General features: G+C 39.5%; 48 protein-coding genes (1 of these 48 running past the window's edge). 30 read left to right on the top strand and 18 right to left on the bottom strand.

Going from position 1 to position 57671, the window contains the following annotated elements; genetic code table 11:
* From GQR54_RS09575 to GQR54_RS09560, 4 genes are all read left to right on the top strand, one after another.
* A protein-coding gene (locus GQR54_RS09575; RefSeq protein WP_024591939.1) for a membrane protein crosses the window boundary here: on the top strand, positions 1-242 show its 3' end. The gene continues 1480 nt to the left of window position 1, outside the view; 242 of the gene's 1722 nt are visible here — the last part of the coding sequence; its start codon lies off the left edge, out of view; the stop codon is at positions 240-242.
* Between the two features lie 60 nt (positions 243-302).
* A complete protein-coding gene (locus tag GQR54_RS09570; protein ID WP_024607706.1) occupies positions 303-1826 on the top strand; it encodes a mannitol dehydrogenase family protein in 1524 nt (507 codons plus the stop codon).
* A 2-nt stretch (positions 1827-1828) separates the two neighbouring features.
* Complete coding sequence (locus GQR54_RS09565) at positions 1829-2746, top strand: carbohydrate kinase (protein WP_007584308.1); 918 nt, start codon at positions 1829-1831, stop codon at positions 2744-2746.
* Positions 2747-3015: 269 nt separating this feature from the next.
* Positions 3016-4485, top strand: a complete 1470-nt coding sequence (locus GQR54_RS09560; protein WP_010553606.1) for a carbon starvation CstA family protein — start codon at positions 3016-3018, stop codon at positions 4483-4485.
* Positions 4486-4569: 84 nt separating this feature from the next.
* Here GQR54_RS09560 and GQR54_RS09555 read toward each other — a convergent pair whose 3' ends face one another.
* Positions 4570-5088 carry a TetR/AcrR family transcriptional regulator gene (locus tag GQR54_RS09555; protein WP_024597781.1) on the bottom strand — a complete coding sequence of 173 codons (519 nt, stop codon included), beginning with the start codon at positions 5086-5088 and terminating at the stop codon, positions 4570-4572.
* 392 nt (positions 5089-5480) lie between these two features.
* Between GQR54_RS09555 and GQR54_RS09550 the strand changes: the two genes are divergently transcribed.
* The 5 genes from GQR54_RS09550 (at position 5481) to GQR54_RS09530 (ending at position 10314) form a co-directional block, all read left to right on the top strand.
* Entirely contained in the window at positions 5481-6101 is a 621-nt protein-coding gene (locus GQR54_RS09550; protein WP_166377426.1) for a glutathione S-transferase, read from the top strand.
* 49 nt (positions 6102-6150) lie between these two features.
* The gene (locus tag GQR54_RS09545) at positions 6151-6843 is read left to right on the top strand and encodes a cupin domain-containing protein (RefSeq protein WP_166377425.1); all 693 of its coding nucleotides are present in this window, start codon (positions 6151-6153) and stop codon (positions 6841-6843) included.
* Positions 6844-6941: 98 nt separating this feature from the next.
* Positions 6942-7322, top strand: a complete 381-nt coding sequence (locus tag GQR54_RS09540; RefSeq protein WP_002960091.1) for an STAS/SEC14 domain-containing protein — start codon at positions 6942-6944, stop codon at positions 7320-7322.
* A 1022-nt stretch (positions 7323-8344) separates the two neighbouring features.
* Positions 8345-8812: a GNAT family N-acetyltransferase gene (locus GQR54_RS09535; protein ID WP_166377424.1), complete on the top strand. Its 468-nt coding sequence runs from the start codon at positions 8345-8347 to the stop codon at positions 8810-8812.
* Positions 8813-8841: 29 nt separating this feature from the next.
* A complete protein-coding gene (locus tag GQR54_RS09530; protein WP_166377423.1) occupies positions 8842-10314 on the top strand; it encodes a S41 family peptidase in 1473 nt (490 codons plus the stop codon).
* A gap of 51 nt (positions 10315-10365) precedes the next feature.
* Here GQR54_RS09530 and GQR54_RS09525 read toward each other — a convergent pair whose 3' ends face one another.
* The 10 genes from GQR54_RS09525 to GQR54_RS09480 all read right to left on the bottom strand — a co-directional run bounded on the left by GQR54_RS09525 (position 10366) and on the right by GQR54_RS09480 (position 26706).
* Complete coding sequence (locus GQR54_RS09525; protein WP_166377422.1) at positions 10366-13299, bottom strand: TonB-dependent receptor; 2934 nt, start codon at positions 13297-13299, stop codon at positions 10366-10368.
* A gap of 242 nt (positions 13300-13541) precedes the next feature.
* Positions 13542-15668 (bottom strand): glycoside hydrolase family 16 protein, encoded by a 2127-nt coding sequence (locus GQR54_RS09520; protein WP_166377421.1) that lies wholly within the window; start codon positions 15666-15668, stop codon positions 13542-13544.
* 429 nt (positions 15669-16097) lie between these two features.
* Positions 16098-16889: a sterol desaturase family protein gene (locus GQR54_RS09515; protein WP_166377420.1), complete on the bottom strand. Its 792-nt coding sequence runs from the start codon at positions 16887-16889 to the stop codon at positions 16098-16100.
* A complete protein-coding gene (locus GQR54_RS09510) occupies positions 16882-17562 on the bottom strand; it encodes a CDP-alcohol phosphatidyltransferase family protein (protein WP_166377419.1) in 681 nt (226 codons plus the stop codon). The genes GQR54_RS09515 and GQR54_RS09510 overlap by 8 nt, the downstream gene beginning before the upstream one ends.
* Positions 17563-17594: 32 nt before the next feature.
* Positions 17595-18233, bottom strand: a complete 639-nt coding sequence (locus tag GQR54_RS09505) for an ATP-binding cassette domain-containing protein (protein WP_002960109.1) — start codon at positions 18231-18233, stop codon at positions 17595-17597.
* Between the two features lie 55 nt (positions 18234-18288).
* On the bottom strand, positions 18289-20043 hold the full coding sequence (locus GQR54_RS09500; protein WP_166377418.1) for an ABC transporter permease subunit: 1755 nt from the start codon (positions 20041-20043) through the stop codon (positions 18289-18291).
* The gene (locus GQR54_RS09495) at positions 20040-21374 is read right to left on the bottom strand and encodes an ABC transporter substrate-binding protein (protein ID WP_166377417.1); all 1335 of its coding nucleotides are present in this window, start codon (positions 21372-21374) and stop codon (positions 20040-20042) included. Before GQR54_RS09495 ends, GQR54_RS09500 begins: the two co-directional genes overlap by 4 nt.
* A complete protein-coding gene (locus GQR54_RS09490) occupies positions 21361-22179 on the bottom strand; it encodes a DUF547 domain-containing protein (RefSeq protein ID WP_166377416.1) in 819 nt (272 codons plus the stop codon). Before GQR54_RS09490 ends, GQR54_RS09495 begins: the two co-directional genes overlap by 14 nt.
* A gap of 2 nt (positions 22180-22181) precedes the next feature.
* Positions 22182-24335, bottom strand: a complete 2154-nt coding sequence (locus tag GQR54_RS09485; protein ID WP_166377415.1) for a bifunctional TVP38/TMEM64 family protein/FAD-dependent oxidoreductase — start codon at positions 24333-24335, stop codon at positions 22182-22184.
* A 10-nt stretch (positions 24336-24345) separates the two neighbouring features.
* On the bottom strand, positions 24346-26706 hold the full coding sequence (locus tag GQR54_RS09480; protein WP_166377414.1) for a TonB-dependent receptor: 2361 nt from the start codon (positions 26704-26706) through the stop codon (positions 24346-24348).
* 426 nt (positions 26707-27132) lie between these two features.
* Here GQR54_RS09480 and GQR54_RS09475 point away from each other — a divergent pair, with 426 nt between their 5' ends.
* Positions 27133-27546: a hypothetical protein gene (locus tag GQR54_RS09475; RefSeq protein WP_166377413.1), complete on the top strand. Its 414-nt coding sequence runs from the start codon at positions 27133-27135 to the stop codon at positions 27544-27546.
* Positions 27547-27833: 287 nt separating this feature from the next.
* Positions 27834-30350, top strand: coding sequence for a plasma-membrane proton-efflux P-type ATPase (locus GQR54_RS09470; RefSeq protein WP_166377412.1), 2517 nt, complete (start codon positions 27834-27836; stop codon positions 30348-30350).
* A 122-nt stretch (positions 30351-30472) separates the two neighbouring features.
* On the opposite strand, the gene GQR54_RS09465 is transcribed toward GQR54_RS09470, so the two are convergent.
* Positions 30473-30898 (bottom strand): hemerythrin domain-containing protein, encoded by a 426-nt coding sequence (locus tag GQR54_RS09465; protein WP_166377411.1) that lies wholly within the window; start codon positions 30896-30898, stop codon positions 30473-30475.
* A 350-nt stretch (positions 30899-31248) separates the two neighbouring features.
* On the opposite strand from GQR54_RS09465, the gene GQR54_RS09460 reads away from it, so the two are divergent.
* From GQR54_RS09460 to GQR54_RS09450, 3 genes are read left to right on the top strand one after another with little or no spacing between them, the layout of a single operon-like run.
* Positions 31249-31536, top strand: coding sequence for a hypothetical protein (locus GQR54_RS09460; protein ID WP_166377409.1), 288 nt, complete (start codon positions 31249-31251; stop codon positions 31534-31536).
* A 27-nt stretch (positions 31537-31563) separates the two neighbouring features.
* Positions 31564-31818 carry a hypothetical protein gene (locus GQR54_RS09455; protein WP_165743755.1) on the top strand — a complete coding sequence of 85 codons (255 nt, stop codon included), beginning with the start codon at positions 31564-31566 and terminating at the stop codon, positions 31816-31818.
* A gap of 29 nt (positions 31819-31847) precedes the next feature.
* Positions 31848-32066: a DUF6500 family protein gene (locus GQR54_RS09450; RefSeq protein WP_007377212.1), complete on the top strand. Its 219-nt coding sequence runs from the start codon at positions 31848-31850 to the stop codon at positions 32064-32066.
* Between the two features lie 36 nt (positions 32067-32102).
* Here the strand turns inward: GQR54_RS09450 and GQR54_RS09445 are convergent, their stop codons facing one another.
* Complete coding sequence (locus tag GQR54_RS09445; RefSeq protein WP_166377407.1) at positions 32103-34022, bottom strand: GGDEF domain-containing protein; 1920 nt, start codon at positions 34020-34022, stop codon at positions 32103-32105.
* A 178-nt stretch (positions 34023-34200) separates the two neighbouring features.
* Complete coding sequence (locus GQR54_RS09440) at positions 34201-35856, bottom strand: RluA family pseudouridine synthase (protein ID WP_166377405.1); 1656 nt, start codon at positions 35854-35856, stop codon at positions 34201-34203.
* Between the two features lie 320 nt (positions 35857-36176).
* Here GQR54_RS09440 and poxB point away from each other — a divergent pair, with 320 nt between their 5' ends.
* The 3 genes from poxB to GQR54_RS09425 all read left to right on the top strand — a co-directional run bounded on the left by poxB (position 36177) and on the right by GQR54_RS09425 (position 38937).
* Positions 36177-37901: a ubiquinone-dependent pyruvate dehydrogenase gene (poxB, locus tag GQR54_RS09435; RefSeq protein ID WP_166377403.1), complete on the top strand. Its 1725-nt coding sequence runs from the start codon at positions 36177-36179 to the stop codon at positions 37899-37901.
* A 198-nt stretch (positions 37902-38099) separates the two neighbouring features.
* Positions 38100-38573: a hypothetical protein gene (locus tag GQR54_RS09430; protein WP_166377401.1), complete on the top strand. Its 474-nt coding sequence runs from the start codon at positions 38100-38102 to the stop codon at positions 38571-38573.
* A gap of 13 nt (positions 38574-38586) precedes the next feature.
* Entirely contained in the window at positions 38587-38937 is a 351-nt protein-coding gene (locus GQR54_RS09425) for a hypothetical protein (protein ID WP_331460308.1), read from the top strand.
* A gap of 369 nt (positions 38938-39306) precedes the next feature.
* Here the strand turns inward: GQR54_RS09425 and GQR54_RS09420 are convergent, their stop codons facing one another.
* The 3 genes from GQR54_RS09420 to GQR54_RS09410 form a co-directional block, all read right to left on the bottom strand.
* Positions 39307-40533 carry a threonine/serine exporter family protein gene (locus GQR54_RS09420; protein WP_166377399.1) on the bottom strand — a complete coding sequence of 409 codons (1227 nt, stop codon included), beginning with the start codon at positions 40531-40533 and terminating at the stop codon, positions 39307-39309.
* 116 nt (positions 40534-40649) lie between these two features.
* Complete coding sequence (locus GQR54_RS09415; protein WP_166377397.1) at positions 40650-41879, bottom strand: glycosyltransferase; 1230 nt, start codon at positions 41877-41879, stop codon at positions 40650-40652.
* A complete protein-coding gene (locus GQR54_RS09410) occupies positions 41876-42871 on the bottom strand; it encodes a LacI family DNA-binding transcriptional regulator (RefSeq protein WP_166377395.1) in 996 nt (331 codons plus the stop codon). The genes GQR54_RS09415 and GQR54_RS09410 overlap by 4 nt, the downstream gene beginning before the upstream one ends.
* 166 nt (positions 42872-43037) lie before the next feature.
* On the opposite strand from GQR54_RS09410, the gene GQR54_RS09405 reads away from it, so the two are divergent.
* From GQR54_RS09405 to GQR54_RS09355, 11 genes are all read left to right on the top strand, one after another.
* On the top strand, positions 43038-45500 hold the full coding sequence (locus tag GQR54_RS09405) for a prolyl oligopeptidase family serine peptidase (protein ID WP_166377393.1): 2463 nt from the start codon (positions 43038-43040) through the stop codon (positions 45498-45500).
* Between the two features lie 71 nt (positions 45501-45571).
* On the top strand, positions 45572-46189 hold the full coding sequence (locus GQR54_RS09400; protein WP_166377391.1) for a LysE family translocator: 618 nt from the start codon (positions 45572-45574) through the stop codon (positions 46187-46189).
* Between the two features lie 305 nt (positions 46190-46494).
* Positions 46495-47217, top strand: a complete 723-nt coding sequence (locus GQR54_RS09395) for a hypothetical protein (RefSeq protein ID WP_166377389.1) — start codon at positions 46495-46497, stop codon at positions 47215-47217.
* Entirely contained in the window at positions 47217-48119 is a 903-nt protein-coding gene (locus GQR54_RS09390; protein ID WP_166377387.1) for an LPP20 family lipoprotein, read from the top strand. The genes GQR54_RS09395 and GQR54_RS09390 overlap by 1 nt, the downstream gene beginning before the upstream one ends.
* A gap of 8 nt (positions 48120-48127) precedes the next feature.
* The gene (locus GQR54_RS09385) at positions 48128-49258 is read left to right on the top strand and encodes a hypothetical protein (RefSeq protein WP_166377385.1); all 1131 of its coding nucleotides are present in this window, start codon (positions 48128-48130) and stop codon (positions 49256-49258) included.
* Complete coding sequence (locus GQR54_RS09380; RefSeq protein WP_166377383.1) at positions 49255-50622, top strand: hypothetical protein; 1368 nt, start codon at positions 49255-49257, stop codon at positions 50620-50622. The genes GQR54_RS09385 and GQR54_RS09380 overlap by 4 nt, the downstream gene beginning before the upstream one ends.
* Before the next feature lie 9 nt (positions 50623-50631).
* Positions 50632-51927 (top strand): hypothetical protein, encoded by a 1296-nt coding sequence (locus GQR54_RS09375; protein ID WP_166377380.1) that lies wholly within the window; start codon positions 50632-50634, stop codon positions 51925-51927.
* Positions 51927-52640 carry a hypothetical protein gene (locus GQR54_RS09370; RefSeq protein ID WP_166377378.1) on the top strand — a complete coding sequence of 238 codons (714 nt, stop codon included), beginning with the start codon at positions 51927-51929 and terminating at the stop codon, positions 52638-52640. The genes GQR54_RS09375 and GQR54_RS09370 overlap by 1 nt, the downstream gene beginning before the upstream one ends.
* Positions 52641-52659: 19 nt before the next feature.
* The gene (locus GQR54_RS09365) at positions 52660-53877 is read left to right on the top strand and encodes a murein transglycosylase domain-containing protein (RefSeq protein WP_166377376.1); all 1218 of its coding nucleotides are present in this window, start codon (positions 52660-52662) and stop codon (positions 53875-53877) included.
* Position 53878: 1 nt separating this feature from the next.
* On the top strand, positions 53879-54448 hold the full coding sequence (locus tag GQR54_RS09360; RefSeq protein WP_166377374.1) for a hypothetical protein: 570 nt from the start codon (positions 53879-53881) through the stop codon (positions 54446-54448).
* An 86-nt stretch (positions 54449-54534) separates the two neighbouring features.
* On the top strand, positions 54535-54783 hold the full coding sequence (locus tag GQR54_RS09355) for a DUF4282 domain-containing protein (protein WP_166377372.1): 249 nt from the start codon (positions 54535-54537) through the stop codon (positions 54781-54783).
* A 485-nt stretch (positions 54784-55268) separates the two neighbouring features.
* On the opposite strand, the gene GQR54_RS09350 is transcribed toward GQR54_RS09355, so the two are convergent.
* Positions 55269-55781: a MarR family transcriptional regulator gene (locus tag GQR54_RS09350; protein WP_166377370.1), complete on the bottom strand. Its 513-nt coding sequence runs from the start codon at positions 55779-55781 to the stop codon at positions 55269-55271.
* Between the two features lie 180 nt (positions 55782-55961).
* Between GQR54_RS09350 and GQR54_RS09345 the strand changes: the two genes are divergently transcribed.
* Complete coding sequence (locus GQR54_RS09345) at positions 55962-56864, top strand: haloalkane dehalogenase (RefSeq protein ID WP_166377368.1); 903 nt, start codon at positions 55962-55964, stop codon at positions 56862-56864.
* A 441-nt stretch (positions 56865-57305) separates the two neighbouring features.
* Complete coding sequence (locus GQR54_RS09340) at positions 57306-57626, top strand: hypothetical protein (RefSeq protein WP_166377366.1); 321 nt, start codon at positions 57306-57308, stop codon at positions 57624-57626.
* Positions 57627-57671: the final 45 nt, after the last annotated feature.

Raw genomic sequence — 57671 nt, 5'->3', positions numbered from 1 at the left:
ACATTCCAAAGCCAGTAATTGACAGCTCTGTATTTACCAAAGTACTTAACGCGGTTTCTACGGTTTCACTGGTTATTATTTTTATATTTGCCAGCCAGGTGATGTTTTTCAGTGAAACTATGAGTATGTACAGCGCTAATAAATCGCAATTCGAAATAGCCTGTTTTATTTGTACTGTTATTTATTTTGTTACTGCGTACTGGTCGTTAAAACGCCATAAAGTACTCAATACAGCATCGTAATTACTTATCGTAATACAGTATCGTAATTTATATTTTATTTTTGTTTAGTAAGGTCGCACCATGACGCAACATCAACACACTGACGCTCTAGTTACAGGGCTAAACCAACAAAGCTTGGCTCAATTACCAAGCCATGTTGATACACCAACCTACGACCGTAGCGCAGTTAAAGCCGGTATTGTTCATATTGGCGTGGGCGGTTTTCATCGTGCTCATCAAGCGGTATATGTTAACGAGCTTTTAAAAACCCCAGGCTCTGAGCAATGGGGCATATGTGGTGTTGGCCTTTTAGAGGGTAACCGTGGTCTGCGTGATATTTTAAAGCAGCAAGATTACCTTTATACCTTAACGGTAAGACACCCAGACGGTAAAATAGATAACAAAGTAATTGGCTCAATGATCGACTTTTTGTTTGCTCCAGAGGACAAACAAGCGGTAATTAATAAGTTAGCGCACAGCGATACTAAAATTGTGTCGCTTACTATTACCGAAGGCGGCTACAACTTTAACCCTGCAACGGGCGAGTTTGATTACAGTAATCCAGATATTATTAACGACATTAATAACCCGAACGACCCAATTACAGCGTTTGGTTACATTACGGCTGCGTTAAAACTGCGTAAAGAGCAAGGCTTAGGCGCATTTACAGTGCAGTCGTGCGATAACATTCAGCACAACGGTAACGTAACACGTAAAATGCTTTTAGCCTTTGCTACAGAGCAAGACAAAGACCTAAGTGAGTGGATTGAGCAAAACGTATCGTTTCCAAATGCGATGGTTGACCGTATTACACCGGTATCTAAAAAGAGTGATATTGATTATGTGGTTGATGCATATGGTGTTAGCGACGAGTGGCCAATTACCTGTGAGTCGTTTACACAATGGGTAATAGAGGACACATTTAGTGACTCTCGCCCAAATTGGGACGTTGTTGGTGCACAGTTTGTTACTGATGTAACGCCTTATGAAACCATGAAAATACGCTTACTTAATGCAGGGCATTCTGTACTTGGTTTATTAGGTTCAATCCATGGCTATGGCACTATAGACGAAACGGTATCTGATGAATTATTTGCCACATACCTGCGTGCTTTTATGGATAAAGAAGTAACGCCAAATCTTGAACCACTTGAAGGCATTGACCTTGAAAGCTACAAAGATACGTTAATAGAGCGTTTTGCTAATCCTAATATTAAAGACAGCCTAGCGCGTATCTGTAGTGAAAGCTCAGCTAAACTGCCTAAGTTTTTAATTGCTACAATTAACGAAAACCTAGTACAAGGTCGCGATGTATCACTGGCAACGCTTGTTATTGCTACTTGGTGCTTATACAGCGATAAGGGTTTAAGTGAAAACGGCGAGCAACTTGAAATTCAAGATGCGATGCACAAAGAGCTTAATTCTTACGCGCAAGAGACTCAAACTAGCCCGATTGCATTTTTAAAGTTAACGAGCTTGTTTGGTAAGCTTGAGCATAACGAAACGTTTACTGCTGAATATAAAAAGTCGATTGCTGCGTTGTATGCACCTAATAGTAAAATTAAAGCCATTATGCAGGCTGTACTTGATCAAAAGAGTAACTAATTATGAGCATTTTAATTAATCATAAATCAGGCGAAAACGTAAGTGTTAGCTGCTTTGGCGAAGTGCTGTGGGATTGTTTTGATTCAGGTAAACGCCTAGGTGGCGCGCCACTTAATATGTGTGTGCGTATTAACTCACTAGGCATTAAAGCCGACATGATAAGTGCAGTAGGTAACGACGAGTTAGGTGCTGAGTTACTTGGCGAAATTACTAGCAAAGGCGTAAGCTGCGAATACATTGCTATTAATAGTGACAAAAAAACTAGCACGGTTGAGGTAACACTCGACAGTGGTGGCTCAGCAAGTTATGAAATAGTGGCAGACACTGCGTGGGATAATATAGCGCTTACTGATGAGTTACTTAGTAAAGTTAAAAGTAGCGATGTATTTGTATTTGGCAGCCTAATTGGCCGAAGCGAAGCGTCTTTAGCAACGTTAAATCAACTAGTTGATGTAGCAAACTTTAAAGTATTTGACGTAAATCTACGTGCACCGCATTACAAGCTAGAAACACTTGTAGATTTAATGAATAAAGCAGACTTTATTAAGTTAAACGATGAAGAGCTATACGAAATAGCAAAAGCGATGGGGTGTAAGTTTCATTCGCTTGAACAAAATTTAGCGTTTATAGCACAGCAAACAAATACCGATTACTTATGTGTAACTAAAGGCAGCCACGGTGCTTTATTAACAATCAAAGGCGAGAATTTTTATAATTCAGGTTATTTAATTAGCGTAATTGACACTGTTGGCGCAGGGGATTCGTTTTTAGGTTCGTTAATTTATCAGCTTTGTAGCAACGACGATGCGCAATATGCCGTTGACTTTGCATGTGCCGTTGGAGCAATGGTCGCCGAAAGTTCTGGCGCAACACCTACTTTAACGCATCAACAAATTAGTGAGTTTATGAACCCACTTTAAAAAACATTGTGTGTGAAAGCGGTTATAACGTAAAAGTTTAACCGCTTTTTTTGTGCCCAAAATAAGACGTGTGTAATAAATATTCAATGTGGAGCGTTAAGTGTGCAGGTTGCGTAAATAGTGGCTTATATCGATTATTGTATTAGCTAAACGTCTTATTGTTTGAGGGTTGAAGCTTTGTTATTGTTCGTCGATTATTCACGGATTGAAAAGGCGGGGCGACACACAATGCGCTCTATAACTAAAATACAAAAAGAGAAACGTGCTTTATGATCATCTTTTTTATCTGCCTCACTATTTTAATACTGGGCTATAAGTTTTACAGCCCATTTGTTGAAAAACAAGCCGGTTTGGATTCAACTGCTGACACACCACAAAAACGCTTTAGCGAGGGTGTTGATTACGTAGCTATTCACCCTGTACGAGCATTTTTAATTCAGTTTTTAAACATTGCTGGCGTAGGTCCAATATTTGGTCCAATTTTAGGTGCTTTATACGGACCAGTTGCACTAGTATGGATTGTACTTGGTAATGTTTTAGGTGGCGCTGTACACGACTTCTTCTCTGGTGTAATGAGTATAAAAGAAGACGGTAAAAGCCTACCAGAAATCGCAGGCCATTATTACAACGTCGTATTTAAAGGCTTTATGCTTGTATTTACTGCCATGCTACTGTTTTTTGTAGGTGTAGTATTTATTATGAGCCCTGCAGGTTTGCTAAGTAACCTTGATTTCTTTGAAGGTACAATACTGGCAAATAATACCTTTTGGGTACTCGCTATTTTAGCGTATTATTTTTTAGCGACCTTGCTACCAATTGATAAAATCATTACTAAGTTTTACCCAATTTTTGGTGCGCTAATGATTGTAATGACAGTGGCAATTGCTATTTCATTACTTATTAATGCGCCGCACTTACCGGTACCAAGTGACTTTTTAGCTTACTTTGAAGCTGATCACGCTCATGACTTTTTAGAGCCAAATCCAGATGGACTACCAACATGGCCATTGTTATTTATAACAATTACCTGTGGTGCTATTAGTGGTTTTCACTCTACTCAAGCGCCAATTATTGCGCGCTGTTTAACTAACGAAAAATACGTACGTCCAGTTTACTACGGCGCAATGATGTGTGAAGGTATTGTAGGTTGTGTATGGGCACTTGCTGGTATTGCAGCGTTCCCAGATGGTTACGCGGGCTTAAAAGCATTGCTTGATCAAGGTGGTCCAGGTTTAGTTGTTAACCATGTAGCTAACAGTTACTTAGGTGTATTTGGCGGTATAATGGCAATTATTGCAGTAGCCGTTTTCCCAATTACTTCTGGTGATACAGCGTTCCGTTCATTACGTTTAACAGTTGTTGATGCGTTTAATATTCCGCAAAGTTTACGTAACCGTTTATTAGTAGCGGTGCCTATACTTACTATTGCTTACTTTATGACGAAACTCGATTTTTCATTAATTTGGCGCTACTTTGCATTTTCAAACATGCTGCTTTCTACAAGCGTATTATGGCTTGCCACTAAGTACTTGTTTGACCGTGGTACATTCCATTGGATTGCCAGTGTTCCTGCTGTTATAGCAACTGCGGTAACGGTTTCTTATATTGGTACTGCTGCAATTGGTCTTAACTTATCAAGTGATTTAGGTAAACCTATTGGCGCTGTAGTAACAGTGATTGGCTTAATTGTTTTAGCTATTGTGCACTCTAAGCATAAAGTTAAACCAACAGCGGTTTAATAATCACATAAGTTATTTCAAGCATTAAAAAAGCGAGCTATTCATTATGAATAGCTCGCTTTTTTTGTGTACTAAATTTAGGTATTACTGAGTTGCAAGTTCAAAGTAACTATTATCGTCGAGCGTTTTGCTTATCATCATAGCGCCCTCAAGCAAGCTCACTGTTTGAATAGCCGCTTTAGTAGGGTTGAGTTCACCATTAGCTAAGTGCGCAGCGCTAAGCCATGTTAAATTTTGATTAAAAAAACGTTTTACTTCAAGGCGTACTTTATCTGGAAGGCTATCGCTTTCGGCTCCTAGCAAACCACATAAACACATTTTACGATCGGTTACTAATGCACTTCTAAAAAGCTGAGTGTACACATCAATAGGATTTTTACCGCTTGCTTTAAGCTCGCTTGGCTCGCCTAACGCAGCTAAAAAAGAATTAGTATATTGATGAGCAAGCTCAGCACCTAAATCGGCCTTAGTCGGAAAGTGATAGTGCACACTGGCGCTCTTAATTCCAACTTCGCTGGCGAGCTCTCTAAAACTAAAATTACTGTATCCGCCAAGGCGCACCTTGTTTTCAGCTGCTTTTAATAACGCTTCTTTTTTACTCACTTTGAATATTTCCTATCTGCAGTAATACCAATTTTATTAAAACATGATCATTATATCGCATTAAACAACTCACTAACTGCGTTAAAAATTATTCATATAGAATAACTAGATGTCATAATTTTCGCCTTGTTGTTATTGCGCTATTTTCTTAGCGCAATAATAGATCACTTATTTAATGCAATTGGTATAGCGAAATTATCGACCAGTAGGTAGTTATTTACAAGCGTTTTTATTTTTAAGCAACCCCCTAATTTTATTATGAATTAAGTTAAATCCTATAAATCAGAAAAATTTAAACGTTGACTTAAATTTAGTTTAATATTATAAATTACCTATCGGTAGGTAGGTTACTGCCATTAATTCACTTTTAAACAATAAAGATAGAGATTGCTATGAAAATTTATGATGTAGAAAACTTTCCAAACCCACTTCGTGTTCGTATCGCTTTAGCTGAAAAAAATGCCACTGCAAATGTTGAGTTTGTACCTGTTGATTTATTAAATGGTGAGCACAGAACAGAAGCCTTCTTAGCTAAAAATCCATTAGCAGGTGTGCCCGTATTAGAGCTAGATGACGGCACGTTTATATCAGAAAGTACCGCTATTACTGAGTATATTGATACCGCATTTGAAGGCCCATCTTTAATGGGTGAAACCGCAAAAGAGCGTGCAGTAATTAACATGATGCAAAAACGCGCAGAATCTATGGTGCTTGACGCTGTGGCAACTTACTTTCATCATGCAACTGATGGCTTAGGTCCAGAGCTTGAAACGTATCAAAATGTGGCTTGGGGTGAAAAACAAGGCGAAAAAGCACGCCAAGGGTTTAGCTATTTTAATGATGTACTAGCGCAATCGGCGTTTGTTGCTGGTGAGCAGTTTAGTATTGCTGATATTACATTGTATGCTGGTCTGGTATTTGCTGGATTTGCACAAATAGCAATCCCGAATGAGTTAACCCATTTAGTTGCATGGCAAGAAAACGTAGCAAAACGCCCAAGTGTTGCGGCTTAGTTAGGTTATTAGTTTAAAATTTAAGTGGAGTTACGGTTAGGAGCCAAATATGAAAATTGCTGCCGATTTTAGTAAACGAGTTGTTGTACATAGCGAAACGCTACCGTGGGTTGCATCGCCAATGGCGGGTGTTGATAGACGAGCGCTCGATAGAGTGGGCGACGAAGTTGCTCGCGCAACGACCATTGTTCGTTATGCACCTGGCAGTGAATTTTCGCCGCATGTTCATACAGGCGGTGAAGAGTTTGTTGTGCTTGAAGGGGTATTTCAAGATGAACATGGTGACTTTGTGGCAGGTTCTTATATCCGTAACCCACCGCAATCAATGCACAAACCGGGGTCTGAAAATGGCTGCGTTATATTTGTAAAGTTATGGCAGTTTCAGCCAGATGATCGAACCCACGTGCGTTTACAAACGGACTTGATGCAAAGTACGGCGCACCCTAGTTTTAAAAATGTAGCCGTAACCCCTTTATACAAAGACGATTTTGAAGACGTAAGCTTGTTGCACTTTAAGCCCAGCGCCTGCATGGTTATAAACGCAAAAGGTGGAGCAGAGCTGCTAGTACTTGAAGGCTCATTTGATGAACAAGCCGATACCCTTGTAAAAAACAGTTGGTTAAGAGTGCCTATTAACAGCTCTGTTAACGTTAAAGCGGGAAGTAATGGTGCAAAAGTATGGCTTAAAACGGGCCATTTAACTGATGTAGAAAACCAGATATCTCGCGTACAAAATGCGTAATTGAGTCGTTTATTTGAGATTATTTATTGATTTAGTTCAGGACTAATTAATTTTAGAAGGTGTACTTTTATCACTCAGCCTATTTAAGGAGAGCAGTAATGGTACACACAACACATGGTTTATCGATTGGTCTTGAGCGTGCAGGAAGAGAGTTTTTTTTAAAACTTAAAGCCGTTGGTACGCTTACTCACGACGACTACAAAATAATTACCCCAATGATAAATTCAGCTCTTGGCGAAGTTAAGCACCCAGTCGTGAACGCCTTAATAGATGGTAGCGAACTTGAAGGCTGGGAACTACGCGCAGCGTGGGATGACTTAAAGTTAGGTGTTAAACACTCTAAAGAATTTAAAAAAGTAGCTATTTACGGTAATAAAGAGTGGCAAGCTCGAATGGCAAAAATAGGTAACTGGTTTATCTCGGGTGAGGTTCAATACTTTGAAAATGCTACCGCAGCCATAGATTGGCTAGATGAATAGCTTGATCGAAAAAATTAAATTAAAGCACTCTTATAGAGTGCTTTTTTGCTCTATGGGTAACATTGTTAGGTAGTTACATTCGGTTTATTTCAATTGTTAATACTGCTCTATTAAAATACACTCATTATTATTGAGCAAATTACACATTATAAAAACAATGAAACAAGTACTTACCTTTATTACATTCCATATAGTCAGTAAATAATAGACATATATGGACGCTCCTTTGAAGTCAAGACGAGTTGATATATAAACATCAAAATGGATGCCTTTATTTAATTATCATGTATCTCATATCACAGTAATGATGCGTCACAAGCTTGCTTAAAAGCAAAGGTACTGACATATATTCGAACTATGGCGTCATGGTTATCATGCGCCATGCTCCTAATGAGCTTCGTACCAAAGGACCTAAAAAATATTCACCCAAGCGAGATTAAATCTAGTGTCTTTATCTGGTTAACTTTGGTTAGCGTGCGCTTTTTATTTCATTATAAGTGAAGTACATACAGGATAAGCGTATGTTACGACTCAAGTACCCAAACACCCACTCAGGTTTTAAAACCTATGTCTTCGACGGGCTGTATTAAGTCGTAAACTCGGGTGTAATTGGCGTGTAAAATAGGCATAATTAAGCATCCTTGCGTGTATTTTGCACAGACTGAGGAAAGTAGAGAGTTTGCTTGGTCAGCAATATCCACATCAGCCGCGCCAATCTGTGTGCGGTGGCAACCACTACACAATTAAAATGTTTTTTCTCGCGTAATTGATTTATCAAAATCAAACTAGACACTCATCATAAACCTTGCTCTTTTAGTCTAAATAAAAGCCACTTAAACACCAGTAATCCATTCCCAAATGCTAATTAAAACAACATTAAACTCTTTTTTATATGCTGGGTAAAAGTAGAGCAATAGATTGAACCAAAATAGGAACTCAGCTATGGTTTGTTTATTAATAAAAAATAAAAAACGAGTTAATCTATAGGCTCGTTATATGGCTTTCACTGTACTGGAGATAAAATGGAAATTGTTTATCTAGCTGATCATGAAGATCAAATACCTAAAGTAGCTGAATGGTATTTTGACGAATGGGGGCACCTTCTCGAAAACCCCTTAGATAATATATTTGTTTCAAGACTCCAGTCTTGCCTTAATAAAACTAAGTTTCCATTGGTCATTTTAGCGATAGATGGCGAAGAACTTTTAGGTGCTGCACAAATAAAGCTTAATCAAATGTCTATTTATCCAAATAAAGAGCATTGGTTGGCGGGTATATATGTTGAACCTAAATATCGAGGTAATAATGTTGCAGCGAGCCTTATTAAAAGAATTCAAGAGATTGCGATTACATTAAGAGTAGAAACCCTGCATTTACAAACAGAAGACCTATCGGGTGGTTTATATGCAAAGCTGGGCTGGAAACCAGATGAATGCGTTAATTTTCGTAATATCGACGTAATGGTTATGTCAAAAAGGTTGAATGCATAGCCACATAACAACACTAAAAACGGATTTTTATGACTATAAAAACAAAAATTACCAATTATGTATTGCTCTCCGTTTTACTACTATCACCAGTTATAAATGCTGCACAAGAGCCCATTCTACCTACTACACCTGAGCAGTGGCGCAGCATAACAGAGCGCGATATTAACGCGGCTTATAGTATTACCGCACAAAATCACCCTGGTATGTTTGATAGTAATAACCCAACTTTCCCTGATTTATTAAATCAAGCAAAAGCGGAGGCACTTACATTGTCGGCTCAAGCAAGCGGGCCGCAGGCGCATGTTGCGGCAATTGCACGCTTTAGCACTGTGTTACAAGATGGCCATGCTGGTGCGTTTTCAAGCGTAGATAGACCCGCGCGCCGCTGGCCAGACTTTAGTGCTGTATGGCGAGGTGATGCGTTAAAAGTGTATTACAGCGAAGCCAGCAATATTAGCAAAGGCGACGTTGTAAGCCAATGTGATGGGCAAAGCACTGATACCTTAATGCGTGAGAGAATATTTAAGTTTCATGGTGAAGTTGCACAACCTGGGCATTGGTGGCAGCAAGGTTGGCGGTTACTAATTGACGAGGGCAATCCATTTTTAACTCCCCTAAAAGAATGCGAATTTGTTAAAGCCAACGGCGATACCTATACACACGTATTAAATTGGTCTGTGAGGCCTAAGTCAGCAAGCAAGCATTTAGAAAATGCTTATAACGGTGATGAACTCCCCATTGATTTAACCTGGCCTGAAAAAAACATTGGTTGGATTGCTATGCCTAGCTTTTCATCAACCGATAAACAAACTGCTGCCTACAATAAAGTATTTGAAAAAATACAACAGCAGCGTAGCAAGCTACTTACTGCAAAAGCCGTGGTATTAGATTTGCGCCATAACCAAGGTGGTTCATCTTATTGGAGCTCACAAATAGCCAAAGAATTATGGGGCAAAAAAGTAGTAGAACAAAAAACAGCTGGTACTACTCAAAACGAGCAAGTGTGGTGGAGAGCTTCAAAAGATAATACTGATTATGTAGAGTCTTTATTAGAGGTCGTAAAGGATCAGCCTGAACTACTGAAAATCGTAAAAACTGTAGCAGCGGGTATGGCTTTATCACTTAAAAGTGGTGATCCATTTTATGTAGAGCAAGAAACTAATACGCTAAATAACATACCACAAAAGCCTTTAGTGAGTGACTTTAAAACCAAGGTGTTTGTTATAGTGCCGCCACAATGCGCGAGTGCTTGTTTAGATGCACTTGATAAGTTTAAGTTTTTTGAAAATACAACGTTATTTGGTGCACCAAGTAGCGCTGATTCTATGTATATGGAGGTACGTTTAGCTGATTTACCTTCAGGCTTAGGCAAAGTGATTGTACCTAACAAAGTATACGTAAACAGAGCGCGAGGGGCAGGGGCTTACTACAAGCCGGATGTTGCGTATAACGGCATTGATTGGACAACTAATGTGTTGCTTGAGCAAATAAAAACGCTATAAAAAAAGCCGCTTGTTATAACAAGCGGCTTAACCTTCTAACTAGGAAATAGTTTAGAACGTGTAACGAGCACCAATTGAGTAACGAGGACCGTATTGATTAGCAAATAAGAACTGCTCTTCGTAACGTCCGTAACCTTCTTCGGTGGCGTTATTTAAGTTTATGCCATCAAAAAATACCGTTACGTTTTCGTTTACATCGTAGTTAACGCTCATATCCCATTGGCCGTAGGCTTTAGCATATTGCGGCGGTGCATCAGCTGAGCCTTGTGCTTGGCCAACACCAATTAGGTATGAGTCGCGCCATGCATAAGTAATCTTAACCGATAGGCCGTCTTTTTCGTAAAAACCTTGGAAGTTAGCTGAGTCACTTAAGCCTGTAAGCGGTGCTTGTTGATCTAGGCTTTCGCTATCAAATTCAACGTCGCCATCTACAAACGTTGCGTTAACACCAACACCAAAACCGGTTTCACCAATTAGATGTTGTACAGCAACTTCAAAACCATCTACCGATTTACTGTCGGTGTTTTGTGGCTGGCTAATATTCCATGTAACTAGCGGATCGTCGCTGTTTGGTTCAATAACGCCATTTGCATTGCCGTAACCGCTGGCAATCATTTGTGCAAAAATAGCATCGGTTGTTGCTTGCTCGCCACGTGATTCAATATCGCTTACGGCTTGTGAGTAACGAGGGCCGTTTAAAATGTCGTATAAGCCATCAATAGTAGTTTGCGTAATGGTGGTTTGAATAAAGTTATCAACGTCTTTTTTAAAGTAACCAACAGACGCGTAGCTGCCTTCTGCGTAGTAATACTCAAGTGATAAATCAAGGTTTGTTGATTCAAAAGGCAGTAAGCTTGTATTACCTTGGCTACCTGTACGAGAGCCTGGTTTTGGGCTGCCTGTTAAACTACGGCCACCAGCTAAATTACCTAGTGGTGCACGCGACATTGTTTTACCCCAAGATACGCGGGCTACTACGTCTTCAGTTAAATCAACACTTACGTCGATTGAAGGCAGTAACACATCGTAATCACCTTGTTGCTCTAAGAAGTTATCATCGCCGCCAGCAGCGTATTGCATGATCCACTCTGAAGCACTGATCCAATTAACTTGGTCTTCAACGCGTTGGCGCACAGTACTGGTTACGTCTGTTTGCTCATAACGTAGGCCTGCATTTACTTTTACGTAGTAGTTACTTACGTCAAATTCCCAGCTTGATTGAACATAAAAGCTATTAGTGATTTCTTCTACGTAGCTTTCACTGTCAATACCATCCATATAGGCATTGGCTGCGTATGCATCTGAGCCTGTTACATCAGCTGTCAAATAAGCAATTTGGCGGGCAACAGCTTCGTCAAAATCGTAGGTATAGTAGTAATCAGGTTGTAAATCGCTACCACCGCCATCAAACTGATCTAAAAGGCCTGATGTGTCATTGCGGGTAAACATGCTATCTGGGAATATTTCTGTGAACGATGGGTTAAAGCCAGGGCCACCGACTAAACCACTCCACGCAGTGTAACCACCGGTGTTTTGCTCAGTACGTGATGCGCCAAATTTAACTTTAACTAAACCAATATCAAAGCTTTCGTTATACCACGTAGTATGTAGTTGTAACTGTTCAATGTTTGATTCACCTGGCGAGTGAGTAAACTGACTAAAGTTTGAATCAATTTCACCCGGTGTTAGTTCGCTTGTGCCATTTAACCAATTAACTTGTGCACTGGGTACTTCGCCCGTGCGGTAATCATAAATTTTATTAGCTAGCTGATCAGAACCTAAAATCACTTGGCCGGTACTTCCCAGCCCGTTGTCGGCGCCGTTATCAGTTTCGTTTTTAGAGTCGTGGTAATCAAGCTCTACGTGCCACGTGTCGTTAATTTCCCAATCTAGATTTAAACCAATAGAGCGTGCTTTTACTTCTGTAGTACCTTTATTAGCTGTGAATGATGCATCGTTACCGCTAATATCAGCATAAACAGCTGTACCATTTTCATCAAGCTCGTAGCCGTTAATATTGCTACCAAAGTCGTTCCAAATACCCCAACCGATACTCTGTGAACCTGTAACTGCTTTACTTGCTGTATAATCCAGCGTGGCTACAAAGCCATCTACCGGTGCAAACTGAAAAGTAACTTGTCCGTTTGTGCGTTCACGTTCTACGTCTTCAATAGAGTAGTTCATGTCTTTAGGGAAGTAGTAGTTACCTGCAGAGTCTGTGCGGTTATCAACCACGTTGCTGCTATCTAAATCAGGTAGGTCTACGTTTGCTTGCCAGCCTTGAATATTGGCACTTTGTTTTTGAAAGTCACGCTCTTGGTGCGAAAACGAAAAACCAAAACCAAAAGTGTCATCTACAAAGGTATTGCTATAAACAGTAGAAAATTCTGGCGTTACATTATCGCCAGCTTCGTTTGACGAGTCGTGATTTGCTTTAACGGTTGCTGAAAAATTTTGACCCGGCTTTTGAAAAGGGCGCGCAGTAGAAATATTAACCGTTGCACCTAAGCCACCGCTTGGCACGTCGGCACGAGCTGTTTTAAATACTTCAAGCGCACTCACACCTTCAGAGGCGATGTTTTCAAGGTTATACGAACGTGTATAACCAGTGCCCGGCATTTGGCGACCGTTTAAGGTAATTAAGTTAAACTCTGGGCCAAAACCACGTACTGTAATTTGGCTACCTTCACCGTTTGCACGACTTACCGATACACCGGTAATACGTTGTAATGATTCTGCTAAGTTGGTATCTGGGAATTTACCCATTTCTTCAGATGAAATGGCATCTACAATGCCAGAAGAGTCGCGTTTCATATCCATAGAACGAATAAGTGAACCACGAATACCTTTTACTTCAATAACTTCTACATCAGATGAAACGCTTGTTTCAGCTTCTGCCGCAATAGCTGTGTTTAATGTGCTCGCAGCAATGATGAGAGACACAGAAGCCGCAAGTTGGCTCTTTTTAAAATTGAATGTGTTCATAATAGCTCTGCTTTATAAAATGTTGTTCAAGAGTGAAGGTGCTGTGTAATACCAATTTTATTAAAAACATGATCATTTTATCGCATTAAATAACTCACTAACTGCGTTAAAAATGATTCATATAGAACAGCTATATGTCACAATTTTCGCCTTGTTATTGTGCTATTTTCTTAGCGCTATAATAGGTCTCTTGTTTAATGCAATTGGTATAAACACCTAGAATTTTGTCAGTGAAATCTTAATTATGGGTTTGAAATTGTCACATTATCAACACGGTATACTGCGCCAGCACCTTGGCCCCAATTAGGAAAAATCATCAATACATCTATCGCACTTACATCTAAACCGGCAGCCGATAAGTCAGAAAGTGTATAAGTATATGTTTGCCATTCGTTTAAAACAGGGGCAATGCCTTCAACACTTTCAGTAAGTGCAAGCTCTACATAAGAGTCACCTTCGTTTGACTCAACTTTGAAAAACCATGGAGCATCGGGTGTGCTTGGCATACTCGTAACTTTCATATCAAACGTAATTTGACCAACCGTTATGATAGCGCTTGCATCAAATGTCTCGCCACTTCCACCAACAGATGTGCGGCTATTAAAGCCCATTACGGTAGGCGTATCATTTATTGTAAATTCTGCTGTTATACCATGCTCTTCATCATCCATTACTTCCACGGGTGTAGAGCCGCTACAGCAGTCCCACATTGGCCAATCAAGATTTTGGGTATCAGAGAACACATCAAGTTCTGGGAAATCTTGAGTTATTTTTACATCATCAACTCTATAAACAGCACCATTACCAGTGCCCCATGCAGGGAAAATCATAACTACATCAATAGCACTAATATCTAAGTTTGCTGCAACAAGATCGGTTAATTTAAATGTGTATGTTTGCCATTGACCTACAACAGGCGCAATACCTTCAACGCTTTGGGTAATAGGCAATTCGGCTGCAGTAGGGGCATCTCCTGCGCTTTCAAGCTTAACAACCCATGTAGAGTTTGCATCAGCAGGTGCGCTAGTTACTTTCATTTTAAATTGAAAATACCCTTGTGCTAACAGGGGCGTAGCATCAAAAGGGGAGGCTACACCAGCTTCATCAGTAATGTTTGCCGCTCTTGAAATAAAACCGTTTACAGTTGGGTTTTCACCAACACTAAATTCAACTGTATTACCTTGCTGTTCATCAACAACTACTGCAGGAGTTGAACCTCCGCAACAATCCCATGCGGGCCAATTAATATTAAAAGAATCACCAAATATGGTTAATGGAGTAACTCCTCCAGCTATAGGTACTGGTGCATCACCCTCAAGTAAGGCATCGTTTAAGCTATCGTAACCTGGGCGAATAGTTTCACAACCTTTACCTGTATCAGGGTTTGATGCACATTGATAAACACGTACGTAATCAATAGCAAAGGTTTGGCCGTTTTCAAATGCGCTAGCGTCTACACCTAAATCATTAACGTTTTCAGGCCAGTCGCCGCCTACTGCTAGGTTTAGCAATAAGTGAAAATCTTTATCAAATGGTGCGCTATCCCAATGCGTTGTAAGTTCGCCAGAACCTTGCTCGAAGTATTCTGCAAACCAACCACGATGTTTTAAGCCCGCAGGCTCATTTTTGGAATTGTATAAAACCTCAGATTGACGCTGGGTTGCATAAAGGTAACCATCTACGTACCAGCGAATTTCACCTTCTTGCCATTCAACAGCATACGTGTGGAAATCATCTGCCGGATTAGTATTTTCAGGGAATTTATATTCTTGTCCTGTGTAGCTATTATCTGGCCATGCACGTCCGTAATGAAGGGTGCCGTGGATGCTTGACTCTATACCGCCGTCTTCATCTGGTGTTTTAAGGTTTACTGATTCTAAAACATCTATTTCACCAGAACGAGGCCAAGTGCCGTAAACTTCATCAGTTGGCAGCATCCAAAATGCTGGCCAGCTACCTTGTCCTGCTGGAAGTTTGGCGCGCACTTCAAAGCGACCATATGTAAAGTCGGCGTTGTAACGCGTATTTAAGCGCGCTGAGGTATACGGTTTTTCTGCACCTTCTGTCGCGGGGAGGGCAACAATGTTTAACACACCGTCTGCAATAAATGCATTTTGCTCGCTGTCGGTGTAACACTGTTTCTCGTTGTTACCACCGCCATCGCAGTTTAATTCATAGTTCCATTTGTTTGTATCAATGGCTGAGCCTTCAAACTCGTCGCTCCAAACCATTTGCCAATCTGATACTGGTTCAGAGGCATCTACATTTTCAAAATTTGATTTAGTGGCAGAGTCACCACCACAGCCAGCTAACGTAACTAAAGAGATAGCGGCAAGTAAACGTGTAATGTGCGTTGTTTCAATGTTCATAACTGAACCCCGGTTTCAACAGATTATTGTCAGATTAATTGTTTTTTGAGCTTTGTTTTTCATGCTGTAAGCGCTTACATTTTAGATTGTGTTTTGTAAGCGCTTACAAATGATATTGTGGAGTACGCAAATGGTCAACATATTTGTTTATTTTATTTACAATTAGTTTACGGTAAGACCAGTTTACCAATTTGAGACTGTACATAAATTGCATTTTATACAAATGGTTACGTTGTTTGTGTTTTTTGATGGGAGCAAGAACGGAATATTTTTTACGTCAAAAAGTAGGAAAGGACTTAACAATTAAAAGGTTAGTGACAGGTATATTTATAGTATTTAAAGAGTATTTTGTTTATACCAATCTACATAAAAGTAATTTTAAGTGGATTGGTATTGTATGAGATAAAATATGCTTGTTTTTACTTGTTTTTACTTGTTTTTAAAAGGCATTGAAAGTAATCCCCAAAGCGAGGCATTTTGCTTTTGGCTTGGGTATTCTTTTAAGCCAATATTTATATCTGCGTCGGTTTTTTTAGCTTTACCTTTGTAGCTACCAAATAATTTATCCCACCAAATTACACTAAAACCATAGTTTGAGTTAGTTTCACTAACCACTTGGCTATGGTGAATTCGATGCAATATTTGCGTCATTAATATTAAACGCAGTGGTTTTTCAATAGCATTAGGTAGGCGTATATTTGCATGATTAAATAGTGCTAAACCATTAAGTGCTATTTCAAAAATAAGTACCGCAATGGCAGGTACGCCAAGAGCTGTTACTGCAATGAGTTTTATAAGTATGCTCAGTACAATTTCGATAGGGTGAAAGCGCAAGCCCGTACTTGTATCAACATGTGCATCGGCGTGGTGTACACGGTGCAAGCGCCATAAAATAGGCACTTGATGAAATAATCTATGCTGCCAATAAATTAATATATCGAGTAAAAGTATGCTCAATATAATAATTAAACTGCTTGGTAGGGCTATTTGATTAAATAAGCCAATGCCGTGCTCTTGATTGTAAAGTGCCACGGCGGTTAACCCAATAGGGACCACTAAGCGCGCAATAACTGATGAAGCAAACACTAATCCAAAATTAGCAAACCAACGTGTACTGCTTTTAATAGGCGCTTGGCGAGCAGGCTTTTGCCATTCAAGCAGCATCATTATAATTAAAATGCTAAAAAAGCAGCCGAGTCGCCACCATACTTCATTAGTCATTTATTACCTCAGAATTTGCACTGCTAGGCACGTTTTCAGCTGCTTTGTTAGCATCGGCTTCTTGTTGCTTAAGCGTGTGATAACCGCCATGTATACGGGTAAAAATAGTTATGCCGCACGCAATAGCGAAAATGCTCGCCATAACCGCAAAGTGCTGCGGCCAAATACAAAATGCAATAAATAGCGCTATTGTTTCAGTGCCTTCGGTTAAGCCGTTTAAGTAGTAAAAGCTTTTGTATTTAAATTGCGGTTTTTCGAGTTTAAATTTTTCGGCGGCAATCGCAAAAGCTAAAAAGCTTGAGCCCGTACCAATAAAAGTGGCAAGTAATAACGATCCCGCTATCGCGTTTTGCTCAGGGTTTGCCAAAATAAAGCCAAGCGGAATAGCCGCATAAAATAAAAAGTCGAGTGTGATATCTAAAAAGCCACCCGCGCTTGAACTTTGATTTGCATAGCGTGCTAATGCGCCATCAAGCCCATCTAAAATTCGATTTAAAGCAATGGCAACTAATGCGCCGTACCACATTTCAAACGCCAGTAATGGCACGGCTAATAAGCCAACTAAAAAGCCTACAACGGTTAGCTGATCGGCAGTTATGCCGCGTTTATGTATAAGCATAACCACAGGTGTTAAAAGTGGCTTAATTATAGGGGTGATAAATTTGTCTAGCATGTTTGTTGCCTTATGCGTATTAAAGCCACGAATTAAAGTGCGCTATTTAAAGTAATGAGTTTGCCATTTGCAGCGTCGGCGTCGCTATGGTCATGAGTAACCATAATTGCTGGTAGCTTATGATCGCGTATTTGGCTAAACACGAGTTCGCGTGTATCAACACGCAGTTGGGTGTCGAGTTTGCTAAAGGGTTCGTCGAGTAAAATGGCTTTAGGTTCGCTCAGCAGCATACGTAATAATGCAACACGGGCTTGTTGCCCACCCGATAAGTTATCGGGGTGACGATTACCCATATCTTTAAGACCTACTTGTTCAAGCGCGTGTTCTATTTTTTCAAGACGTTGTTTTTTATTGCCTTTGGGCATTGCAAAGGCAATGTTACCAGCAACAGTTAAATGCGAAAACAATAAAGCGTCTTGATAAAGCACTCCAATATGGCGCAAGTGTGGAGGGGTGTTATCGATATTTTGACCATTAAGCCACACCTCACCATTGGCCTTAAAGCTACTTGGTAAAGTACCCGTAAGCCAATTTAATAAGCTTGATTTACCACTGCCTGATGGGCCCATAATAGTCAGAATTTCACCGCCATTAACTTGCTCGTTTAAGCTAAGTAACAGCTCATTTTGGCGATAAAGCTGACAATTTTTAATCTGTAACGATGACTGCATTAAAAAACCTTAACCCTGATAGTGTTAAACATGGGTGCTTTAAATATGTGCACGTTTAAACACGTGCACTTTTGAAAAAATATTTAGGTAAACCCCATGCCAGTATAAATCCAATAAGTGGCAACGCCATTTGCATAATAGCGTACACGGCACTGGTGCGTCTGCTTGCGCCATTGGCAAGCGTAACGGCTTCGGTTGTTATTGTGGCTATGCGCCCGCCGCCAGCTAAAAGCGTGGGGAGGTATTGTCCAAAACTAATTGCTAAGCCCAGTGCGGCTGCAATTAAAATAGGGGCAAACAACTGAGGTAGTTTTACTTTAAAAAACACCTTGCATGGCGCTGCGCCTAGGCTTGCTGCAACATGAGCAAAACGAGGATCTAAGCGCCTATAACTGCTCGCAAGTGACAAAAACACATAAGGCAACACAAACAGTAAATGCGTAAGTACCACATTAAAAAATGCGGCTTGGTTATTTACCAATTGTTGTATCCATACTAGCCCAAACAAAAAGGCAATACTGGGTACTAATAACGGTAAGTAAATAATTAAACTGGTAAAACGAGAAATAGGTTTGTCACTCAACTGCTCTGATTCTAAACACAATAAAGTAAGAATAATGGCAAATAGTGTGGTTACTAAACCGATTGCTAGCGTATTAAAAAGCGGACTGCCCATTTGCATTAGCGCACTTTTAAAATGCAGTAGTGTAAATTGCTCAGGCATTGCATCTGGAAAGCGCCAAAAACCTGCAACCGACCACGTAACTAAACCAATAAGTGACAACAGTATAAAGCTAATTACTAATGTGGTGAGTACGACCGTTATTTTTTGCCAATAAAATCCGCCGTATTCGCGCACTCCATTAGTGAGAGAGTCGCTAAATAGCACTTTTACGGCCTTTTCTGCGCCAAGCCAAAGGGCTAACAAACCGCCTGTAACAGCCAGTTGTAATAAAGCACCTGCTGAGGCTTTAATACGCAGGTTTAAATCAACATCGTTAAACCAATGCATTATTGCAACTGCCAACGTGGGTGGTGTATTTGGGCCTAATATAAGAGGCATTTCTACACTTGCGCTTGCATAGGCAAGCACTGCTAAAAGCGGCAAACGCAGTAGCGGATAAAGACTTGGCAGTATTACTTTAAAAAAGGCGGTCATTGGGCAATAACCCAAGTTAAGCGCAACCTTATGTTGTTGGCGTAATTTTTTGCCAAGCTCAGGTTGAGCAAGTACGCCCAGTGCCATTAATAATAAAAAGGGAAGCTCTTTGAGTGTTAAGCCTAAAATAATACTAATACCGAACGAATCATGCGGAAACATACCGTTTGGCGCAAGTTCCCAGCCGCTTAACCAAGGCGACGCTAAGCGTGAAATCATACCTGAAGGGGCAATTAAAAACCCCACCGCAATAGCGGCTGCAGCATGAGGTATCACTAATATAGGGCTCAATAAACGCTGAATTCGGTTAAGCCACGGGCTATTAAAAAACGCAGCTAAAATCATTAAGGTAATGATAAATGCAAGCAGAGTACTTATTAAGCCCGTTGCAACGCTTAAGGTAACCATTTGAGTAAGGCCAGGTGTTTGCCAAAGGGCATTAAAACCTTGCAAGCTAAACGTTGTTTGCTCAAGTACGGGCGCATAACCAAAGGCAGGCAGCAATACGCTAATTAAGCCACCAAGTACGGGTAGTATAAGTAAAGCGAGTAAAAATCGCGGGCTAAATTTTACAATGCGCGTAAACATATCGGTGCTTTTATGCGTTTTAGGTTCAAGGTTTGTTACCACTTTATTTGAAATAACATTCATTGACTGACCCCGTAGCGCGTTTGCCAACCTTGCATAATGGCGTTTACCCAGCTTGGATGAGGTTCGCTCAATGTGCGTTTAATACTGTTTAAAGGCAGTGCACTTGGATGCGGTTTAGCTGTTTTAAATAAGGCTTGCTGATCAGGCGTTAACGTTGATTGAATAAGTACGCTTTTATCGCCCCATATATGCGCTTTTTGCTTTTGAGCTTGCGCTTCAGGGCTGAGTAAAAAATTAGCCACTAATTGCGCACTTTGCTGGTGGCTTGCATTGTAAGGGATTGCCACAAAATGGGTATTACTTAAACTGCCATCACTCATTGCGTAACTGCGAATGCTGTTTGGTAAATCATAGCGTTTTACAGCAGCTGGTACTTCAGGTGCTGAAAAAGTAAAGGCTAAACTCAACTCTGTATCGTCCACAAGGCGGCGCATTTGAGCACCACTTTGCATAAAATGAGTGCCACCACGCCAAAGCGTTGGGTGTAGTTTATCTAAAAAGTCCCACAGTGGGTTTAACACTTGCGCCGTATTCTTAGTTGTAGCTGGTTGGTTTAGCTGCGCTTTAATATTTTCGCTGCTTTGCTGATGCAGTACAACTAAGGCGTATTTTAAAAAGCTCATACCTAAAAAGTCAGGCGGCTTTGGGTAACTAAAGCGACCAGGGTTTTGTGCGCTCCAGTTTAATAATTCGTTTAATGTCGTCGGCAATTTATTGTTTGCATTACCATTTATTGCAATGCTGTCGTAATAAAACGTAAGTGACGCTTGCCCCCATGGAGCCTCCATCCCATTGGTAGGTAAACCAAAATCAAAGGTTACAGCAGGGTTATTAGCCGGATCGGTTAATGCAAAGTAGGGAAGTTTACTCGCCCATTGCTTTAAAAGCAGAGAGTGCTCACTCATGGTGGCAAAGTTAGCCCCGTTGATCCACATTAAATCTACGCTGCCTTGGTTGTTATTGTTTGCTGATTTTTCGGCAAGTACACGACTTACTGCTTCGCTGGTGTCACTTAATTTTACATGCACTAAGTTAATGTTGTACTTAGTTTTAACTTGCTGCGCTGCCCATTGAATATAAGCATTTATTTGCGCGTCGCCACCCCATGCATAAAAGTATACATCTTGATTGCTACCAAGTGTTTGAACTTGTTGCCAGCGAGATCCCTGTTGTGTGTTTATTACTAAATTACTTTTACTATTTGAGTTAATAACGGTATTAGCAAACGCAGTGCTCGAAAAAACAGCTAAATTTGCGATTGTACAAACGCAAAACGCGACACAGCAAAAGCTGTATCGCGCCTGTGTTTGCCAAAACTTAATGGCGAACATTTAAATCCCAGTTATAGTCTAAAAATTTAACTTTCATGTCATCATTTTTAAGTACTTTTTGCTGAGCGGGTATCAGTTTAAGAGCATCGCTGTATTGCAAGAAAAACTGCTGTAGCGTGTTTGTACCTCTAAAACCTTTTTCAAAGTCATCGCCGTACCATTTAAATATTGAAGACACGCTTAGCGTATTTTCTTGAGCCATATTACGTGTCATATCTGATAAAAAGCGCACTGTTTGCTCTTGCAATTGGCTTTCTAAATCAGTGGCTGTATACGCTTCTTCTCGAAGCGCTGGGCAACCAATACTCGCGCAATTTACTGCAAAGTGAATGCGTGGGTCGTTGTATTTACCGCTGCCACGTATTAAACCATGTTCTATATCATCAAGGCTGCGAGTTTTGCCAAGTAATGGCACAAACTCTTTACTCCATGGTGAGCTAAAAAAGCTCCCTAAGTCTTTAATTGACTTAATATCAGGGTACTTAGTCAATATAAGTTCAACAGTCCACGCATTATAAGCATTGATCAAAAAAGCGAGTTGCTTAGGCTTTTCCCATGCGTCAAATTCGCTTTGCGTTACAGCCGTTAACGAATCTAAATACGTTTTTAGCTGTGCATGCTCATGTTTTATGGCAGCGTAATCAACCTCAGTACTGTGATTATGGTTAATAGCGACAACATGCTTATTTAACAATGCATTCCAGCTATCGTGCATGTTTTGGGCTTGGGCCGAAAATGATGTTGCAAACGATGTTACAACTAAAGCCGAACCAAGTAGCAATGCTTTTAGAGGTGTTTTAAACATAATTAACCTCTACGCCAAGTGTGGTATTTTTCAAGCAAGTTAAGCACTTTTTCAGGTGCATGAGCGCGTTTCCACTCACCTGCTGCGTATTTGTTACCTTCAGCCCAAGTAGGGTAGCTGTGTATAGTACCGAGTATTTTGTTAAGACCTAAGCCGTGTTTCATTGCCAGTACAAACTCAGCAATTAAATCGCCAGCGTGTTCAGATACCACGGTAACGCCCAATATTTTATCTTTGCCTTTGGGTGTAATCACTTTAATAAAGCCTTTTGTAGCGCTGTCGGTAATTGCACGGTCTAGCTCTTCAAATTCAAAACGAGTAATTTCGTAATCTATGCCTTTGTCTTTTGCGTCTTGCTCGTTTAAGCCAACACGTGCAACTTCTGGGTCAATAAACGTAGTCCACGGAATAACACGGTAATCTACTTTAAACTTTTTAAGGTGACCAAATAAGCCATTTACCGCTGCGTACCAACCTTGATGGGCTGCCACATGTGTAAATTGGTATGGACCTACAATATCGCCTGCTGCAAAAATATTTGGGTACAGTGTTTCTAGGTATTCGTTAGTTACTACTGTGCGGTTTGTTTCAATGCCTAGCTCTTCAAGACCGTAACCTTTAAGGCGCGCACTTCGACCAACAGCACATAATAGCTCGTCGTATTCAATATCTATTTCTTTGTCGTTATGTTTAACAACAATATATTTTTTACCATCGCGCGTTTCACAACGAAGTGCTTGGTGCGATGTTAAAATATTAACGCCACTTTCGGTTAACGCTTCGTGAGCAAAAGTAGACACTTCAAGATCTTCTTTGATCATGATGCGTTCGCTCATTTCAATTTGCGTAACACTTGAACCTAAACGTGCAAAGCTTTGTGCTAATTCGCTACCAATTGGACCGCCACCTAGTACTACAAGTTTTTTAGGTGCCTCATCTAATTCTGCAAATTTATTCCACAATGTATCGCTTGTTACATAACCTGTTTCTTCAATACCAGGTAGTGGCGGTACAAATGGGCGTGCGCCAGTGGCAATCACAATAGTACGAGCGGTGAGTGTTTGCGTGCCACCGTCGTTAAGTTTAATTTCTACAGTCCACGGGTCTATTAATTTACCGTAACCTTTTACTACATCTACGCCTAAGTCTGTGTAACGCTCAACACTGTCGTGTGGTGCTACATCGGCAATAACTTTATGTACACGTGCCATTACTTTTTTGAACGAAAACTGTGGTGTTGCGTTTTCTAAGCCGTAGTTTTCACCGTGGCGAATTTGCTCTGCAATTTTAGCGCTTTTAATGACTGCTTTACTTGGAACACAACCATAGTTTAAACAGTCGCCGCCCATTTCGCCCGCTTCAATAAGGGTTACTTTTGCTTTAACAGCAGCAGCAATATAACTTGTTACCAAACCACCTGCGCCTGCGCCAATTACAATCATGTTACGGTCGAATTTTTTAGGTTTAGTGTAGTTTTTGTATACACGACGTTTTTTAAACACGTTTAAAATTCCTTTAGCAATGAAAGGGAAAATGCCCAATAAAGCGAATGATAAGATTAAGTTGAATGATAAAATTCCAGATAAGCTCTCTATTTGCGCCAGTTGTGTACCTGCGTTAACAAATACAAATGTACCGGCGAGCATACCTGCTTGGCTTACCCAGTAGTAAGTCCATGACTTTATTGAAGTAACACCCATTAGTAAGTTAATTAAAAAGAACGGAAACACCGGCACTAAACGAAGGGTAAATAAGTAAAATCCACCTTCTTTTTCAACGCCTGCATCAATGGCGGCTAAGCGCTCAGGAAAACGTTGTTTAATAGTGTCACGTAGTAAGTAACGCGATACTAAAAAGGCAAGTGTTGCGCCAATAGTTGAGGCAAAAGATGCAACCAATAAGCCTTCAACTAAGCCAAACAGTGCACCTGCGGCCAGTGTTAAAATAGCGGCGCCTGGTAAAGAGAGAGCAGTTACTACTACGTATAGTAAAAAGAACCCACCAATAACTAGTAATGGTGACTGCTCTTTATATTGACTAAATTGATCCATCGACCCTTTTAGGCCATCAAGTGTAAGTAAATGGTGTAAGTCAAAATGAAAGAACAGGCCGACGGCGGCCGCTGCAATCAATAATAAAAATATTTTTTTAATCATGTTCTCTCTCTTAAAAATTATGGGTCAGCGTAAGCTTGGCGTTAATTGGCAACTCAGGAAAAGCTAAAGTTGCGCCAAAGTAACCGCCTTCAAATACTGGGCGCCAGTTTTTTTGATTCGTTACGTTGTTCACATCTAATCGTAACTTGGTACTAGGCGTAAAAGCATAGCTAGTATTTACGTTTAGTGTGTACTGATCACGAATTTTTACTGTCGCCAAAAAGTCTAATGGGTAACTCTTTGTATATAGACCTGAAAAACCCGTTTGCCATTTCGAATTAATTGAATAATTTCCGTTAAAGCTGAACGATTGCTCAGGGATACCCTGTACACGGGTGTTTGAAGGTGCAAAAGCGGTAAAGCTAGGTGCGCCAACACTGGTACCTTCAATAATATCTGGACGTGAGTTGTCAAATGCATCGGCTACTTGAGCTGAATCTTGGCTACTTGCAGAATTATCGTAGCGAGCATCAATATAGCTGTAGCCAGCACTTAGCCAATAAGGGTAAGCATCATAAAATACTTGGCTTTCAAAGCCGGTAGTACGAATCCCGGTATTGCTACCATCGCGATTACGTAAACTACGACGTTGGCTGAATACTGCTCCATCGGCGTACCAATCACTGTCGGTGGGTGCGTATTTTAAACCAAATTCAACTAAAGTATTTTCGGTTGAAAAGTTTTGCGCGCTAATCGTGTTGTCGCCACCAAGAGACGTGCCGCCAGCCATGCTATTTGATGTGGCTTCGTTGTAACTTGCTGCACCATAAGTGGTGTAATCACCGTTTAATCGGTAGTTAAAGCTTATTTGCCCAGAATGTAGCTTATCGTTAATGCTATCGCGAGCTGCAATTTCACCCTCTGGCGCTATTTGGTCGTGCGCGTCTACGTCATAAAAATCAATGCGGTAGCCAACGCTTGTATGAAACTTATCTGTCCAATCAGAATCTTGCTGAATAGCAAAGCCTGTTTGCCATGAACGCGAATCGGTAGTGTCTGATAAGTTAAAGTCGCCACTGCCGTCATTATTAATATCATATTGACCACCAGGGGATACAAATACACCTGGGCTAATTTCAATTAAACGCGCTTGTTGTACATCAGTTAAAGGAATGCGGCGATTTGAAATTGGGCCTGTTAAATCAATAGGTAAGTCGGCTTCTGTTGTAAATTGGCTGTAGCCTAATACGCGGTTATAACGCACATCAAATGCAAAAATTGTTTGCTGGTCGCTATTCCAAAGATAGGTAAGCTCGGTACGGTTTTGCGCGGTATCGGCACCATCTATAATTTCAACAAAGCTATTTTGTGCAATTTCTTCGCGTTGTAAGTGCTGAAAATACGTAATGTTTTTTATTGATGCATTGTTTGAAAGTTCACGCTTATAAATGCTGTGTAATAAATAAGTAGTGGCTTCGTTTTGATTATCAGGATCGGTAAGCACTGTACTGCGATCTATTTTTACTTGCCCAGTTGGTGAGATTATTGAACCTGCTGCCGGTACTGTGCTGCCATTTGCTTGCACGCCTTGGCCGGTAATATAAAGGCCATTATCTATTAGCGCTTGAGTAGGGCGGTTAATACCTGCGTTATCGGTAAATTCAACTTGATATAACTCAAAGTTAATATCCCAGCTGCTCTTGTCATCGGGTAATACGCGTAATGATGCAAATAAGCTGTCGCTCTTTGTGCCTGAAAAGTCGTAGTAGCTGCCGTTGTCAATGTGCTCAGCACTGACTCTAAAACCTACCTTGTCTTTTACAATCGGTGCGCTGTAATCTACTAAAACACTGTACTGATCCCATCGACCTGCAGATACAGTTGCTTTGCCTTTACTTTCGTCAGTTGATGCTTTTTTAGAATGTAAGTTTACAAAACCACCGTTGCGTTGGCTTGAGCCAAATAATACCGGCGGCGCGCCTTTTACCACGTCTATCTGTTCTATAGAGTTGAACGATAACGGCACGCCAAAGCCATTATTACCTGCTTGGCGGCGTGTACCATCTTGGAAAAGCTCACCTAGTTGCCCACGAATAGTAGGTAAACTGGGTGCCCCAAAACCACTGGCTGAATAGGTATTAGGGCTTACGGCAAGTACATCTTGTAAAGTCGTAATATTGAGTTGTTCTATTAACTCGCTTGAAATTGGTGTGACTGAGCGGGCTATATCTTGTAGGGCTAAGTTGTCGCCAAAAGGGCCGTCTACAGTGGCGTTTTTAACCGAAAGACCTTGAGATTTAATAACTTGGCCTGCCACCTCAATGCGTTCTATTGCGCCATCTTTTGTTGTTTTTGATTCTTCGGCTGCAAAAGCATTAAGTGGTGTATTTAATATGGTGGCTAGGGAAAGTGCTAAATATGCGTGTTTCAAACGTTTTCTCTCTACGGTTAAAATGTTGTTGGCGATAAAGACCGAAAGGATTAAAAATAAATTTCAGTAAAATTTCGATTCTTTTTGTTTTTTAGAACATAACAAAACGGATGCATTATAAAGGTGGTAATTAAGTACTATTGTTTTATTAGTTGATAAAATATTAATAGAGCGATTGTATTAGAGTGAATGTAAATATTTGCTTTTAATGGGCTTTTTTAATTATAGACTACTTTTCACCTGCTAACATTTTAAAATTGTTAACTTTTACGCAGCATTTTAAAATTCCTAAAATAAGCTTCACTTTTATTACTACAAGGCTTAATTACTTTTTTATTTAAAATAATTAAATTTTTTTGAAATAAAAAATAACTTATACGGTCTAGGTTACTTCAACGTTTATTAATATTCATTTAAGGAAATTTTATGACAGGTTCAATGAGTTCTGATGTGCAAAACCGTTTGCAATGGTCACTTTTATCTTTGCGTTTAGGCGTATTTATTGTAATGGTTATGTGGACGTTCGATAAATTTGTAAACCCTGGTCATAGCGCACGTATTTTTGAACATTTTTACGGTATTAGTGGCTCATCTGATATAGTTGCTTATGTTATCGGTGCTCTACAACTTATATTAGTATTGGCATTTTTAGCGGGTATTAAAAAGCGCATAACTTACGGAATCATTTTTGTAATGCATGGCTTATCAACGCTTTCTTCGTACAACCAGTATATAGATGGCTTTAACAACTTATTATTCTTCACTGCATGGCCAATGTGGGCTGCGTGTTTTGCACTTTACTTATTACGCGACCAAGACGTGAAATTTACTGTAAAGTAATAAAACAATAGCTATACCCTTAAGGTTGTAGCTAAAAATACATTGGGCTGAGTTATTTACTATTTCAGCCCAATGTATAGCCTTTGAGCACTTCTTCTAATAATCCAATCTCTTTGTCATCTTCTAAAAATAATCCTTTTTATATTATTTCATCTTAAATATTGCGTTAGATCAAAGTTAATATATTTGTAAGAACAATATCGACAGCTTTAGTTTATGTTAGCTATACGGTTAGTAGGTTTTAATTACCTCAAGTTATTCAACTCAATGTTGTATAGAAGGCTCGTATGGAAAAGGTCAAAATTTCGTCAGTGCATCAATCATCAAATCGTTCAGTAAACAAGTCTTCACATAATCAAAATTGCGATGAATGGAGTAAGCTCGATTTAGCACAATTACAAGCAAAGCTAAAAACATCATCCAACGGGTTAAGCCAAACTGATGCCACACAAAGATTGGCACAATATGGACCTAACGAACTAGTTGAAGAAAAAACAAACCTACTACTCAAATTCTTATCTTACTTTTGGGGACCAATACCGTGGATGATCGAGGCTGCTATTATTTTATCGGCGCTTGCTAAGCACTGGGCTGATTTTTTTATTATTCTTGTATTATTGTTGTCCAACGTATTGGTTGGCTTTTGGGAAGAGCATCAAGCGGGTAATGCAATTGCTGCATTAAAAGCAAAATTAGCCAACAAAGCACGCGTTCGCCGCGATACTCAATGGCAAAATTTAAATGCCAGCGAACTTGTACCGGGTGATGTTATTAGAATGCGGATGGGCGATATAGTGCCTGCAGATGCGCGTTTGCTAAATGGTGATCCAGTAGAAGTCGATCAATCGTCACTTACGGGTGAGTCGTTACCGGTTGTAAAGTCGGCGGGTGAAACTGTTTATTCGGGCTCTATTATTCGCCAAGGTGAAATTGAGGCAATAGTATACGCAACCGGCGCTAATACCTTTTTTGGTAAAACAGCACAGTTAGTGCAAGGGGAGCGAACCGCAAGTCATTTTCAGCGTGCGGTGCTTAAAATTGGTAATTATTTAATAATGCTTGCTGCGGCTTTAGTGCTGCTTATAGTTATTGTTGCTTTGTTTCGCGATGATCCAATGATTACCACATTGCAGTTTGCACTCGTATTAACCGTTGCGGCAATACCAGTCGCCATGCCAACAGTGCTATCAGTTACTATGGCTGTAGGCGCTCGTTTATTGGCTAAAAAGCAAGTGGTTGTAACACGTTTAGCTGCAATTGAAGAGCTAGCAGGTGTTGATATTCTTTGTTCCGATAAAACAGGCACATTGACACAAAACCTATTAACGTTAGGTGACCCGTTTTATATCGAAAACTCAATAAATAAAGGCTCTGCTGAGCAAGTTATATTGTACGCGGCATTAGCATCTCGCTCAGAAAATAACGATCCGATTGACTTAGCTGTATTACAAAGCGTAAAAGCTGAGCAGCATCTAGATTCTTATCATATAGAGCATTTTCAGCCATTTGATCCTGTGAGCAAACGTACTGAAGCATTAATTAAAAATGCTGATGGTAAAGCGTTTAAAGTGACCAAAGGTGCACCGCAGGTTATTTTAGCTTTGTCGGCTAATATTGAGGTAGTTAAAACTCAAGTTGAGGCATCGATAGATGAATTTGCAGCACGTGGGTTTCGCTCTTTAGCGGTTGCTAAAACAGACGAGCAAGGTAAATGGCAATTTATAGGCGTATTGCCGCTTTTTGATCCACCGCGTGAAGAAGCAATACAAACCATTGCCGATGCAAAAGAAATGGGTATGAGCGTTAAAATGGTCACGGGCGACCAAGTGGCCATTGCGCGCGAAACTGCAAGTAAACTGGGTTTAGGAACAAACATTCTTGATGCTAGTGGGTTTGGTGCAACTGAGCATCATCAAGCCACACAGTTAGATGATTCTATCGAGAGCGCTGACGGATTCGCACAAGTATTTCCTGAGCATAAATACCATATTATTGATGTGCTTCAGCATAGAGGGCACATTGTTGGTATGACAGGAGATGGCGTAAATGACGCGCCAGCACTTAAAAAAGCTGATTGTGGTATTGCTGTATCGGGTGCTACAGATGCAGCGCGTTCAGCAGCATCAATTGTGTTAATGACCGATGGCTTATCGGTTATTATTGATGCAGTTAAAGAAAGCCGAAAAATATTTCAACGCATGAACAGTTACGCTATTTACAGGGTTGCTGAAACACTGCGCGTACTACTTTTTATGGCAATGGCGATATTAATTTTTAACTTTTATCCGTTAACCGCAGTCATGATTGTAATGCTTGCTTTACTTAACGATGCCGCCATTTTGTCTATTGCATACGACAATGTGCATTATCAAAATAAGCCCGAAACATGGAATATGCGGCTCGTTTTGGGTATTGCATCTGTGCTGGGAATTGTAGGACCAATTGCAGCCTTTGGTTTATTTTACTTGGGCGATAAAGTATTTGAACTCGACCGCCCTCATCTTCAAACATTAATGTACTTATTACTTTCTGTAGCAGGGCATTTGACTATATTTTTAGCGCGTACCCGAGGTCCATTTTGGTCTATTAAACCGTCTGCTATATTAATGGTCGCTGTATTTGGCACGCAAGTTATAGCAACACTTATTGCTGTTTATGGTGTGTTTATGACCCCACTAGGATGGGGATGGGCACTTGCTGTGTGGGCATATGCTTTGGTGTGGTTTTTTATTAACGATGGTTTAAAGCTAGTGGCGTATCGAATTTTTGATCCGACAGAAGCACCCTTACTAGAGAAGAGTTAGAGCATAGGTTTAGATATAAAAAGTGGTTATAAGCCAAGTGGCTTATAACCAATAGTACACAAGGGAGTGTATATAAGGTGGTTCAATTATTTGTGAGTAAAGTTACTCACAAATAAAAAGTATTAGTGCATTGCATCGTTATACTGCTTTGCCAAGCTTTGTTTTTGCCCTTCGGTTAGTGCTTTACCTGCTAATTGAAATACTTCGTGTTCTTCTTCACTTAAATGATGATGTACTAAATGGTGCAACTTTTTAGCTGCAACTAACCATGCAGATGAGCTCATTTTGGTATCTTCAAGTTGTTCAATTAATTCATCAATTTCGTGATGTTCAGCTACGCTGTGGCGCGCTTTTTCATGAGTTAAGTCATCAAACATAAGTGGATTGTAAAAGTAACGTTCTTCAAATTTTGCGTGTTGTTCTAGTTCTGTTTTTAGCTCGTCCATTAGCGTGTGGCGCTGCTCTGTGTCGCCGTGCGTTTGAATAAGCGCATCTACTAATTCTCGTTGTTTGTCATGGTCATGACGTAGTGCTTCAAAAATATTCATAACTAATCCTTTTACAATTTATTTGCTTATATCACTAAAACTAGCAAACTAGATGCCAAATATTAAGTTGATGTATTTTATTGCTTTTATTTTGATTTTTTATTTTTAGGCTGCTATCACTGTAAATTTTACAGTGATATGAATGCAATAATTTCAGGCTTTTACATAGTTCAATTATAGAAGTGAGTATAAATTCCTACAGAACCTTACAAATATTTACTGGTTGTTTATTTTATTGCAGTGATAAAGTAGCAACATTATTTAGGTACAATCTATATGTATTACTTCCACATATAATACCAATCGGTATAAATGCAGGTAGCACGTTAACTTTATAGGATAGTTTAAGGATGAACATAAAAAGCCCCATCGCCGCATTATTGCTGTGCGCTTTACTAAGTGCTTGTAGTACAGCCCCACGTTCTGACCCTAACTTATGCATTGAAGAGGCCGAAACGGTTGATCGAAATGGCGCTCAAACAAGCTCAGAAGTTTATAATCAATGCATTAGCGCACAAATTAAAAAGGATGAAAAAAATGACACTTTTTTTGATGCTATAGGTACGTTCTTTTTTGAATTTTTTTGTAATGGTGGTAGAAAAGTAAATAGGCTAACTTGCAGCTGTAATTTAAATTAAATAAGTTGCGTAAAAATAGGATTAGTTATGAAGCAATTGTTGATAGCAATTTCACTTTTTTTATTACTAAGCGCTTGTGCGGCGCAGCCTTATGCAGGCTCGGCAAAATGTATGGAACAAGCAGATATTGCATACGAAACCGATACACGTAAAAATGAGACACTAGATAATGAATGCAAAGCTGCAAAAGTAAATACGCCTAATAAAGAGCTTGAGAATCATGGCTTGGTTGATAGAAGCCTTTTACAGCTAATCGTTAGCTTTTTAAATGGCGTATTTTAATAGTAAAAATATAATTAAATAAGGTATGTATGAGGGAAGAACTAAGAGCAAAAATAATTACCGTGTGCGATAAAAAAATAGCAGCTAAAGGCGAAAATGTAGGGCTTTCTTTTTATGCATTTTTTGCCAATAAAAACGACGACCCAGAGCTACTTATGGAAGCTGCTACTTGGTGGATACACACCCATAAATTAGATCATTTTGTAAAAGCACATAAAATTAAACAGATGGTTTTAGATGGACTTTAGTCAAGTAAATGAGCCAATACTTTTAGCTGTGTTTATTTAATCAACAACGACTTGGTTTCTTCCGTTTTCTTTTGCTTTATAAAGTAATTTATCTGCATGCTTAATAAGAACATCTAGTGTGCTTTTTAAAGGGCCACTTACAGAGGCCCCTGCACTAAAGGTGATTTTTGTATCTGTAGGAAAGTCTTCTATATTACTGCAATGCTCGGCGAAGCTAATGGCGAGTCGGTTAAATATATCGCGAATTATTCGTTCATCAACCGTATTTAGTGCAAATAACCATTCTTCGCCGCCGTAACGACCAAACTGATGATCATTACATAGTGTTTCTTTTGCAGCTTTTGCAAAGGCAATAAGAACTAAATCTCCAACATCGTGACCAAAATGGTCGTTAACTTTTTTAAAGTAGTCTAAGTCAACAATTGCTATCGTCATTTTACCTTCACCAAGCTTTGCTTCTGCTGCGCGCATTATTCCTCTGCGATTAGGGCAATTTGTTAGATAATCTGTTAATGAAATATCGTGATATTTTTGACGTTGTCGAGCTTGCCGATAAAATAAAAATAATGAAGCGATCACTAAAATAAATGCAATAGCAGCGCTAAGTCGCCAAATTATTTTTTGTTGGTACTCTTCTTTAGCTTGTAGTTCACTAATGTCTTTTGCGTACTCTAGTTGCTGTATTTTTTCTTCTTTTTCTTTTACTTCAAACTGCACCTGTAGTGTTTTTATATTATTTTCACTGGTAGCTTCGTAGTGTTTTTTTGTATAAAGGAGCTTTTGTTCAATTGCTTCAAAAGCCTCGTCAGTGTAGTTAAGGCGTCGCTTTAGCTCATAGCGTTTACCTAAAAAATCGGCTTTATAAATACTGCGGCTGAATTTATCTAATTTTAAAAACACCTCATCGTTTGCTTCATTTGCTTGATCAAGTAAATTTAGTTTTATATATATGTCAGCTAACAAAATGAGCGATGCGAGTTGCATGTCGTGAACACCTGCAGAACGAGCAAGCTCAATATTTTCTTTAGTTAAAGTTAAAGCTTTATCGTAGTTTGCTTGTAAGTACTCAATACTAGCAATTGAGTACTGAGCAAAGGTTAAGCCTTTTTGCATATTAGCTTTTTTAAAATAGAGCAATGCTTTGTCTAGGTATGTTAAGGCATCTTTAGGTTTTTCTATCTCAAGCAATATATTGCCTAAACTCCAATATGCTTTTGCAGTAAAAAGCCCATCTTGTGTTTGCTCATATGCCGCAACCGCTTTTTTTGCATAATATACGGCTTTGTCTTTTTCGTTTAGATAATTGTATGCATCAGCTATTTTTCTAAAAAAGTATCCTTGAGATGCTGAATCGTCATCTTTTAATGCTAATTCTAACCCCTCTAGTGCAACATTTAGGGTCTTTTTCAATGAATCTGTATCGGTGTAATAGTAAGCAAGTGCTCGTAAAATAATGATTTTTTCTTTAGTTGAATGCTGTTGCAAGCTTTCTTCTAATTTTGTGGCTAGCGTTTGTGCTGGAGCTGGGTTTGGCTCCCTCGCTAGAGACTTGAGTTGTGATTCGAGAAATAATAAATATACACTTTTTTGATTTGGTAACTCTTTGTTCTTTAAGTAATAGGATAAGTGTGTGTTTAACGCTTCATATTTTTCTTGTCTAAAAAGTAACTCCGCATACAAAGCGGCCGCTTCTAGATGAAGGTTTTCCCAATTTTGCTCTTTGCTTATTTTAAACGCTTGAGTGAGTTTGTCTTCATTTTGAAGATAGTCTAATTCATTCAGTTTTATGTTGTTGATCAGGACTTGAGTTGTGCCAAAGTCTAGCGCATGTAAAGTTGCACTTAATGAGTCGCCGTTAGCTGAGGCAAGCTTACTTAAAAGTAAAAATAAAAGGAGAACAATATACTTTGCCCATAAAGTATTACCTAAAACCTTTATTTGTGTATTGTTAGTCATGTAAATCCTTTGCTGACTTATTTTTATTAGTGAAATACTTTTCTACATTGCTTAATAAACTTGGGCTTGAACAGTTTTTTATACTCATTATTGAAAAAATAAGACCATAAACGATATCAATTTAATTAATAAAAACCAACACATTGTATAATATAGTCGTTGTGGCTATGTGTTTTTATTAAAAATCAGCAGCTACTTCAAACTCTAATCGTTTAAGTGTAATTGGGTGAGTAAATGCTAAATACTCAGCGTGTAAATGTAATCTATCTGCTTTTTGTCCGTAATGTGTGTCGCCTATAATTGGTATGTTTAAACCTAAACTGTGCGCGCAATGTACTCTTAATTGATGAGTTCGCCCTGTTTTAGGGTATAACTGTAATCGGGTAATATTGTTGTTACGCTCTAAAACCTGCCAGGTAGTAAGTGATGGCTTACCATGTTTGTAACACACCATTTGGCGCGGTTTATCATCAAAGTCGAGCACTAAGGGTAAATCAATTACTCCGCTATCCTCAGCTACGTTACCATTAACTAATGCGACATAACGTTTATCTATGGTGCGTTCAATAAACTGCTTTTGCAGTGCTTTGTGCACGCGTTTATTAAGTGCAATCATCAATAACCCAGAAGTCGACATATCTAATCTGTGTACAATTAGCGGGCCTGATGCCTCTGGAAACTGCGTCTTGATTCGCATATAAACTGAGTCATCAATATTAACGCCAGGCACTGATAAAAACTCAGCGGGCTTATTTACCACAAGTAAGTCGTCATCTTTATAAACAATACTTAAATCTTTACCCTGAGCTGGGTTGATAAGTAGCGGGTTATCTTCAACATCTAAACCCTTTAGCATGTGCCCAAGTATTGGTTGGCATTTACTGTAACAAGAAGGGTAGTAGTTTTTATGCTGCCTAATTGCTGATTTAGGCGCAGCTCCCCACCAAAATTCAGCCATAGCAAGTGGCTTTAAGTCATGTTTATAGGCGTATTGTAATAATTTAGGCGCTGCACAATCGCCAGCACCCGAAGGAGGAGTGTGCTCAGGTAATGCTGCAAATATGGCATTTAAGTCTGTAGTTTCACCATTTGCATTTAAAAATTGGTACTGCGCAAATAACTTTTTTTGTAAGCTTTTAGAAAGCGTTTTACGGCGCTTTTTTAAATGAGCAATTTCATCAGAAATATTGATGTGTGTTTGCTGCAGTGACTCGATTATATTTTGCCAATAGGCTTTAAGTGCCAGCAGTTGCTTTTTTTCTACGATACTTTGCCCTGCAAGCTTATTTTTTAACTGCTCAAAATCACTTTCGCTAAGCTCTAATTCGCCTTCGGTACGTTGTATTTTTCGTTGCTGGCGACCGGCTTGCATTACTGCCTGTTGGGCTAATAGTGCTTGCTGGTAACTCTGTGTTGCATCATCAAGTTTGCTATTAACTTCATGCAGTTGTTCACTATTTTCTAACTGCTCAATTTGAGCATTAATATCGTTAATTATTTTACTTTGAGTCAAATAGCTATCGTCTTGCAGCTGCATGCTAGAAACAGGCGGCACAAAGCTAATATTACCTTTATCACCTTCAATTTGCCCCGAATAAGCACTTAAAAAGCCTAATTGTTGCTTAGCATTTTGCACCACTAAAACCCCAAACATTTTACCTGCATTTTCTGCTTTTAAATGCGTTAACGTTTCAAGTTGTTGCTGTAATTGTTTTGTGGCTGCTACAGCTAAAGGTTGCGGCTCGTAATAAAAAGGGAAAGTAAACTTTTCAGGAAGCGCGAGAGAATCAATATTTTGAGAAAATAATGTAAAGCACAAAGCAGAATTTGACATAGAAGTAAGAGAAAAGCATTCAGTAAAATAATTGAGCGCATAATAACATATTCATAGTTAAGCCACTAAAAATCTCGCACCCGCATATTCATAAACACTTTAAAGCGGACATTCATGTTTTATGTATCAGTATGGGGGGCAGTAAACCTAGGAGTATCGTTTGTTAGTAAAGTCTCAGTAGTAATATATCTATCATTATCAAAATACCTAAGCTTATCGATTCTCAATAATTGAGCGCATTTCGAAACGATGACTTACTTGATAGATCAGAGGCAAAAAATCAATTTACAGAATAACTTAATATTTAGGAGTTCTATATTATGAGTCAAAGTATCGCAAGTTTTATTACTAAAACCCTCGAACAAGCGGGCGTAAAGCGCATTTGGGGAGTAACTGGCGATTCACTTAACGGCATTAGTGAAAGCCTGCGAAAAATGGGAACAATTGAATGGCTAGGCACACGTCATGAAGAAGTAGCAGCATTTGCAGCTGGCGGCGAAGCGCATTTATCAGGCGAGCTTGCAGTGTGTGCGGGTTCTTGCGGGCCAGGTAATCTTCATTTAATTAACGGCTTATTTGATTGTCAGCGTAATAATGTACCGGTATTAGCTATTGCCGCACACATTCCTTCATCTGAAATTGGCAGTAGTTATTTTCAAGAAACCCATCCGCAAGAATTATTTAAAGAATGCAGTGTGTATTGTGAAATGGTTTCGAGCCCCGAGCAAATGCCGTACCTGCTAGAAACCGCAATGCGACAAGCAATATTAAACAAAGGCGTGAGTGTACTTGTGCTACCTGGCGACATTGCATTAAAAGATATGCCTAAAGCTATCAAGCCAAAATGGAACGTGCCAAAACCAGCAACGTATACCCCCGCTTTATCTGATATTGAAGCAATGGCGACTCATCTTAATAAAAGTAAAAAAGTAACCTTATTGTGTGGTGCTGGTTGTAAGGATGCCCACGACGAAATTGTTGCGCTAGCCGAAAAATTACAAGCGCCAATTGTGCATGCTATGCGTGGTAAAGAGTTTATTGAATACGATAACCCTTATGATGTTGGTATGACTGGATTTATTGGCTTTGCGTCGGGCTATCATGCAATGCAAGAAGCCGATACGTTATTAATGATTGGTACTAGTTTTCCTTATCGTGCTTTTTATCCTGAAAATACCACCATATTGCAAATTGATAATCAGGCTGCGTCACTCGGGCGACACGTGCAAATTGACTGTGGCGTGTTAGGGGATACTAAAAATTCAGTGACCACATTGCTTGATTATATTAAAGGTGAGCGGACAAGTTCGCACTTACAAAAATGTGTTAAAAACTACAAAGAGTCTCGACAAGATCTCGATGAACTAGCCAGTGGAAAAACCTCGCAAAATTTAATTCACCCGCAATACCTAACGCGTTTACTCAACGAGCAAGCGGCTGACGATGCTGTTTTTACTTGTGATGTAGGTACGCCAACAGTGTGGGCTGCGCGTTATTTATCAATGAATGGTAAGCGTCGCTTAATTGGCTCGTTTAATCATGGCTCTATGGCAAATGCGATGTCGCAGGCAATGGGGGTTCAATCTGTTGATAGAGACCGCCAAGTAATTGCAATGTGTGGTGATGGTGGCTTTTCGATGTTAATGGGCGATTTGATCTCGCTTAAGCAGCTTAATTTACCAATAAAGATTATTGTTTATAATAATCGCTCACTTAGTTTTGTGGCTATGGAAATGAAAGCCAGTGGGTTTTTATCAAGCGATACTGATTTAGAAAACCCAAGTTTTGCTAAAATTGCAGAGGCCTGTGGATTAAAAGGGATTCATGTGGACGACCCTGAAAAATTACCATCGGCAATGAACGAAATGATGAATCACTCAGGACCTGTTGTTTTAGAAGTCGATACCGCGAAACAAGAGCTTTCAATGCCACCGCAAATCAAATTAGAGCAAGCAAAAGGCTTTAGCGTTTACATGATGAAGGCGTTGATAAACGGCAAAGGAAACGAAATTGTAGAGCTTGCTAAAACTAACTGGTCACGCTAGTTAAGTTACTTCCCTGTTGAGTATTTTTGCTCAATAGGGAAGTGCCAAAGTAATAATCCCCACTGTCATTCTCGACCATTAATAAGTGATGGTTGTTTGTAAGTAATTGAACAAAAATAAAAAATCATATATGGTTTATCATTAAATTAATAAAAATACGCATAAAATGCCTCTGCTTCATAGAGGAGCGGAGCAATAATGAAATGGAAATCAGTTTTACTGTCGCTAGTTGTTTTATGGCTTATTCAAGCTCAGCAAAACAGTTTACGCACCAATGAATACGCAAATATAATTTCTGATTTAGATAAGGTTAGTGTGCTTGGCGAATGTGAAATTTCTACGGAGGTTACAAGAGAGTGGCCATTATCTTGGGCTATAAGCGGCGCTGAAATTACTGTTAAGAACAAAAATACTTTGCTGACAGCAACAACCAGTAAGTTTAATAAACCAGATCGTAAATTTCTTAGTACACACAATACTCATTATCACTTTACGTGGTCCAAAACCAAAAACAACTCTGTATTTGCATCATACATGGACGTAGAAATAGAACCCGCAGGTAAAGTTGCAGGCCTTATAATAGGCAATTGCTCTGATTACCCCGAAGGCCCAGAATTAATAGGGTATTTAGAACGTTGTAATAGTATTGTAGTGTCCACTACGTGTTTGTAAAAGTAGGTATAGAGTGTTGATTAAAATTGAAGACTTTTCTTTAGCATGGCGCTGGATTAGTGCGTCCCACGGTAATTTTTCTAAAGATACCTTAAACAAACTCAACCCATTGAGTGAAGATCAAGCAAGAGCATTAATTGCCGCCACACCCCTTAACTTTCCTGTTGGTGCAAAAAGATTCGACTCCACACAAGGGAGTGAATTAACACGCCAATGGTTAAAGGGCTTAGCGAATGACTCAAAAAAAGTAACAATTTGCTGGGATCAAGAAATAGCATTAACCCTTCCTTGGCTAATTTTTTGTAGTCACTGGGATGATTTTTGCTATTCATCAAGTGATGACATAAATCTGTATTTAACCTGAACTCTGGTTAAGAGATTTACTAAAGTATTGAATCATAGTGATATTTAAATTTATTTTCTCTAGCCAGAGATTTTTAGTGAAAACAAGGCGAATTTACGCGTCAATAGCTGGCCTATTGCAAGTAAATTCAACGCAGTTAGCGCTGAAAATAGCTGCTTGAGATAGATTTATTATCCAGAGTTCAGGTTATTTAGAAAGCGGTGAACTGTTTTTACGTTGGAATCACTATGAGGTTTTTGAGTTTGACTCAAGTGCAATGTAATGAGCTAAAACACTTAGCATTGGTATAAATTGCTACTTGGCAGTTGTTTTTAGCTTAACGATTTACTCGCTTTACTCAATCAAAGTAAAGCGAGTGCTCAGTATAATTTACAAACTCTTTTTAGGCGGTAGGGCTACGTTTGCAAATATTAGTCCTGCAACAAGCGACATAAATATTAAAAACGTTTGTTGGCCTATGTGCTCTGCATATACAAAGTCTTGGCCTTCAATAAGTGAGTTTAAGCCAATATACGTTTTGCTTCCTGGTACTAATACAATCAAGCCTTGCATGGCAACAATAGAGGCCGGCGCATTAGCAACGCGGTTAAACAAGTTACTAAATATACCCACCGATAAAGCACCTACAAACGTACCTAACGTGTAATCAAGGTACATAGCCGAGCCAATACTGGTGCCGTACGCTATAAAGCCTGATGCAATAGACCAAACTGCGTGTTTAAGTTTGGTTCTAAAAATAACGATTAGGCTGCTACAAAGTAAAAATATAGCCAGCCATGCGGTCCACTTTGGTAATGGCTCAGGCTGTACAAAGTCAGCTTGCCCAAAGAGTGCAAAGCCAATACCTATGCCAATAAAACCGCCAAAATACAGTTTAAATAGCAGCATAAACGAGTCCATGACTCGCGCAGTACCTGACACTAAATGCCGTGCTGCCAGCTCTGCTAAACCAAGCGCAAGTGCTAAACCAGGTATAAACACAATAATGGCCGAAAGTACCACCAAGCGTATATTTATCTCAGGTGTTATATACACACTTACTGCACACGCAAGTATTGCTGATATTATTGCTACTAGTGGCTCAAGCATATGAGCTACGCGTTTTGAGCGCCCAGACCAAAGTACAAATAAATAAACAACGAGAGTAAGCATTGATGACCAAATTACATCAATCCAGCTTGTACCCATTAACATGGCAAACGCACCACCAGAGGTTGCAAATGCAACACCCGTTGTTAGTTTGTTATACGGGTTTGGCATTACAAAAATAGCGTCTAGTTGCGCATCAACTTCTTGTAAACTTAGCTTGTCGTCAAGCATTTGGTTTACAAGGTCGTCGGTGTCGGCAAGTGAGCCTAAATCGTGATCGCCAGGGTCTACACGTGCAACATGGGTGTACTCGTCTTCGTGGCCATCGGTCCAAATAACAAACGTTACAGAGGTTGGCGACATAACAAACGACGATTTAAGTCCTAAGTATGTAGCCACTTCCATGAGGTGGGCTTCTAGGCGGTAAGCAGGCGTACCATACTTGTGAAGCATTTTGCCTAATTTAACGATAAATTTGCGTTTTTCTGTAAAGGTTGCAGTTTTCAAATCTTTTTGGACCAAATATTGCGATAACTAAGCTAAAAATATAGACAATACAGCTAAAAATGCCCACGTTTGATGGGCGCGATTTTAAACACTAATTGGTGTGTGTCTAGTCATTTTTAATCTAATTTTTTATTTTTTTCAGCTATCCATTGCGACATGTATTGAGTGCTGCGCATTGTATGATGTTTGAGCATTTGGCCTGTAAAGTTTTTTTCGCGATGGGCGTTTAAATCGTTACTTATTGAATCGACTTTTTTAATTAACTCAGCGCTTAATTGCGCTTTATCGTACAGCGTATTAAGTAGTGTGTTGCCATTATGCTGCGCTTGCTCAAAGTCATTTTGATTGGTGTACATTTCAATGGCAACACTGGCAAAGTCATCGGCAGTGTTGGCTATTTTACCAGACCATGGTAAATCGTTATGCATGCCCTCAGCCCCAACATTGGTGGTAACGCTGGGGGTTTGCATAATCATGGCTTCAAGCAATTTACCTTTAATGCCAGCACCAAAACGCAGTGGTGCTAAACATACACGTGCGCTTTGCATTACATCAAACGCATTATCGGCCCAGCCTTTTATTAAAAACCCTGTTTTAGGGTTATTTAGTGCCGTGGCTTTTGGTGGTGGGTAAGAGCCATAAATATGTAGTTCTGCTTTTGGGAGTTGCTTGCGAATAAGTGGCCATATTTTTTGTAAGTAAAGTACAGCATCCCAATTTGGTGCATGCCTAAAGTTACCTATAGTCATAAAATGCTGGCGCTGTTCAAACGTTTTTGTGCTTGCAGGTAATGTACTTAAATCAACCATAAAGGGTAGATGGTGCAATAAGCTTGGCTCTATTTTAAATACGCTATTTAGTAGGCTCATTTCATAACTTGAAATAATTAAGCTTAGGTCGCAGCGTAAAATAGCGGCAATTTCGCGTTTTGCTATGTCTGAGTGTAAATCGCTGGTTGTAAAATCACGCTCACCTTTAAATGCTTCGTGGCGAGCGTTACGCAGACATTGTAAATCTTCGGTATCTAAAATTTTAATTGCGTGTGGGCAATGTTTATCGATGCGCCAGCCAAATTGTTCTTCCATCATAAAACGGTCAAACATTACTATATCTGGATTATAGGCTTTAACGTATTCGTCAAAGCTGTCGCAGTTTAGTGCAATGCTTTGACTGGTTATGCCGAAGTCGTCAAGATTTACCATGTGGTCGGTGCGCTGCGCGGGCGTTGCAAATTCAACGTCCCAGTTTTGCGCTCTAAATGTATTTAATAACGACATCATGTGCGTTCCCGCAGCAGACGAATTTGGCTCTGGCCATACGTAGCCAATTACCAGCACTTTTTTCATTGGCTAGAATCTCTAATTTGTAAGTTTACATTTACCAGTGTTTTTACTGGCGGGGCTGTATTTTGTAGTAGCTCTTGCAGTATTAAAAGGCACCGCTTGGCTATATCAGTTGTACTTATAGCCACAGTGGTTAAGTGATCATTTATAACCGCGCTATTAGGAATATGGTGGCAGCTCACTACTTTAATACAGTGATGAGTTAATGAGTTAATAGCAGCAATAACACCTTGAGCAATAATATCGTTTGCACATACCACTGCGTTTAATGTTGGGTTGTGTTTATATGCTTCCATAAATGCATTTTTAGCGCTAAGGGCTGTGTTTACTGCGCAGTGAATGGGTGCTAATGGTGTAATGCTGTGTTGCGCACAAGCGGTATTAAAGCCACTTTGTAGTGCTTGTGAATCATTTAAAGTAAGTTCACTGCCTATAAATGCAATGTTTGTCACGCCTTGTGAAAGCAAATGCATACTGGCTACGTGGCTGGCTTTTTTATAGTCGGGTAATACACAAGGAGCTGCGCTAAAGGGCACTTCGCTCATTGCAGTAATTACTTTGTGTTGCGCGCTGAGCGTATCAAGCCATTTGGGGCAAGTATTTGCAACGGGGCAAATAATAAATGCAGCAGCGTTGTATTCTTTTAAGTTTTTAACTGCGTTTGCTTGTAGCTCAAGGCTATTATTACTGCTTACAATCATGGCTTGTAGGCCGTTGTCGTTTAACAAAAGTTGTAGGCTGGTAGCAAGGTGTGCCATAGCTGGGTTAGTTAAATCGTTTATTACTATGGCCACTAAATTTGAGCGCTTTGAGCGCATAGCAGCAGCATCACGATTATAAACGTACCCTAGCTCATCTATCGCTTTTAGTATTTTTTGTTTACTTTTATTGCCCACTTTATCGCTTTGGGTAAGTACCAACGATACGGTTGATTTTGATACACCAGCACGCTCTGCAACATCAAAAATGGTGACTGATTTGGCTTTGTTATGCATTGTATTTTAAGTACCGCAGTGGTGAATAAATAGCGCTGTAGTTTAGCTTAATCAGCACTATTAAGTCATCTTTTAGAGGTGTTTAACTTACCTTAATACTTTATGAACAAAGCAAAACGTGTTTATATACGCTTATAAGAGTAAAAAATAACAAAAGGATAAAAACATGAGCGCTTTTAGGCTGTTAGTTGCCTTTATTTGTTGTACGGCATTAGTACCAACAAGTTACGCCGAGCAGGGCTATCAAACCCCATCACCTGAACTTGCAGCTTTGGTTGATGCTAAGTTAGCACCCACTAGTTACTTATCGAGCGATGGCCAGTGGTTAGCGCTTTTTGAACGCAAACGTGTAGTAACCCTTGATGAACTTGCAAAAGAAGAGCTTAAGCTTGCTGGTATTAAGCTAAATCCCGCTAATTTTTCGCGCTCTCGTGTGAGTGCCAAATTTAGCGCTGTGGAGCTAAAGCATGTTCAAAGCGGGTCGGTTATTAGTATTAACAACTTACCTAATGGCATTATTCGCTCTCCTAAATGGTCATCTAATAGTCAATATTTAGCCTTTATTGTTGAGCAACCAACCCAAGCCAACTTATGGCTTTACAGCGTTGAAACTAAACAAGCAAAAGAGCTTTCAAGCGCTGCATTAAATTCGGTACTAACTGCCTCACCATATAAATGGCTGCCAGATAGCAGCGCCATTGTTGCAAATCTTGCTGTTAATTTTGGTAAACCAAGGCTTGAAAATAACAGCCAAAATGTAGTGCCTGTTATTCAACAAAGTACTGGCGAAAAAGCACCAGCACGTACTTACCAAAATTTATTAACCAGCCCGTTTGATGAATCACAGTTTAAGTTTTACGGCCAAGGGCAATTGGCTTACATAACGCTTGATGGAAATGCTGCGCCTATAGGGCGTTCTACATTACTTAAGTCATTTTCAGTTTCACCTGATTCAACAAATTTACTGGTAGCGAATATTAACGCGCCGTTCTCGTATCAAGTACCTTACAGCCGCTTTGCAAGCACGTGGCAAATATTAGGGATGCGCGGCTATGCATTAGCAGAGCTGGCAAAACAGCCACTTGCCGATAACATTCCACAAGGTTACGACAGTGTACGCACTGGCCGCCGAGACTTTGAATGGCGAGCCGATCAAGGTGCTGAAGTTATTTGGGCCGAGGCACAAGATGGAGGCGACATGAAAACTGACGTTGAGCATCATGATTATGTTTACAGCTTACGTGCACCATTTAAACGCGAGCCTAAATTATTTGCCAAAGTAGAACGCCGTTATGCGGGAATGGAGTGGGGCAACGAAAACGTAGCAATGCTTAGTGATTGGCGCTTTAGCGATCGCCAAGTACGTACTTATATAGTACAACCACGAAATGCCGACAGAAATCGCGTTTTATTTTCAGAGCGTAGTTACAACGATGCGTACAAAGACCCTGGTAATGCAATTTACGAGCGCAATGATTTAGGCGCAAACGTAATTAAAATTGTAGGCGGGCGTTATATTTACCTTCGCGGTAATGGAGCTTCAGAGCAAGGTAATATCCCGTTTTTAGACCAATACGATGTTAAAACAAATAGCAGCAAGCGTTTATGGGAATCAAAAGCGCCATACTACGAGCGTGTACGCGCACTGCTTGACGACGAAGGTGAGCGATTTATTACTATTCGTGAATCTAAAACTGAGCAACCTAACTTTTTTATACGCGATTTAGGCAACGACACGCTAACGCAGTTAACGACATTTGAGCACCCGTATCCTGCCTTTAAAGGGGTAACTAAAGAGCAATTACGTTATAAACGCGACGACGGTGTTGAGCTTTCGGGCACGCTTTATTTACCACCAGGGTACGATAAAACACAAGGCCCGTTACCTGTGCTTATGTGGGCTTACCCACTTGAATACAAAAATAAAGCCGTAGCATCACAAGTACGCGAATCGCCTTATGCATTTACCTACATTGGCTATTGGGGTCCTATGCCTTATCTTGCTAAAGGTATTGCCGTGTTTGACGATCCTAAAATGCCAATAGTGGGTATTGATGGCAGCGAGCCAAACGATAACTTTAGAAAGCAGCTAGTATCAAGCGCGCAAGCAGCTGTTGATGTATTAGTTAAAAAAGGTATTGCCGATAAAGACAAAATTGCCATAGCAGGGCACTCGTATGGTGCATTTATGGTTGCTAACTTATTGGCTCATAGCGATTTATTTAAAACAGGTATTGCCCGCAGTGGCGCGTATAACCGCACATTAACACCGTTTGGTTTTCAAGGAGAAGAGCGTGATTTTTGGCAAGCACAAAGTGTGTACGCTAATATGTCGCCGTTTTTCCATACTGAGAAAATTAACGAACCAATGCTAATGATCCACGGTCAAGAAGATCCTAATTCTGGCACTTTCCCAATGCAAAGTGAGCGCATGTACGCAGCCCTAAAAGGTTTAGGTAAAGATGCCCGCTTAGTAATGCTCCCTTATGAAGCACATGGTTACCGAGCGCGTAAAAGCTTATTGCATGTATTGTGGGAACAAGAACAGTGGTTAGATAAGTATTTGTTAAATGATACAGCAGAGCCAGTAGAGATTATTACTGAACCCGTGGTAAGTACTGGGCAATAGTAATAAACATGAGTAAGCAACAGCGCGGCTACTTATAGCCGCGTTTTTGCTTTTAATATGAGAGTAAATTAATGATTGATGTAGCAGCACTTGCGGTTTTTATTCCTACGTTCTTTTTTGTGTCTATCACCCCTGGTATGTGTATGACCCTTGCCATGACACTCGGTATGAGCATTGGCGTGCGCCGCACATTATGGATGATGATAGGTGAGCTGCTAGGTGTCGCAAGTGTTGCCATTGCTGCGGTATTAGGCGTTGCAAGCGTAATGCTAAATTACCCAGATGCGTTCGCCATTTTAAAGTGGGTAGGCGGTGCGTACTTAATTTACATTGGCTTTAACATGTGGAGAGCCAAAGGAAAAATGTCGGTCGATACCTCAAAACCAAGTGACGTAAGTAGGAAGTCGTTATTTACGCAAGGTTTTGTAACCGCAATCGCAAATCCTAAAGGGTGGGCGTTTATGATTTCACTACTGCCGCCCTTTATAAGTGTTGAGCATGCTGTAGCCCCTCAGCTTTTAGTATTGCTTGGTGTAATAATGACTACCGAATTTTTAAGTATGTTAGCTTACGCAACAGGCGGTAAAAGCTTACGTTTATTTTTAAGCCGTGGTGATAATATTAAGTGGATGAACCGAATAGCCGGTAGCTTAATGGTTGTTGTAGGCGCGTGGTTAGCATTGGGCTAATTCTCAAAGCTAATAATAAGCTTGTTTGAATGATATTTGTACAGGTTAAGGTATTTTTTTAACCTCAAATTAAGTAAATAGAGCTATTATACAAAAATGAGCCAAAAGTATTAACCTAAGCTGAACGCCTTGCTGTGGTTACATTTGTTTATTTTTTTGTTGTAAGTTATAAAAACTTCTTAATTTTCTGTGTTGCATTTTTTTACAAATTAGGTGATTCTAATTACATATTCAAGGAAGAATGAATTAAGTCAATAGCTTAGCTTTGTGCTTTCTTGCCTTTTTAATGTATAGGGAATTACCTCATGAAAAAAGCTATTCTATCCGCACTTATTTTTGTACCTCTTTTTGCTGGTTGTGTTTCAACAACCGATACTAGTACTTCTGCTAATTTAGACCGCAATACTGCAGTTGCAGAGTTAACTACTCGAATGGATACACTCGGTTATTTTCACCCGGTGGCTGTACAGGTAGGTATTGACGAATTTTTAAATATGTCAGCTATTATCCTTGAGCGTCAGCGCAAAGTTATGGGTGAATACCGCACACAAACTGATAACTACCGTGATGTACAAGCCTTTTTATATGCCCATCAAAAGTCGACACCAGAGCAACTTCAAGCTGCAATCGAAGAGTTTGACGCAGGAGCAAAAAATAAAGATGAAGAAATTGGTCATAAAATCGCAGCTTATAACTTAGCGAACGAAGGTATTTATCAGCAAAATGTTGAACTTGCGACTGATTTAACGGTAGAGATCGCCAAGTCTACTTATATTTTAAGCCAACACAGCACTGTCATAGCGAAAGTAACAGCTTTAAAAATGGGTGGAAATCTTGTGGGTTCATGGCTTTCAAGCGATGAAGAGAATGCAGAGCAAGAAGAAGATCCTAAAGATATAGGCACAGCGCTTATTAAAGCAAAAGATCAACTTGCGTTAGCACTCGAAGCAAACGAAATTATAGAACTTGAGCAAGCAACAATTACAGCTATAAATGAGCTACAACTTGAGCAAGAAGCGAAAGGCTAATGAAAACAAGCATTTTTGCTTTTTTAATAGCATTTGCTTTTAGTTGTTCTGCTCAAAATTGGCCTGATTGGGTAACCCAACCGCAAAAAAGTGATGAATATATTACTGCGATTGGTATAGGTGAAAGTCGCTTAGCTGCAAGGCAAGCGGCTTTAGCCGATATTATCACTCAATTAAGTGTTGATGTAAGTACGCAGCAACTACAAAAGCTAACAAAGCAAGATAACCAATCAAGCAACTATTTTGAACAAGCAACTACTTTAACTAGCTTACCGTTTACGTTGACTGGGCTAGAAGAGCTTAATGCGCTTGAGGAAAATAATTTATTTGCTTTAAAAATGGGTGTTAAAAAATCGGTTTTAGTGAAAAATCTTAAATCTGATTTATCAAAGTTATCTCGCATTTCTGCGCCAGAAAATAACAACGAACAACGCTTTATTTGGGCGCTTAAAAATAGTGGCGAACTTAATGTTGCGACAAAAAAATTAGCAGTATTAGAGCACCTTTCCGGGCCTAAGCTATTTATTCAATCGACTTTAAATAATTTATTAACTGAACAAGCAAAAGCATTAAATGCTGTTTCTTGCGATGTGATAGGCGCTAATAATATTAGCACGATTAAATCTGCACTCAATAATGCACTCCCTCATAGCGGCGATACACGCTTATGGGTGCGCCCTCAAATACGCTGGCAGTACGCTAAATCTAATAATAAATACTCTGCTAAAGCTATTTTAACTCTAGCGCTTACGCGCAGTTCAACCCCTTTTAAAGTGTTATTGCAACAGGATCTTGTTGCGCAAGAAAGTGCTGCAACACAAGAAAATGCAAAGCAAAAAGCGATCAATAATTTAGTACAACAACTTAAAGCGCCTGCTAGCCAGTGGCTGTTTGATATTTAGGAATGGTAATGAAATTAATAAAAAACTTAACTCTATCAGCATTTACACTCGCCTTATTAGCAGGGTGTAACTCTTCACCTAAACAAGGAAGTGCTACACAATCAGGGTTGGTTAGTAACAACGCCTCAAATACCGTAATAGCCAAAAGTGCTTATATATTTAATGACGCGGATATAGCTATGCCTGCATATTTTGATACCCAAGGTTTAGAGCGCTGCACGTTTGATGCAAATACCGAAACTGATAGCTGTCCGCTTAAAAAACCAATTGTACGTATGTACTTTGACTTAGCGGGTGTAAATGGCACTGGTATAGGTGTTGATGCTATGCGTGAGTTTGATAATCAAAACTTATTACTAATGCTCGAAAATCAATTTGCAGGTATTAATCGCTTTAGAATAGTAACGCGTGATGATGATGCTATTTCAAAGGAACAGCAATTAATTTTACAACAACAAGGAGTGGTTGCCGCTGCCAAGCGTGCAGAAGTTAAAGCGTTAATCCCCGATTTTGTTGTAAAAATAGATTCACTAAGAACGTTAAAAACCGAAGGTTCAATCACAGATTGGGCAGACTATACATTAGAGCTGACAACTGGTGTTATAAATCCGCAAACACGTGAAAAGCTGTCGCATCCTAATTTAGGTAAAATTCGTGTTAAATCTGAAGATGTACGCGATCGCTCGGAGCTAAAATTTACGACTGTAAGCGGGCGTTACGTAGCTGGGTTTCACTTTGACCAAAGTGCTCATGTAAATGCTGTACTTAGTGATATGGGATCGCGTGGTATTGATATTTTACTTACTCGTATGTTGAGTGAAATGCCTGCAACAGCACAAGTATTAGGTATTAAGGGTAGTAAAATTAGTTTAGACAGAGGCCAAAATGCGGGCGTATTACCTAACGAAACAATGATAATCTTTAGCTATGAAGCTGGATTTGTTGAGCCAATTGGCGTTGCGAATGTAAATCCTTCGCGCAGTAGTGCAAATGGTGAAATTATTCGTTGGAAAGACTCCGATGCAGCCGATGATGTTAAAAACAAAGCTGAAAATGGTATTTATCGTCCATCAAATGGTGCAAAAATATTTGCTGTTTCGGTAGGTACTCCTGCTGACTTTTTGGAGAATCGAACATGATCAAAAAGTTTGGCTTATTAGCATTATGTTCTTTGAGTGCGCAAGCTCAAGTGGATGTATTGTCTGATGGTACGCTACAAATACAGGCATGTGCATATGGACGAGGTAGTACGGCTATTTCGGGTGCAAAAGCCCAGGCTAGTGCTGAGCTTATTAGTTTTATTAAAGGTAATAAAAGCCTAACAACCCAAAGTGCGCAGCAACATTTAACAACAAGTTTAGATGATGATGCCGCCAGCTTATATGAGCAACAACGCGCCACGATGATGGAAGGTTTGAGTGCTGGGGCCGTTCCTTTAAATTACTCAACGCCTACGCTTAGCGGTAACGACACTTGCATGACTGTCAGTATTAATCCGCAAGAGTTAGGAGAGCCGCAAGAACAAAACTGGCAGCAAACCACTCAAAATATTAGTGTGACAGTAATAGGCCAAGGCTGGAAAAAGGAAGGTAAAACAGCACTGACGATTGCAGAGCAAGATGCTCTGCAACGTGCTGTATCGCAAGTTGTAGGTGTGTGGCTTACTCAGCAGCATACGCAATCGTCAAGCACGAGTATGAATATTGTTGACGGTAACGAATCAACAAATATGCAAGAGCTAATAGGGCAACAACTTTCGAGTCATAGTGAAGGGCTTGTTAAAGAGTGGCAAACGTTGCAAACCAAAGAGCTGCAAAATGGTGGTGTGGAAGTGACCATTATGGCTGTTGTAGAAAAAGCACCTCTCATTCAAAAAGCATCAAAATTATTGAGTATGATTGGTTCGCCTAGAGTACAAGTTATTGCGCCTGAGCCATTAAAAACAGAGCTAAAAATTTGGTTAAACGAGCAAGGCGTTGAAGTTGGTAATGCGGCTAGTTTAGTTATTTATGCAAAATCAGAAGTGATTAAGCGAGATAACAATAGGCAGCTTTATTTAAGTGCTGACGTTAGAGATTTAGCTGGAAATATTTATGGTCGATGGAAAAACGATCCTTCATTTATGTCGTTGCCTAATGACCCTTACGTAGAAAAAGATTTAATGGCAGTACATTTGGCGAGTGAGTCACAATCAAAAGCGCTTCATAACACCCTAAATAATGCATTTACTCAAGTAGTTGCCAGAGGGGGATTAGTTCGTGAGGTCATGTTGCCAAGCAATAAGCTAACCCAACCAGAAAAATTGCATGATGTTTTAAGTACGTTAGGTGGAGTGAGCGATGTATCTATACATAAACAGCAAAAATACACCATAGCAAGCCTTAGATTTAAAGGTAGTACCGGTGAACTTGCTCATGCGCTCGATCAGGCATTAATGACAATAACAGCAAAAAACCTTTCAAAAATTACAGTCGAAGACGATTTTACACTCAGGTACAAATAAGGATAGACGATGAAATTAAAAATATTAACATTAGCAATGGTTTTAGCTATGCCTGCAATCGCAGCTGAAGAATTTAGCTTAACAGATATGATCCCGGCTCGCCCTGGCGCGCAAGTAGCGGGTGCTGAACAAGCACAGATTTCTGGCGATGTAGTGGTTGCAAAAGATACAAACGTTGCAGTTGCTGTTGCTCATCAGGCACTGATGGATGACAACGAAGACGGTATTAAAATGATTCAGGTTGGCAGCGGCACCGGTATTTTATCTATTGGTAGTGCCAGTTATAACACCTACGAAAATATGAATGCGACGTTGCTGTCTAAACGCGGTGCTTATAACCAAGCTTATTTAATTGCGAAAAAACAATTAATTGAAAATATGAAAGGTGTTGAACATCAATGTAGCAATGTAGTGTCTGCAAGAATGGATGTTATTGATACGGGCGTTGAAGGTACGGCAAACGAACAAACTAATATGATGGAAGCGTGTACAGAGTCTGTATCGGGTTCGTTAGCGGGTTTTGTTACTTATGACGTGTACGACAATATTGGTGAGAAAGGTGTACGCGTAAGTTTAATATCGACTCCTAAAACACGTTCACAAATTAAAGGTAATCGTGGTGCTGTAGCAGTAACTACTGAGCCAAATGTAATTTTTCAACAAGTAATAAGTGATGTTAAAAGTGGTGTTTTACCACCTGTTGGCGCCAAAGTACTTACTAATGCTGATACTGGCGAGGTCATTGTTTTAGGTTATGGGTCTGCAATTGCTCGTCAAAATAGAAATAGCAATGTTGCTCGCAAGCTTAAAGGCGTTGCTAAATCACAATCGCAAACACGCGCGCGTTCTGCGTTGCTTGCCACTATCCAAGGTGAAAAAGTGTATTGGCAAGGTAGCTTTGACGAAAAGCAAATGGAAGGTACAAAGCAATTTGAGTATGAAGATCCTAATCTGAACGATCCGCAACAAGTAGAAATTTTAGAAGAAGACCGTAGTACATTTTTGAATCAATTAAAAACATCTGATGAGTACTCAACCGTTGCAAAAGGTAAATTACCACCGGGTGTAAGTGTTAAAAGCTTTGCAAGTGATGATGGATTTTGGCAGTACAGCGTAGCTGTTTATGCACCAAGCTTAGAGGCAACGGCACGCAAAGCAGCTAAAGAGATGGAAGGTAATAATGGTCAAACTGTTAACGGTGTAAGTCACCACGGCCACAAAATAAAAGCACACGGTGGGTTAAATGAAAAAGCGGCTAACCCTCAAGGTGCATCAGGTAAAGTAGCGAGCGAAAAGGAACTTTAATGCTAGCACCTATTTTAGCGCTTTCGTTGGTGGCTTCGGCCACTTTCGACTCAGAGCAAACAATTGAACAACAAACTGCTTTTTTTAAAAGTCAGGCTAATGGTCAATACGCCCGAGTAATGGCGTTAAAATCGAGTGCAAAAAATGCGCTTGAGCAGGCATGTCGAAATGCATTGACCCTGCCACAGCGCAGTATTATTAAAAATATTTTAGCTAAAAAGCTCAATATGACTTTGCCAGAGTCGGTAAGCTTTATTGAAGCTGAAATTACGGATTATAAGCAAGAAAAACAGCAAGAATGGTTAACTTGTACTGGTGTTGTAACACCTGCTGCGCAAGATATTAACGAAGCTGGACTTGCCGTTAGAGCTGCTTGGCAAGTAGGTAGCCAAAAAGATAAAGCAAACTTACGCCCTTTATTGCAAGTTGCATTGAATCACCCTACAACGATGTCTGATGCAGTAGCATTAGCAGCTGTTCTGTCGCCAGAGGAGCAACGTTTAAGCTATCTCGATAAATATTTAAAAGCGAGTGAGTTAAAACTCGATGAAGCTAAAGCCTCAGTTGCACAAACGTGGTTTGTTAATGAGCGTTATAAACAAGTTATCTCGCTAACTCAGCAATGTGAAAGCATAGATTGTAAGCGTTTAAACTTAGCCGCTCAAACTGAGTTTGATAATTTGTCTGCTGATGATTTAAGTAGTTATTTTTAATTTTATAGGGATATAAAAAATGGACTCAAAATTTAAAATACTACTAAAAATTAGTGCTTTAGCTTGTTTAACACTGAGCTTAAATAGCTTAGCCCAAACAAGTGACGAAGCCGAATTTGAGGCCTTTTTAAAAAATCGCCAAAGTGAGTTTAGTCAGTATGAACAACAGCAAAAGCAAGAATTTGAAGCGTTTGTAAGTGCCTGGCATGATGCGCAAAGTGCATATTTAAAACAAGTAACCCAAAAGTGGCAAGATCCAAGCCTGCCAAGCTCAAAAGTGTGGGTAAAATACAGTGATGATTTAAATAAACGCACTAGTGTAAATTTTGAAAGTGGTGAAGTCGTAGTTGAGTTATTAAATAGCCAAAACGACGAGCAAGCCGCTGAATATGCAAAACAGCAATTAAACGAGCTTTCACAAGTAACAGTAGATAAAACACTTGCAAATGATCCGGTTTATATTGCGGCTAATAATACCATTAATAGCAAAAGTTTTGCCTCAACGGGCAAGCCTTTAAATAGAAAAATAGAGCAAAGTAAGTCACCAACAACGACTCAACCTAAAAAAATAGCCGAGCAAACGGTGCTCTCTACTGAGATTGTAAAAGAGGTGCTCACTGGAAAGGCACCTATTATAACTAAACAAAAAGACAGAGTAACAATTAGCTATAAATTGCCTGGTAATACACTTTCGAACCAAGCAAAGCGTTACCTACCAGAAGTTCAACAGCAAGCCAAGCGTTATAAATTAGATCCTGCATTATTATTGGCAATTATACACACTGAATCAAGCTTTAACCCGCTTGCCCGTTCGCCAATTCCTGCTTTTGGTTTAATGCAAATAGTGCCTACTTCAGCGGGTAAAGATGTGAGCAACTTTTTGCAAGGTAAACCGCTATTACTTAGTCCTGAGTACTTATTTCAGGCTGATAATAACGTAGAGGCAGGCAGTACTTATGTGCATATTTTAAGTAATCGTTACTTTAAAAATGTACGTAATGAGCAATCAAGAATTTATATGAGTATTGCAGCTTATAATACTGGCCCAGGTAACGTAGCCAAAACGTTAAGTGGCTCTAAATCACTTAATCAGGCTAGTATTGCTGCTAATTCAATGTCTGCAGACAAAGTTTATACCTTAATGGTAAACAATTTACCTGCGCAAGAAACCCGTAATTATTTACAAAAAGTGGTTAAACGCACCGCTTATTATCAAGATCAATTGAAAGGAATTTAAAATGAAAAAATTATTACCAGTTATAGCCGTTTTAGCTTTAGGTGCGTGTTCAAGCACTGAAAATACACAATCTGAGCCGTTAGCAAAAAATGATTCAGTGCCAAGCTGGGTATTATTGCCAGTGTCTGATAAAGGTTTAGCGTCGTCGTCATGCGTACCTTGGTCGGGCAGTATGTCTACCGACAGAGCACAAGCAATTGCAGCCGCTCGCGCCGATTTATCACAGCAAATACAAGTTAAAGCAAGCGTTATGGACAAGCTATACCAACGCAAAGCGCAAAGTAATGATGAGCTAAATGTTGGTGGAACGTTTGAGCAAGTAAGCAAGCAAGTTGCACAACAAAGCCTTGTGGGCGCTATTCCACAAGAAGTTGCCTTTGCTAAATTAGACGGTGTAAAGCAGCTTTGTACATTTGTTGTAATGAGCAATACACAGGAAACGTTTAATAACCTAGTCGCTCAATCTGGTAAGCGTTTAGACCCAAGTTCACGAGAAGCGCTTTATGAAGAGTTTAAAGCTCAAAAAGCGATGAAAGATCTTGAAAAAGAGTTAGATAATTTAAATAAGTAAAAACAAGTTAACGTTTTTTATATGTATTGCTGGCTTCGTTTTTACTAAGGTAAGCTGGCTTTTTTAGTTATAAAAGGATTACCCTTATGAAAGATATATTTTTCTTTGAATCGATGCTTACACCAAAAATCATTACCGTTGTGTACTGGTTAATGCTTATTAGTATATTAATTTCTGGTATTGTTACCATGTTTGCTCAGTACGGCGGTGGCTTTTTAACTGGTCTGGGTATCATTATTGGTGGTGCGATCGGTGCACGTATATGGTGTGAGCTATTAATTGTGTTATTTAAAATTCATGAGAACCTTCAAAAAATAGCTAATAAATCAGAGTGATTGGTTAAGGTTAATTATTATAATAATGGTAGTGGGGATACCAATCTTGCGGACCTCACTATTTTTCTTCACTTATCACCATCTTTTATTAGTTGATGTTTTTATTACCTCAGCAAGTTAAACCCTTAAAATAAATCTGTTTTATAGCTATAGAGCATCGCTTCAACGCAAGTGCGCGTTAGCTGCACCTAAGGCACACTCAGGTGAGTACCTAAGCAGCATTGAGCTCTTCAATAATGGAGCCGTTAGTGGCTTTTATAACAGCAGCTAATAATATTGCTTTTTTTAATACAAAATTATTTTTAATCGGCTAGAGTGAAGGTTTAATAGCCTCATTACTAGTGGGTTTAACCACAATGAGCATTATGGTAGTAACAGTAAAACCTAAAATAGAACGCTTTTTAAAGAGCTAACACTTAGAGCGCTAACGTATTAAAGCAAATAATTTAATACGTTTATAGTGGGCAGATGCATGAAGTAATTAGTTACTTAATTGAGTTTTCTACCGGGCATCCTCGTTTACGGCATATACCTTCGTTACATAATTTGCATATTTTACGTGCCTCGAACTGCTCGCTTGTTAGGCTGCCAAGTGCTACTTCTATCAAACTTAAAAAGCTTTGTTTTTGTTCATCATTAAAGTTGTTTAGTATTTTAGAGGTGGCTGTTTCTCTGCTGCCTAGTACTAGTTCAACCCTTTTACTTCCTTTATCCGTTACGCATAAAACGACAGAGCGGGCATCTTTTACTGACTTTCGTCTTTCTACAAGTTCTTCGTTTTCAAGTGTATTTATTAATCTAACTGCACCAGAATGCGTTAAGCCTAAAACCTTGCTTAGTGCATCAATGGTTTCATTAGGATGATTGTAAATAGTGACCAGTGCTGCTTCGTGGCTTAAGCTTCGCCCGCCTAATTCGGCAATCTGTTTTTCAATGTCATTAGAAACAGAAGTAGCAAACGTGCCGATTAAATTTGATATATATTTTTCATTTTTCATAAATTTAATTATATGTGATTCGATCATATAAATATAGTGACAAATTAAGCGCCCTCATTTATTGTGTGACTCAGTCATGTATGTTGGCTCGAAATTAGTTAATCTACTTCGAATATTACACAAATTACATGAGCGAGGACTTACCGCCAGCTCATCAGTTAAATAAAGCGATATAATTAAATGAAGAATGATTCAGAAACATTACGTTATGCAAAAAAGTTTAAAACTGTATTAGATAAAAAAATGGCCTACATAGATGAAGGCGAAGGTGAGCCTATTGTGTTTTTACATGGTAACCCTACATCTAGCTTTCTTTGGCGAAACGTTATGCCCTATTTGCAAGGAAAAGGGCGTTTAATTGCTATCGATATGATTGGATTAGGAGATTCGCAAAAGTTAGATAACACCCATGAGGGCAGCTACTCACTTGCTGAAAACAGCAAATACACATTTGCACTTTTAGAAGCGTTGGGTGTAAATAATAACGTTACCTTGGTGCTGCACGATTGGGGTTCAGGCGTTGGTTTTAACTGGGCTAATACACATCGTGATGCAGTAAAAGCAATTGCGTTTATGGAAGCAATTGTTACTGACTTTCCAACATGGGACGATTTTCCTAAAGATTTGCACGGACCTATTGGCACTATGCGCTCAGCTGAGGGTGAAAAAATGGTGCTTGATGACAACTTTTTTATTGAAACAATATTACCAGCGACCATTGCACGCAAATTAACGCAAGCAGAGCATGATGAGTATCGCAGACCCTTTATAAATGCAGGAGAAGATCGCCGTGCAATTTTAGCAGGGCCTCGCCAACTGCCCATTGCTGGAGAGCCTGCCGATACCGTGGCTTTAGTTAAAAGCTATGCGAGCTATTTAGCTAACTCTCACGATATTCCAAAGCTATTTATTAATGCAGAGCCAGGTGCTTTTTTAGTTGGTTACGCAAGAGACTTTGTGCGTACATGGCCAAATTTAACTGAGGTAACCGTAAGCGGTATTCATTATATTCAAGAAGATTCGCCGAATGAAATAGGGGAAGCTATAGCAGATTGGTTACCCGTAAAAATGCTTAACACATAAACGAGCGTCTAAAAGTAAGGTGTTATTAGGCATGCTTATCTTTTGAGGTTGAACTTGCAGTGGCATGTTGGTTTTTTTAGGCAAGACAGAGCCTATGTAGTGTGGTTATTCCCCATAAATAAGTACTGCCATTGAATCCGCCCTAGGGGCAATTTACTCTGTGCTGCCGACTGGATTACACAATTCACGCCACGGTTAAATTGTCTCTAAATAGAACGAATCTTAACCATTAAGGGCTTGCATACCTTAGTAACCTGAGCAAAAAAACAAAGCACCCTATAAATTAGATGAATATGATAACCTCTGATCAAATGCTTACTTTCAAGTAAAGGAGATAACAAACAGTAATGCAAACATAAAAGCGATCTCCTGAGTTTAATTTTGGTGTTAAATTAGCAATAGACTTAAGCTAAGTTCCAACTGTTTTAAAAGGAATAACAAATGGAAAGGTTAACAAATGAGCAAGTTCAATTTTTACCGATGTACGACGGTTTGAGCCTAGATAATATAATTGTAGTGACGCAAAAATCAGACGCGATAAGCGCGATAGAAGAGCTAAAAAAACATTCAGTTTTAGGGTTTGATACAGAAAGTAAGCCTTGTTTTAAAAAAGGTGAAATAAGTGATGGACCTCACCTTATTCAACTTTCTACAAAAGCAAAAGCGTATCTATTTCCTACTAAATTTTTTGACAACTTCGCCGCGATCGAGGGTATATTGTCAGGGCAAGATCACGAACTTTACCTTGACTTAAAAGTATGATCTTATACTCCTTTTTTAAGGAGCATTCTCATGCTTGATATTCAG

Source organism: Pseudoalteromonas sp. Z9A4, from assembly GCF_011378845.1.
Lineage (GTDB): Bacteria > Pseudomonadota > Gammaproteobacteria > Enterobacterales > Alteromonadaceae > Pseudoalteromonas > Pseudoalteromonas arctica.
Note: the sequence above shows the minus strand (reverse complement) of the source record. Positions and strands in the feature narration are given on the sequence as shown.

Excerpts from the sequence above, each read along its gene's own strand:
- GQR54_RS09475 (WP_166377413.1), top strand. The coding sequence starts at position 27,133 with ATGACAGGTTCAATGAGTTCTGATGTGCAAAACCGTTTGCAATGGTCA.
- GQR54_RS09520 (WP_166377421.1), bottom strand. The coding sequence starts at position 15,668 with ATGAACATTGAAACAACGCACATTACACGTTTACTTGCCGCTATCTCT.
- GQR54_RS09445 (WP_166377407.1), bottom strand. The coding sequence starts at position 34,022 with ATGACTAACAATACACAAATAAAGGTTTTAGGTAATACTTTATGGGCA.
- GQR54_RS09510 (WP_166377419.1), bottom strand. The coding sequence starts at position 17,562 with ATGCTAGACAAATTTATCACCCCTATAATTAAGCCACTTTTAACACCT.
- GQR54_RS09370 (WP_166377378.1), top strand. The coding sequence starts at position 51,927 with ATGCTAGCACCTATTTTAGCGCTTTCGTTGGTGGCTTCGGCCACTTTC.
- GQR54_RS09410 (WP_166377395.1), bottom strand. The coding sequence starts at position 42,871 with ATGCATAACAAAGCCAAATCAGTCACCATTTTTGATGTTGCAGAGCGT.
- GQR54_RS09540 (WP_002960091.1), top strand. The coding sequence starts at position 6,942 with ATGGTACACACAACACATGGTTTATCGATTGGTCTTGAGCGTGCAGGA.
- GQR54_RS09530 (WP_166377423.1), top strand. The coding sequence starts at position 8,842 with ATGACTATAAAAACAAAAATTACCAATTATGTATTGCTCTCCGTTTTA.
- GQR54_RS09360 (WP_166377374.1), top strand. The coding sequence starts at position 53,879 with ATGAAAAAATTATTACCAGTTATAGCCGTTTTAGCTTTAGGTGCGTGT.
- GQR54_RS09400 (WP_166377391.1), top strand. The coding sequence starts at position 45,572 with ATGATTGATGTAGCAGCACTTGCGGTTTTTATTCCTACGTTCTTTTTT.
- GQR54_RS09350 (WP_166377370.1), bottom strand. The coding sequence starts at position 55,781 with ATGAAAAATGAAAAATATATATCAAATTTAATCGGCACGTTTGCTACT.
- GQR54_RS09450 (WP_007377212.1), top strand. The coding sequence starts at position 31,848 with ATGAGGGAAGAACTAAGAGCAAAAATAATTACCGTGTGCGATAAAAAA.
- GQR54_RS09495 (WP_166377417.1), bottom strand. The coding sequence starts at position 21,374 with ATGTTCGCCATTAAGTTTTGGCAAACACAGGCGCGATACAGCTTTTGC.
- GQR54_RS09385 (WP_166377385.1), top strand. The coding sequence starts at position 48,128 with ATGAAATTAATAAAAAACTTAACTCTATCAGCATTTACACTCGCCTTA.
- GQR54_RS09465 (WP_166377411.1), bottom strand. The coding sequence starts at position 30,898 with ATGAATATTTTTGAAGCACTACGTCATGACCATGACAAACAACGAGAA.
- GQR54_RS09340 (WP_166377366.1), top strand. The coding sequence starts at position 57,306 with ATGGAAAGGTTAACAAATGAGCAAGTTCAATTTTTACCGATGTACGAC.
- GQR54_RS09505 (WP_002960109.1), bottom strand. The coding sequence starts at position 18,233 with ATGCAGTCATCGTTACAGATTAAAAATTGTCAGCTTTATCGCCAAAAT.
- GQR54_RS09570 (WP_024607706.1), top strand. The coding sequence starts at position 303 with ATGACGCAACATCAACACACTGACGCTCTAGTTACAGGGCTAAACCAA.
- GQR54_RS09515 (WP_166377420.1), bottom strand. The coding sequence starts at position 16,889 with ATGACTAATGAAGTATGGTGGCGACTCGGCTGCTTTTTTAGCATTTTA.
- GQR54_RS09490 (WP_166377416.1), bottom strand. The coding sequence starts at position 22,179 with ATGTTTAAAACACCTCTAAAAGCATTGCTACTTGGTTCGGCTTTAGTT.
- GQR54_RS09405 (WP_166377393.1), top strand. The coding sequence starts at position 43,038 with ATGAGCGCTTTTAGGCTGTTAGTTGCCTTTATTTGTTGTACGGCATTA.
- GQR54_RS09460 (WP_166377409.1), top strand. The coding sequence starts at position 31,249 with ATGAACATAAAAAGCCCCATCGCCGCATTATTGCTGTGCGCTTTACTA.
- GQR54_RS09440 (WP_166377405.1), bottom strand. The coding sequence starts at position 35,856 with ATGTCAAATTCTGCTTTGTGCTTTACATTATTTTCTCAAAATATTGAT.
- GQR54_RS09485 (WP_166377415.1), bottom strand. The coding sequence starts at position 24,335 with ATGATTAAAAAAATATTTTTATTATTGATTGCAGCGGCCGCCGTCGGC.
- GQR54_RS09355 (WP_166377372.1), top strand. The coding sequence starts at position 54,535 with ATGAAAGATATATTTTTCTTTGAATCGATGCTTACACCAAAAATCATT.
- GQR54_RS09430 (WP_166377401.1), top strand. The coding sequence starts at position 38,100 with ATGAAATGGAAATCAGTTTTACTGTCGCTAGTTGTTTTATGGCTTATT.
- GQR54_RS09535 (WP_166377424.1), top strand. The coding sequence starts at position 8,345 with ATGGAAATTGTTTATCTAGCTGATCATGAAGATCAAATACCTAAAGTA.
- GQR54_RS09415 (WP_166377397.1), bottom strand. The coding sequence starts at position 41,879 with ATGAAAAAAGTGCTGGTAATTGGCTACGTATGGCCAGAGCCAAATTCG.
- GQR54_RS09565 (WP_007584308.1), top strand. The coding sequence starts at position 1,829 with ATGAGCATTTTAATTAATCATAAATCAGGCGAAAACGTAAGTGTTAGC.
- poxB (WP_166377403.1), top strand. The coding sequence starts at position 36,177 with ATGAGTCAAAGTATCGCAAGTTTTATTACTAAAACCCTCGAACAAGCG.
- GQR54_RS09550 (WP_166377426.1), top strand. The coding sequence starts at position 5,481 with ATGAAAATTTATGATGTAGAAAACTTTCCAAACCCACTTCGTGTTCGT.
- GQR54_RS09455 (WP_165743755.1), top strand. The coding sequence starts at position 31,564 with ATGAAGCAATTGTTGATAGCAATTTCACTTTTTTTATTACTAAGCGCT.
- GQR54_RS09545 (WP_166377425.1), top strand. The coding sequence starts at position 6,151 with ATGAAAATTGCTGCCGATTTTAGTAAACGAGTTGTTGTACATAGCGAA.
- GQR54_RS09345 (WP_166377368.1), top strand. The coding sequence starts at position 55,962 with ATGAAGAATGATTCAGAAACATTACGTTATGCAAAAAAGTTTAAAACT.
- GQR54_RS09560 (WP_010553606.1), top strand. The coding sequence starts at position 3,016 with ATGATCATCTTTTTTATCTGCCTCACTATTTTAATACTGGGCTATAAG.
- GQR54_RS09375 (WP_166377380.1), top strand. The coding sequence starts at position 50,632 with ATGAAATTAAAAATATTAACATTAGCAATGGTTTTAGCTATGCCTGCA.
- GQR54_RS09470 (WP_166377412.1), top strand. The coding sequence starts at position 27,834 with ATGGAAAAGGTCAAAATTTCGTCAGTGCATCAATCATCAAATCGTTCA.
- GQR54_RS09380 (WP_166377383.1), top strand. The coding sequence starts at position 49,255 with ATGATCAAAAAGTTTGGCTTATTAGCATTATGTTCTTTGAGTGCGCAA.
- GQR54_RS09365 (WP_166377376.1), top strand. The coding sequence starts at position 52,660 with ATGGACTCAAAATTTAAAATACTACTAAAAATTAGTGCTTTAGCTTGT.
- GQR54_RS09525 (WP_166377422.1), bottom strand. The coding sequence starts at position 13,299 with ATGAACACATTCAATTTTAAAAAGAGCCAACTTGCGGCTTCTGTGTCT.
- GQR54_RS09500 (WP_166377418.1), bottom strand. The coding sequence starts at position 20,043 with ATGAATGTTATTTCAAATAAAGTGGTAACAAACCTTGAACCTAAAACG.
- GQR54_RS09395 (WP_166377389.1), top strand. The coding sequence starts at position 46,495 with ATGAAAAAAGCTATTCTATCCGCACTTATTTTTGTACCTCTTTTTGCT.
- GQR54_RS09390 (WP_166377387.1), top strand. The coding sequence starts at position 47,217 with ATGAAAACAAGCATTTTTGCTTTTTTAATAGCATTTGCTTTTAGTTGT.